Consider the following 57671-nt stretch of genomic DNA (forward strand, 5'->3'; position numbering starts at 1 on the left):
AACGCCACTTTCGGGGACACCGAGATGACCTATCAGCAGCTGGCAATGTCGCGTGTGCGGGCAGTCGAGCACGGCCGCGCCGTCGTTGTCGCCGCAACCAGTGGTGTCAGCGCCATCATCGCTCCCGACGGTGCGGTGACTTCGCAAACCGACCTGTTCGTGCCGGCGACCCTGGTGGCGAAGGTGCCGCTCTCGACCAGCTCCACCCTTGCCAGCCGAGTAGGTCCGGTGCCGGAGATCGTGCTCAGCATCATCGCGGTCGGCGCGATTGCCATGGCAGTGCTGGCCCGGCGCCGAGATCAGGCTGAGCACTCACCCGAGGAGACTGCGGCAATCTGAGCCGAGCATCGGATATTAGGGCTGCCGATGTTCCGAGGAGCGCCTACGCGGGTACTCGCTGTGCCACCCGTTCCTGCGTAAGGCGGCTTCTTGTGACCGAGCCTGAGAAAACCGAGCCAGACAAGTCCGAGCCCCGGGATGCAGTTCACAAAACCAGTGTCGTCGACGCGGTTCTGCAGTCACCGCTCGCCGGCCTGTCACCGTGGATCTTGCTGTCTTTGCTCTCCGGGCCGGGAAGGTTCGAGGAATCCGCGGCCGCAGCCCTCGGGTTGTCGCTGCTGATCTTGGCGGCCAGTCACCGGCGCGGCGGCACCGTGAAGCTGTTGGAGGTCTTCGACGTCGTGTTCTTCGGCGTTCTGGCGGCCATCGGCCTCCTCGCGTCGGCGAACACGATTCGGTGGTTCGAACTCTGGGGAGGCGAACTGACCAACATCGCGCTGGTGGTCTTTGCCTTCGGATCGATCCTGCTCCGCAATCCTTTCACTTTGCAGTACGCGAAAGAGTCGACGCCTGAAGAGTATTGGACGACGCCACTGTTTCTGCGCATCAACTACGTCATCACCGCAGTGTGGGCGCTCGCCTTCACCTGGTCGGCCGTAGTGGGCCTGTTCGGAGACGCACTGCTGCACGACGGTGACAACTTCTGGACCGGATGGATTCTGCAGTTGCTCGGAACCTTCTTCGCGATCTCCTTCACCGAGTGGTACCCCGAGTATGCGCCGAACAAGGCCGCTCAGGCTCAGGGCCTCGAAACCGAACCACCGCAGTCGATTTTCAGGCTGTTCGACTTTTTGCCGGTGTTCGTAGCCGTGACCGGCATCGCGGGGTTGGTGACCGACTCCGTTTCCGTGACCGCAGGCGTCACGTTGATTCTGGTCGGCGTGTTCGGACATCTGGCGATGCGAAGATTCACAGTCGACTAGGAGCTCTCGGTGATCTCGCGCCTACGGGAACTTGGTGCACGATCGTCTCGATGACCGGCAGGTGCCGGCTGATGCACGGAATTTGTCCGTTTCTGCGATAGTCAGTGCACCTGCTGTGCAATGGAAACGAGGGAAATTGAGCGTTATTTCGAGTACTGCACACAAGCACGAGCCCCTACACGGAAGACGTCCACCAGCGGATCACCGCTTCCTCGGATTCGACACACGAGTCTTCCCACACGCCCTCGCGATCTTGGCGGTGTGGATGCTCTGGACCGTGATCGTGCCCGCCATCGATTCCGCTGTCTCCTCCGAAGATCCAACCGGCGCCGGAGACCGGATGGCCGTGACCGAAACGGTCTCCTTCGCCGTACCTGCGGGCTGGAATGTCGACAGTGGTTTCCGAACCGACCAACATGGCGCGTCCGATTCGCTCCCACGTGTGACGTTGACCGATGGCACCGTCACCGTGAGCGTCGACGCCGACACATTCAGTGGAACTGCCGACGAACTCCTCTCCCAAACAGATGCCGTGAGTCTTGCGACGAACGGCAGTTCCGTGCTTGCGGTCTCCGGTGCGCGCCAGCCGATCAGCACCGCCGGGGGTCTGAGCGGCGTCCAGGTCAGCTTTGACACTCCGCGGTCCGCCGGATCGGTGACCACATTCGTCGTCGACGGCAAGGGAATTCGGGTACAGGTAGTCGGCCCACCCGATCAGATCGCCGCCCGCAGTCGAGAAATCACCGACATGATCGCCTCTATCGGCACACACGAGGGAGACACCAAGTGAGCACCGATCTCCTCGAAACCCGCTCCCGCGCATTCGATACGACGGCCTGGGGCGAGAAATTTCACTTCTTCCAGCCACGCAACGTCGTGTTCTGGATATACCTGTGGATGTGCGGATTCGGCCTCGTCAAAGGCTGGCAGATGTTTGCTCCCTTCGCCGGATACTTCGGGCGCGCACTCCTCGTTGCCGGCATCGTCGGCGTCATCAGCGCCACGGTCTGGACATGGTGGTTCCGGCACATCGACCGCTACGAACGCCAACCCGTAGGACTAGTGGTCACCGGCTTCATCTGGGGCGCCACCGCAGCAACGTTCACTATCGCAGTACCCGCGAACGGAGCAGTCGGTTCGCTCTACTCGAAGATTTTCGGGCAGGTATGGGCTCAGGACTGGCATGCGGGCCTCTCTGCACCCTTCGTGGAGGAAACCGCCAAAGGCATCGGCATCGTAGTCCTCCTCGCGCTTGCACCACGCCTGGTGCGCACCGCAACCGACGGCCTGCTCCTCGGTGCTTTCATCGGCTTGGGATTTCAGACCAGCGAAGACTTTCTGTACTCGATTGCCGGCGCAACACAGGGCTTCGGCGCCCACCAAACCGACGGCCTGCTCGGTTCCATCGCCACCCGCACCTACTCCGACATCGTCTCTCATCCCCTCTTCACCGCCCTTTTCTGCGCCGGCGTGATCTATCTGATCGGCACCCCGGCCCAGCCCCGGCGGATCGGACGCGGATTGGCGTTGATCGTGGCACCCATCCTGATCCACGGCGTGTGGGATTCCATGCTCGCGATCGCCGGCGGCAGCAGTTCGCTCGTGTTCGTCATCATGATCGGCGACATCGTCTTCGCGTTCACTGCCTTGTGGATCGCGTTCGTCTGGGCGCACCCACGTGAATCCCACTTCGTCCGTGACATTCTCGCCCCGGAAATCGAGTCCGGCGTCCTGACCGACGCCGAGGTGACCGCCGCCGGCGGATGGCGACAACAACGCACTTACGCGAAAGCCGCACCCACTCGCACCGAACGTCGCCAACGACGACATATCGTTCGTGCCGCGCTGGATCTGTGCAGCGACCTAGCTGTCAGCAAGGGCGACGACAGCCCCCAGGTCGTCGAATCACGCAACGAAATCACCCGCCTCCGCCAAGGAACCGCGGCACAGAGCATCACTCGGTGACCGGGAAGTAGCGGAAGAACCGTTCAGCACCGCAAAACATTCACCCACACCCCAGTCGGCCGGGTTGCTTGCCATCGTCACTTGGCAAGCAACCCGGCCGAGTGACTGGGCTACCAGTTCACTCCGTATCGAAGTTTGGTGTACCGAAGTTTGGTGTGTCGCGGGGTGGGGGATACAGCTCACACTGGTGCACGAAGCAGCGCCGATGGTTCTCCAGCGCAAGTCCAGGATTTGCGCACTGTCGGCCCGCGAGTGCGCCTGGATGCTGAATGACGTTGCCCTGAAGTGTCTTTGAGGACCGCGAAGCATCCTGAAGTTGCCACGTCGAAGAAGGGCCGAAGTATGACGTCGACTTGTGAACGATCACTCCCCGAAGAACGAGAAAGACCGCCCGGTGTAGAACCGGACGGTCTTGATCGAAGTGCTAGTTCATGCGCCGCGACGCTTGGCCTTCAGCAAATCGAGACGCTCTTTGAGGAGCTCTTCGAGTTCCTCGACCGAACGACGCTCGAGCAGCATGTCCCAGTGGGTGCGGGGAGGCTTGACCTTCTTGGCTTCGGGAGCAGTCCCCTCCATGAGGGTGCCTTCGAGGCCGTTTCGGCACAACCAGGTGCCGGGGATCTCGGCTTCGTCCGCGAACGGGATGTCGAAGATCTCGCCGTTCTCGCACTTGTACTTGGCCATACGACGGGGCGCGAGGTCATGGTCACGGTCGGTCTCGTAGCTCACAGCTCCGAGTCGGCTACCTCGAAGTACGCGATCTGCCATGGTGGTGTCCTCTCTTCGTTCGTCACCGCTGGTGGGCGCCCTGACTTGGGGAGTAGACGCTCACACTCATCTACAACGCCACGAGCACCCGATTGGTTCCCGTGTGGCGAGAAGACGCAACCTCTCCATCTTACCGGGTACCGTGCGCGTTCATCGAAGGCGTCCGAATCTCGAGTACAGTGTCGATTCATGGCTGAGAGCACACGCGTCGGATCACCGCAGTCTGCGCGTTCGGGAAACCCGTGTGTGTGGTGTGGTCGAGAGGTCGCGGTGACCGGTGTCGGTCGTCGACGCCGGTACTGCAGCCAGTCTTGTCGACAGCGTGCGTACGAGCAGCGCAATGCCGTCAAGGGCACGTCGATCCCGGCTGACGCCGTCATCTTGACCGCAGTCGAAGCGGTCGAACTCGTGGATCGGATGTTCGAGGTCCGATGCGCTGCCGAAGATGTGGCGACAGCAATTGCCGAGGGCGCAGAGAGTTCAGAGCTCACACAGTTGTGTGAACGGTTGACCGAACTTGCCCGCGAAGCCGAACGTTTCCGGTAGAGCAGGTGTGGGCAACCGGTTTCTAGCCTTGCGTCGAGCACTGCAACACTGCGGTGCTCCTGACGCCTGACGACGACAAATTTTGATCCTGAGTTCGGACCTTCGGGGAGGTTCGGACTTCGAAGCGACCCTTCGTCGAGGTCGATGACCTTCGGCTGCGCTCTCGCAGGATCGCCACATGGTTTCCACTCGATATCGAGGCGGTGCGATGTTTCTCTTCAATCCCCGAGCCACACTTCCCGGCGCTGATCGTGACAACGCTGATCGTCACAACGCTGTGTGGGGGTGGTCGTGATGGATACCGACAAGAGGATCGACCCGCTCACCGGATCGCGAAGCCTGCCGGCAGGAGCGTTCCCCCTGTCTGCGGTGCAGCGCAGCATGTGGTTTGCGCAGCAACTTCACCCGACGGTCCCGTACTTCATCGCGCAGTACATCGAGTTCCACGGCGATTTGGACATGCAACTGCTCAGTCGCGCCGCGGTGGAGGCTGCCCACGAGTTCGAATCACCGTTTCTACGGTTGATGTACCCGGATGGGGAGCCCTGCCAGATCGTGGACTTCACGATCGACCCGGGCATCGACTACTTCGACTTCCGCGAGCGTGAGAACCCTCGGCAGGCTGCCTCGGAGTGGATGGACAACGATTACGCGACGACGCTCGATCTGACTCGCGATCGTCTCGTCGAGATGACAATTCTTCAAACTGGTGATCGGGATTACCTGTGGTACACCAGGATTCATCACGTCGCTCTCGACGGATACAGCGGTATGACGATCGTCAATCGGATTGCGGCGATCTACACCGCAGCCGTCGAAGGTCGAGAACCTGCGGTGAACAAGGCGCTCGACGTCACGACGCTGTCCGAGCTCGACCAGAAGTACCGCGAATCGAGCCGATTCGAAGCCGACCGCGAGTACTGGGCCCAGCGTGTGTCGGGCGTCGAACACGGTTCGACATTGGCCACCCGTGAGGGACCCCCGACTGCACGCAGTGAACTCGTCAGTGCCGCGATGTCGGCGAACAGCCTTGCTGCCTTGGACGAATGGAATTCACGTTCCGGTGCAACTCCGGCCGCAGTGTTGATTTCGGCACTGGCGTGCTACCTGTCCCGCAGTACCGGCTACGACGACGTGCTGATCAACCTGCCGGTTTCCGCGAGGACGACGGCACCGCTGCAGCGGTCCGGCGGAATGCTGGTCAACGTCGCGCCGCTACACATCCACGTAAACCCGGACGAAAGTGTCGACGATCTGGTCGGGCGCGTGCAACTCGAACTTCTCGGTGCGCTTCGTCATCAGCGATGCAGCCTCGAGGACATCCGGCGTGATGCCGGTCTGACCGTCGGCGACGCGCGTCTGTCCGGCCCGATGATGAATGTGATGCTCTTCCGGCAGGAGATAACCCTCGGGCCACTGACCGGTGAGTATCACATCGTCACGTCGGGTCCGGTCGAGGATCTGCTGGTCAACGTGTACCAGAGCGGCGATCCGGCGCAGACGTTGATCGACTTTCGCGGAAACCCCAATCGCTACGGACACGACGAACTGGCCGAGCACCACCGGGCGTTCACCGAGTTGGTCGCAGAACTGACAGCAGCACCGGCCGGTACGCCGATGAACCGGATTCATCCGGCAAGTGCCGAGGCAGGGGCGCGCAGTGCACAGCGCAGGGAACTCGAGCGGTTCTGGGCGAGATACCTGGGGGACTCCGACGAGGGCTCCACACTGGACCTCGAGACACTGGGCCTCGAGCGAATCGACGCCGAATCGGAGCCCACCGGTACGAATCGGCTGAGCGTCCCACTCGATCCCGCGGTCGCCGAACTTGCGCGCACGGAAGGCGTCTCCCTCTTTGCCGTTGTCCATGCCGCATTTGCTTCGTTGCTGTCGAGATCGACCGAGCGCCGGGACGTGCTGATCGGAACGAGGACCGAGTGGGGAACCTTGCCCCTGCGCTGCGAGGTCGATCCGGCGGCGCCGTTCGACGAGTTCGTGAGTTCTCTTGCTCGAGAACGCGATACGTTGTCGATTCGATCGGCGGCAGGTGTCCCCGCACTGCCCGAGTTGCACGTCCACCTCAACGACGGCTCGCAGGAGACCACGATTGCCGGCCTCGACGTGGCGATCGACGTCCACGCAGATACCGGCGCCCTCGAGGTTGCGTACTCCACGCAGCACTACGCCGAATCCACGGTCCGAGCCTTCCTCTCGCGACTGGTGCGGATCCTTGCAGGCGCAGCAGCAGCCCCGCGAACGCCGGTCGGAGACCTCGATCTCCTCGACGACTTCGAGCGCGAGTCCCTGGTACCGGCGCGGGGAGCGACCGCGTCCTCCCCGTTGACCCTCCCCGATATTCTCCGCCGGGCCTCGGCTGTGAACCCCGATGCCCCAGCGCTCGTTTTCGGTGATCGTGAGGTGAGCTACCGGGATCTCGACGGCGAGTCGAACACACTCGCCCGTGAACTGATCAACAGGGGAGTCGGCCCCGGCACCTATGTCGCCCTTGCGCTGTCGAGGTCTCTCGAATCGGTGACCGCGACGTGGGCGGTGGCCAAGACCGGCGGTGCCTTCCTCCCGATCGATCCGCACTACCCCGAGGATCGTATTCGGCACATGCTCACCGATTCGGGAGCTGTAGTCGGAATCAGTGTGGGGGAGCACCACGGCGGGCTCGCCGATTCGGTGGATTGGCTGCTCCTCGACGAACTGGACACCTCGCACCAGTCCGATGCACCGGTCGACGACGCCGAGCGGCGTACGCGCCTGAGCTACGACGATCCGGCATACCTCATCTACACGTCCGGCTCCACCGGTGTCCCCAAAGGCGTCGTGGTCAGTCACCGCGGGCTGAGCAGCTTCGCCGACGAAGAACGAGTCAGGTTCGGAGTCGAACCTGGAGACCGCACCCTGCATTTCTCTTCGCCGAGCTTCGACGCTTCGGTCCTCGAACTCCTCCTTGCCTTCGGGGGCGCGGCAACCATGGTGATCGCGCCGCCCACCGTGTACGGCGGCGACGAACTGGCACAGGTGATGCGTATCGGACGGGTCACCCACGCATTCGTCACCCCGGCCGCGCTGGCAACAGTCGATCCCGCCGGCCTACCGGATCTACGAGTGGTCGTGACCGGCGGCGACGCATGCTCACCCGCGCTGGTGGATCAGTGGTCACACGGACGCTCGATGTTCAACGCGTACGGACCGACCGAAACCACCGTCGTCGCCACTCTGACCGGACCGCTGAGCAGCGATGTTCCCGTCACCATCGGGAAGCCGATGCGCGGAGCCGCAACCGTCCTCCTGGACTCGCGGCTTCAACCGGTGCCGATCGGTGTCGCCGGCGAGCTCTATGTGAGCGGTGTCGGTTTGGCGCGCGGGTACCACGCGCGTGCCACGATTACGGCCGAACGATTTGTTGCCGACCCCAACGGTGTTGCGGGAGAGCGCATGTACCGCACGGGTGACCTCGCGCGGTGGAACGGCGAGGGTGAGCTGGAGTACCTCGGCCGGAGCGACTTCCAGATCAAGATCCGCGGTTTCCGCGTCGAGCTCGGCGAGATCGACGACGTGCTGCGCCGCCACCCGAGCGTCGCACAGGCAGTCACCGCCGGAGTTGCGGGCCCGAGTGGGGAAACACTGTTGGCGGCGTACGTCACGGCGGCTGCGGGCACACACATCGACAACTCCGAGCTGGTCGCCCACGCGAGATCTTCGTTGGCAGCCCACATGGTTCCCGCGCGGATCGTCGTCCTCGACTCCATTCCGTTGACTCCGGCAGGAAAGATCGACAGGAAAGCGTTACCGGACATCGATTCTGTGGGCGGGTCGGCTGAATACCGTGCCCCCGAGACCTCGACCGAGAAGCGAATTTCGGCGGTGTTCTGCGATCTGCTCGGTATCACCCGGGCGGGAGCAGACGACAGTTTCTTCGACCTCGGCGGTGACTCGTTGATCGCGACCCGCGTCGTGTCGCGAGTCAACGGAGCTCTCGGAACGACGCTGAGCGTTCTCGACCTCTTCGAGGCGCCGACCGTCTCCGCTCTGGCAGCACGTGCCGACCTCGCGGACTCGCGGAACACACGCGCCCCGGCACTGACGCGTATCGATCGCCCTGACCGGATACCGGTATCTCTGGCGCAGCAACGAATGTGGCTGACCAATCAACTCGATCCGAGTTCGCCGGCGTACAACATTCCGATCGCGGTTTCGATGACCGGCGATCTCGACGTCGATGCACTGTTCACCGCGCTGCGGGACGTCATCGTTCGACACGAGATCTTGCGGACCGTTTTCCCCGAGAGTGCGCGTGGCCCCGTCCAGCACGTTCTCGATGTGGACGAGATGTTCGATCATCTCGAGGTGGAAACGGTACCTGCCGCAGCGACCTCGGCGCGGGCGAGTGAGCTCGCGCGAGAGGGATTCGACGTCAGCGAATCGGTGCCGATCCGCGCGACTCTGCTCGAGGTGAACGAACGCGAGCACACCTTGGTCCTCGTCGTGCACCACATTGCAGCAGACGGCCTGTCGATGGCGCCGCTGGCTCGTGACGTGATGGTGGCGTACGCCTCGCGGGCGAGCGGACGCGTGCCGGCGTGGCTGCCACTCGAAGTGCAGTACGGCGATTTCAGCGAGTGGCAACGCGGAGCGCTCGGTGAAGCGTCCGACCCGGATTCGATTCTTGCCGAGCAGTTGCGGTTCTGGTCGCACACGCTCACCGAACGCGGTGAGCTCGCGGAACTGCCGATGGATCACCCGCGGCCTGCGGGTGTCTCGCTGCGCGGTGACGATCTCGATTTCCGGATCGACTCCGCGACGTACCGCCGGGTCGGCGAGATCGCGGCGCGCAGCGACGTCAGCGTGTTCATGGTGATCCACGCCGCGCTGGCCGTCCTGCTCAGCCGAGAATCCGGAGCGAACGACATCACGATCGGCACTCCGGTGGCCGGGCGGAGCGAGCGCGCTCTCGACGACGTCGTCGGAATGTTCGTCAACACGGTGGTGCTGAGGACGGTTCTCGAGGGGGGACTCACCTTCGGTGAAGTTCTCACCCGCGTCCGCGACGTCGACGTGGCGGCCTTGCAGCACACCGAAGTGCCGTACGACGTACTCGTCGAATCCCTCGCAGACAACCAGGCGCCGCTGTTCCAGGTGATGCTGGTGATGCAGGGCGCCGCTCCCACCGAGGTCACTTTGCCCGAGCTCGAGGTCACGGTCGACGAACTGTCGACGGGCGCGGCAAAGTTCGATCTTCAGGTCATTCTCACCGACCGCGGCGACCATCTCGACGGCCAGTTGAACTACGCCAGCCAGCTTTTCGACTCGGACACCATGTCCGGCCTCGCTGATCGCTTCACGATGCTCCTCGACGCGGTAGCTGCCTACCCGGAATCCGTCGTCGGCGACGTCGATCTCACAGCTCCGGGCGAGGCGGAACTGGTCCTCGAGCGTTGGAATGCCACCGAACACGCCGTACCGATCACCACCCTCTCGGACCTGGTGGCGGAGCAGGCAGCCCGGACACCCGAGGGGGCCGCGCTGGTCTACGGCGAGCGGACACTGACCTATGCGGAGTTCGACGCGAGGGTCGGTGAACTTGCCAGAACCCTCATCGCCCGCGGGGTCGGCCCGGACATGCGCGTCGCGGTGTCGATTCGACGGTCACCGGAACTACTCGTCGCGGTCCACGCCGTGATCCGTGCCGGTGCGGCATACGTCCCGGTGGATCCCGATCATCCCGCCGAGCGCATCGCGTACGTCTTCGACATCGCGGAACCGATCTGCGTGCTGAGCCGGCCCCAGGACCACGGCGCTCTTCCCGCGCGAGTCCCGATCGTGGACGTCGATCTCGATCGTCAGGTGTCCACGACGGCGCCGATCACCGACGCTGATCGGCTCGGACCCCTGCGCCCGGACAATGCTGCTTACGTGATCTTCACGTCCGGATCGACGGGTCGACCGAAAGGTGTTGCAGTATCACACCGTTCGATCGTCAATCGCCTGCTGTGGATGCAGGACACGTACCCCCTTCACTCGTCGGACGTGGTGCTGCACAAGACCCCGGTGACCTTCGACGTCTCGGTGTGGGAACTGTTCTGGCCCCTGCAGACCGGCGCGCAGTTGGTGATCGCGGAACCGGACGGGCACCGTGATCCCGGGTACCTGTCGGCGTTGATTGCCGAAAAAGGCGTCACGACGGCGCACTTCGTTCCGTCGATGCTCGCGGAATTCGTCGCTGCCGCGACTGCCGGGCAGTGTGCAAGCCTGCGTCAGGTGTTCTGCAGCGGTGAAGCGCTCGCGCCTACCACTGCGGAGGCGTTCACCCGTCTGAGTTCTGCGGGACTGTTCAACCTGTACGGACCCACGGAGACTGCCGTCGACGTCAGCGCCGCCGAATTCACCCCCGACATGACCGTCACCGTTCCCATCGGTGCGCCCGTGTGGAACACCCAGCTCTATGTCCTCGACGGGCGGCTGCATCCGGTTCCGGTCGGCGTTCACGGCGAGCTGTACCTGGCGGGAGTGCAACTGGCGCGTGGATACCTCGGGCGCAGCGATCTCACCGCCGACAGGTTCGTGGCCGACCCGTACGGCCCGTCTGGCACCCGGATGTACCGAACCGGTGATGTCGTCCGGTGGCGCGCCGACGGGCTGCTCGACTATGTCGGTCGACGCGATTTCCAGGTCAAGATCCGCGGGCAGCGCATCGAACTCGCCGAGGTCGAAGCAGCGTTGCTCAGGCTGCCCGGTGTCACGCAAGCTGCTGCTCTCGTCCATCACGACGACGTGGTCGGTGACAGTTTGGTCGGCTACGTCATCGCCGACACCGGCACTTCGATCGACACGGACGGCCTACGCACCGAGTTGAGAGGTCTCCTTCCGGCCTACATGGTTCCCGCTGTGGTCATCGCCCTCGACGTGTTCCCTCTCGGTTCGACCGGCAAGCTTGATCGGAAGGCTCTGCCCGCGCCCAGCTTCGACAGTTCGCAGACGTATCTGGCGCCGCGAACACCGCTCGAAGCGCAGTTGGCGGCGATCTTCGAGGAGCTTCTGGAATCCGGGGCAGTCGGTGTTCACGACAACTTCTTCGAGATCGGCGGAAACAGCCTCGTCGCTGCACGCGCTGTGGCGCGCGTGAACGATTCGCTGTCGTTGAACTTGTCGATCAGAGAGTTGTTCGACGCGCCGACCGTTGCGCAGTTGGCGGTCGAGTGCGCCACGGCTCGAGGGGGAGCGGCAGTCCTTCCGCTCGAGGCATTGCCGCGGCCACAGACGATCCCGCTGTCGCTGGCACAAAAGCGCATGTGGTTCGTCAATCAATTCGACGTCACGTCCGCGGCGTACAACGTCGCCATAGCGATCAGGCTGAGAGGCCGGTTGGACGTTGCCGTGTTGGAGGGCGCGATCACCGACGTGCTTACTCGCCACGAATCGCTGCGCACGCTGTTTCCCATGGTCGAGGGAGTGCCGGCGCAGGTGATCGTCGAACCCGGTGAAGCGTTGGGCGCGCTGCCGGTTGTCGCCGCAAACGCCGAAGCGGTACTCGGGGAGATCGAACGTCTCACCTCGAGGGGCTTCGACGTCACGCAGGCTCCACCGATCAGGGCGGAACTGATCGAGGTCGACGAAGAAGATCACGTCCTGACCGTGGTCGTCCATCACATCTGCGCCGACGGATTCTCGATGGCACCGTTGGCGTTCGACGTGATGAGCGCGTACTCGGCAAGGCATCGAGGTGAGGCGCCCGACTGGTCTCCTCTTCCGGTCCAGTACGCGGACTTCGCCATCTGGCAGGAAAGGGCTCTCGGTCGGATCGACGAAGCGGACAGCACTCTTGCCGGTCAGCTCGAGTACTGGACACGTCAACTGGCGAGTGTTCCCGAAATTCTTGCGCTCCCCGCAGATCGACCGCGTCCGCGTGTGCAGGATCTCTCGGGCGGCGTCGTTCGATTCGACATCGATGCCGGCATCCACCGTCGTCTGAGCGAAACCGCGATCGAACACCGAAGCAGTATGTTCATGGCGGTACACGCCGCATACGCAGTGCTCGTGGCGAGATTGTCCGGCATGGAAGACATCACGATCGGCTCACCGATCGCCGGGCGCGGAAATGCCCTGCTGGATCCGATGGTCGGTATGTTCGTCGGCACGTTGGTCCTGCGCGCCGACGTCGACCCCGCCGCCTCGTTCACCGATCTGTTGGCCAGAGTTCGCAGCACCGACCTCGACGCCTTCGCTCACGCAGACGTCCCCTTCGAGCGCGTCGTCGATGCGCTGGCTCCGGAGCGGTCGACGTCGCATTCACCGTTGTTCCAGGTGATGCTGGAGTTCAAGAACACCACTCGGCCAGCAGTTCGTCTGACGGATTTGGACGTCGAGGTCCTCGAACTCGAATCCGCCGTCTCGAATTTCGATCTGCAACTCACGCTTGCCGAGACCTTCGACGACGACGGCCGGCCGGCCGGAATCGAGGCCGGGTTCACCTACGCCAGCGCCCTGTTCGACGAGTCGACCGTCGAAGGTTTCGCTCGATACCTGGTTCGGATTCTCGGTGCTGTCACCGAATCACCGCACACGCCGGTCGGCGACATCGATCTCGTGAGTGATCTCGACACGATTCGCGCCGTCGCACCGGAACTTCCCGAGCAGGTTCACTTCTCGACGTTGCTCGAGCGGAAGTACGTCGACGAACCGCAGAGGGCTGCACTGATTTTCGGCGACCGCCATCTGACCTACTCCGATCTGGACCGCCGCGCCAACCGGCTTGCACGACTGTTGATCAGCCGCGGGGTCGGTCCGGAATCCGTTGTCGCCCTGGCATTACCACGCTCACTGGAATCCGTGGTCGCGATCTGGGCGGTTGCCCGGTCCGGCGCTGCATTCGTACCCGTCGACCCGGCGTATCCCGTCGACCGCGTGCACCACATGATCAACGACTCGGGAGCGGGCGTCGTTCTCACCACCGCCGAGCATGTGGGTGTCGTCCCCGACGAGGCAGACGCCGTTCTGCTCGATCAGGCAAAGACACTCGCAACCCTCGAACAGATCGGTGATCAGCGGATAGATGCCTCGGAGCTGCTGGCTGCGGTGTCCCTGGACAACCCGGCCTATGTCATCTACACCTCCGGTTCCACCGGCGTCCCCAAAGGCGTCATGGTCACTCACCGTGGGCTTTCGGCACTCGCCGAGCAGGAACGCAGTCGCTTCCGCGTCGAGTCGACCTCGCGCACGCTGCATTTCAGCTCACCGAGCTTCGACGCCTCGATTCTCGAACTCCTGATGGCTGTTGGTGCCGGGGCCACGATGGTCATCGCCCCACCGAGCATCATCGGCGGAACCGAACTGACGAGTCTGATCGCCGACCAGCACCTCACGCACGCCTTCATCACACCAGCCGCACTGGCCACGGTCGATCCGAGCGGACTGAACGAGCTGGTGTGCATCGGAACCGGCGGCGACGTCTGCCCACCCGACCTCGTCGCCGCCTGGGTCAGCGATCACCGGATCATGATCAATGCCTACGGACCAACCGAATCGACGGTCGTCGCCAGCATCACCGAGCCGATGTCCCCGACCGATCGAGTCACGATCGGTCGCCCGTCGACAGGCATCACCGCGTGGGTCCTCGACAATCGCCTGCACCGCGTCCCGGTCGGAGTGACGGGAGAGCTGTACGTCAGCGGCGACGGACTCGCCCGCGGTTACCGAAACCGCGCCGGCACGACCGCCGAACGATTCGTGCCCAATCCCGCGGGCAGTGCGGGCACACGGATGTACCGAACCGGCGACCTCGCCAGGTGGAACAAGAACGGCGAACTCGAGTACCAGGGTCGAGGCGATTTCCAGGTCAAGATTCGCGGATTCCGCATCGAACTCGGCGAGATCGAGGCAGTTCTGGCTCGCTATCCCGGCGTTGCACATTCCGTGGTGACCACGCTCGAACGTGACGGAGGCGCCGCACGGATCGTCGGATACGTCGTGCCTGCCAACGACGCTCAGACTGTGGATCCCGAGGCCGTCATCGCGTTCGCGGGCTCGGCTCTGGCCCCGTACATGGTTCCTGCGGTCGTGGTCGTTCTCGACGAACTGCCGATGACTGCCAACGGAAAGCTCGACCGCCGAGCCCTGCCGGTTCCCGACTTGCGAGCAACCCAGGCACGCTCGCGGGCCGCCGAATCCGATACCGAACGCACGCTGGCCGCCTTGTTCGTCGATGTCCTCGGTGTCGAATCGGTGGGCGTCGACGACTCGTTCTTCTCGATGGGCGGCGATTCGATCATGTCGATTCAGCTCGTCGCCCGTGCCCGCGATGCCGGGCTCGTCTTCACCCCGCGTGACGTCTTCGAGGTGAAATCGGTCGCCGGTCTTGCGGTTTTGCTGGCATCGACCAAGGACGACGAACCCGAGGTGCTCGAGGAACTTCCCGGAGACGGCGTGGGCCACGTGCCGTTGATGCCGGTGGCTCAGTGGTGGCTCGACCGGCTCGGCTCCGATCTCCGAGGTCTCGATTCGTTCTCCCAAGCGACTCTTCTCAACGCGCCGCACGGGCTTCACAGTGTGGAGCAGTTGACCGCGGCTCTTCAAGTTGTTCTCGATCGTCACGACATCCTTCGCGCACGCCTCGAGCTCGACGGCGAGCGCAGGCTTGTTGTCGGCGAGCCGAGATCTGTTGCAGCCGAGGATATTTGCCGGGTGATCGAGGTAGAGGCCGAGCCGGGCACCGCGGTGTTCGACGCGGCGATCGTCGACGCACTGGACGGTGCGCGCCGAGAGCTCGACCCCGGCCGGGGCGTGATGGTGCGGGTCGTCTGGTTGTCCGGCGTGCACAACACCGGCCGGCTGCTCCTGGTAATCCACCACCTCGCCGTCGACGGTGTCTCCTGGCGCGTCCTCGTGCCGGAACTTGCGTCGGCTTTCCACCGCATCGATGCAGGCGAGGAACCGGAGCCGTCGTACTCGGGCACGTCGGTTCGTCGTTGGTCGCATGCGCTCCGCGACATCGCGCCCGATCGAAAAGTCGAATTGCCCCGGTGGCGTTCGATACTCGAAGGTGCCGACCCGCTGATCGGAACCCGGCCGCTGGACCCGCGGCTCGACACGTTCGATTCGGTCGGCCGAGTTGTCGCCGACGTACCCGTCGAACTGTCCGACACAGTCCTGACCACGCTTCCGGCGCTTTTCGGTGGATCAGTCAACGACGGTCTCGTTGCTGCTCTCGCACTGGCACTGACGCAGTGGAGGCAGGCACAGGGCATACGAACCGACAACGTACTCATCTCGATGGAGGGCCACGGACGCGAAGCTCACGTGGTGCCCGGTGCGGACGTCCTGCACACGGTCGGCTGGTTCACCAGTGTCTTCCCGATGCGAATCGACCTCGCCGACATAGACATCGCGAACGTGTTGAGCAGCGGCTCCGAGGCAGCGGTGGTTCTCAAGCGGGTCAAGGAAGAACTGTTGGGAGTTCCGGACAGCGGCATCGGCTACGGAGTTCTGCGTTATCTCGACGAGGTGGGCCGAGCGGAACTGGAAGATCTCCGCCAACCGCAGATCTCGTTCAACTATCTCGGTCGCTTTTCCGGCACCGAAGCAGGAGAGTCACTGGGGGACTGGGCACTTGCGCGTGACGTCGATCTGGAAGAGGCAGCTCGGTCCGCCATGCCCGTGGGTTCGGTCCTGGACGTCAACGTCGTCACCACCGAGATCTCGGGCGCACCGCACATCGGTGCCACTATCGCCTATCCCACCGGCGTGCTGGCAGAGCGCGATGCTCGCGCCATCGCCGACCTCTGGGTGCAGGCGTTGCGCGCGCTGGCCACCTATGCCGAACACAGCGAACGCGGGGGACTCACCCCGTCGGACATCGACCTGATCGACCTCGACCAGGATTCCATCGACCACCTCGAGCGCGAGTTCCCGACACTGACCGACGTCTGGTCCCTCTCACCACTGCAATCCGGACTGCTCTTCCACGCCCGCTACGCCGAACACACTGTGGACGCGTACACCGTCCAACTCGCACTCGAACTCGACGGCGTCGACGCGTCCCGGTTGCACCGTGCCGCACAGGCACTGCTCGACAGACACGAGAACCTACGCGCGGCGTTCACGACCGACACCGGTGGACGATCGGTGCAGGTGATCAACGCAGACGTTGACGTGCCGTGGACCGAGATCGACATCTCTCCGTTGGCCCCCACCGAACAGGCGACCGAGATACGCGAGCTTCTCCATGCGGATCGGGTCCGCGGCTTCGACATGGCCACTCCGCCCCTGCTGCGGTTCCTGCTTCTGCGAACCGGTGACGACGCGTATCGGTTGATCCTGACCAACCACCACATCCTCCTCGACGGATGGTCGATGCCGCTGCTGGTCCGCGACCTACTGACGCTCTACGCGACAGACAGTGATCACAGTGCCATCCCACGCGTACACCCCTACCGGGACTATCTGAGCTGGATCAGCACTCGCGACGACAGCGTGTCGATCGAGGCCTGGGGCGAAGCACTCCGCGGACTCGACGACCCGACGCTGCTCACCGGAACTCACGCCGTCGACGAGGACGGCGCTACCTCACGCTCGACGACCACAGCGCTCGGAGAACGTGAGACGGAACTTCTGCGTGGATTCGTCCGCTCCCGTGGCCTGACGACAGCCTCCTTGATCCAGGTGGCCTGGGGAATCGTGCTCGCCGAACTCCTCGGCCGCGACGACGTCGTCTTCGGTGGAACCGTCTCCGGCCGACCACCCCAGGTGTCCGGCGTCGAGTCGATGGTGGGTTTGTTCATCAACACCGTCCCCGTCCGAGTTCGCCTCGATCCGCGAGAGTCCCTGGCGGCGCTGTGCGTTCGCGTCCAAGCGGAACAGGCGCGGTTGTCCGATCACCATCATGTCGGGCTTTCGCACATCACTTCGGCTGTGGGGTCCGCTGCATCGTTCGACACGCTGACTGTGTTCGAGTCGTATCCCGTCGACCGCGGTGGACTCTCCTCCGGTACCGACATAGCCGGAATGCACGTTCTCGACGTCCACGACGCCGAGGATGCCGCGCACTATCCACTCGCGATCGTTGCCTCTGCGGCAGACGGGCGACTGCGGCTCAAATTCGAGTATTTCCCGGGAGTCCTGGGCGATCACGACATCGACGCGATCGCCGACCGGCTGCTCCGCACCCTCGAGCTGATCACCGCGCAACCGGATCTCCCGCTGGCGAAACTGCGCCTGATGCCGGATTCGCAAGTGCAGCAATTGGTTCCCGCGCGCGGCCGGCAGGGCCGCTCGGTCAGGACACTCGATCGCATCTTTTCGGACACCGCGAGCAGATTCCCCGAACGGGTCGCACTGTCCTGTGGTGAGAGAAAGATGACCTATCGAGAGCTGGACGAGGCGTCGAACCAGTGGGCGCGCGTGCTCATCTCGGAAGGCGCCGGCCCGGACTCACGGGTGGCGATCTGTGTGGAACGCTCCTTCGAATCCGTCGCAGCGGTCTGGGCGATCACCAAGACCGGCGCCGCCTTCGTGCCGATCGATCCTCGCTACCCGAGTGACCGGATCTCGTTCATGCTCGAGGACTCGGCATCCTCGCTCGGATTGACCACGGCTGCCCACAGACCCGGCGACGGCGGTGTGACGAAGTGGCTCGAACTCGACGACCCGACGAGCATCGCTCGGCTCTCCGGAGTATCCGCGGCGCCGCTACGCGAGGACGAGCGCCGGGGAACCCCGCGGTTGGAGAACACCGCCTACCTCATCTACACCTCGGGCTCGACCGGCCGACCCAAGGGCGTCGTCGTCACGCACACCGGTCTCGAGAACTTCGCCGACGAACAGCGTCATCGCTACGGTCTCACCGAGAATTCACGCGCACTGCATTTCGCCTCTCCGAGCTTCGACGCCTCCGTTCTCGAGTACCTGCTCGCCTTCGCCGTCGGCGGCGAACTGGTCGTAGCTCCCACCACCGTCTACGGAGGAACCGAACTGGCCGACGTTCTCCGCGAGGGACATGTCACCCACGCGTTCATCACGCCTGCAGCGCTGACGTCGGTGGATCCCGAGGGAATCGACGAACTGACCACCATCACGGTGGGCGGCGAGGCGCCCTCGGCGGACCTGGTGCGCACCTGGGCGCCGGGAAGATCGTTCGTCAACGTCTACGGACCCACCGAAACCACCATCTCCTGCAACCTCAGCGACCCCATCCCGGCCGGCGAGAAGGTCTATCTCGGACCGCCGAACCGCGGATTCAGCGAGGTCGTCCTCGATCGCAGACTTCAACCGGTGTCCGTCGGAGTTCCCGGCGAACTGTATGTCGCCGGAGTCGGACTCGCGCGCGGCTATCACGGGCGCTCACCACTGACGAGCGAACGATTTGTCGCCAACCCGTACGGCGAGCCGGGGGAGCGGATGTACCGCACGGGCGACGTGGTGCGCTGGCGCAGCGACCGCACCATCGAGTACCTCGGACGCAGCGACTTCCAGGTCAAGATCCGCGGCTTCCGTATCGAACTCGGCGAGGTCGACACGGCGTTGGGTCAGCTGCCCGGCGTGGAGTACGCGGTCACGTTGGCGGTGCGCGGACCCTCCGACGAGCAGGCCTTGGCGGCATATGTCGTCTGCGACGACGAACGCCGGGTGAGCGCCGAGGACATCCGGGCGGCGGCACGGGAGCTACTGCCGGCACACATGGTGCCCGCAAGCGTCGTCGTGCTCGACGAACTACCGCTGACCGGCGTCGGCAAGGTCGATCGGGCTGCTCTTCCGGCGCCTCGTTTCGACACCGACGCCGAGACACTCACTGCACCGGCCACCGAGTTGGAACGGCTGGTGGTGGGCGTTTTCGAGGACGTGCTCGGAGTGTCTCCGATCGGTATCGACACTCACTTCTTCGACGTCGGCGGAAACTCACTGACCGCGACCCGCGTCATCGCCCGCGTCAACGCACTTCTCGGCACCGACATCGGCGTTCGAGGACTGTTCGAGTCTCCGACAGTTCGGCAGCTCTCGCGTCTGGCGGAGAGCGTCGGCCGCGGAGAGAACCCCAGACCACCGTTGACTCGGCGATCCCGCCCGGACCCACTGCCCGTGTCACTGGCACAGAAGCGGATGTGGTTCCTCAACCAGTTCGACGTGACGTCCCCCGCCTACAACGTTCCCCTGGCAGTGCGCCTCGACGGCGATCTGGACTTCGCCGCATTGCAGGCCGCGGTAGCGGACGTACTGGGGCGCCACGAGAGCTTGCGGACGAAGTTCCCCTCGATCGACGGACAGCCGGTTCAGCAGGTGATGTCCAGCGACGAGGTCATGCCGATCCTGGAGCCGGAAATCGTCACTGCTGCCAGAGTGTCCGATCGAATCCTCGAGCTGGCCTCGGCAGGCTTCGACGCCTCGGCCGAAGTTCCGATCCGCTGCGCGGTCCTGCGCGTCGACGGGGACGAGCGCAGGCACGTACTCGTGATCGTCGTCCACCACATCGTCGCCGACGGGTTCTCGATGAACCCCCTCGCAGCGGACGTGGCAGCGGCTTACGCGGCCCGCAGTGCCGGCAGTGCGCCGAACTGGTCGGAACTGGTCGTGCAGTACGGCGACTTCGCTGTGTGGCAGCACGAAGTGCTCGGCTCCGAGGAAGATCCGGACTCGGCTCTGACCCGTCAGCTCGATTACTGGAAGGACCGACTCGCGGGACTGGGCGAGCCGATCGCGTTGCCGACGTCGTTCCCACGTCCGGCAAAGCCGTCCATGGTCGGCTCGGTCCACCGGTTCGCGGTATCGCCGCAGACCCATCGGGCGCTGACCGACCTGGCACGTGAGCACGGCACCACCATGTTCATGCTCATGCACGCAGCACTGGCGGTACTTGCGGCGCGCCTGGCCGGTACCGAGGACATCGCCATCGGGACACCCGTCGCCGGCCGCGGCGAGGCCGAACTCGATCACCTGGTCGGTATGTTCGTCAACACTCTCGTGCTGCGAACACAGATCACGCCCGACGCGTCGTTCGAGGACGTCCTCGCCCAGGTTCGCGAAGGCGACCTCGGCGCGTTCCAGCACACCGATTTGCCCTTCGAAAGGTTGGTCGACGCACTCGACCCGGAACGCTCGACTTCGCACACTCCGTTGTTCCAGATCCTCATCGAGTTCCGCAACAATGCACTCCCACAACTCGAATTGCCGGGGCTGTCGGTCTCGGGAGTCGAGTTCGACCTACCCGTCGCCAAGTTCGATCTGCAACTCTCGGTCACCGAGCGTTACGACGCGGATGGCGGAACGGATGGCATCGACGCCGAATTCATCTACGCCACAGACCTGTTCGACGGTGACTTGATCGATTCGTTCTCACGCAGACTGCTCACCATCCTCGAGGCGGTCTCCCGAGAGCCGTCGACTCCTACCGGTGACATCGACGTCGTGAGCGCCGACGAGCGTCGACAGATGCTGACCGAGTGGAACACTCACGCCGAACCGGCTCCAGCGGACAACATCGCGGACCGATTCTTCGAGGCTGTTGCAGCACATCCGTCGTCGACCGCGGTCAACGACAGCGACGGCGCCATGACGTACGCCGAACTGGACGGGCGCGCTAACCGCCTGGCCCGACTCCTGATCGGCCGCGGTATCGGTCCGGAATCCGTGGTTGCCGTTGCAATGCCCAGAACCACCGATCTCGTGCTCGCCCTCGTCGCCGTCATCAAAACCGGAGCGGCATACCTGCCGGTCGACATCACCTACCCGGCCGAGCGCATGCGGTTCCTCTTCGACGACGCGCGGCCGGTATGCCTGGTCACGACCGGAGACTTCCGAAGCGACCTACCTTCGGAGATCATCGAATCCGGCATAGACGTCGTCGAACTCGGATCGCCGGAGATCGCGGTACGCCTCGATCACTCCGCGCCCCGTCGCATCACCGACGCGGACCGGACGACACCACTTCTGCCCGACGCGATCGCGTACATCATCTACACGTCCGGATCCACAGGGCGCCCCAAAGGTGTCCAGGTCAGCCACCGAAACGTCCTGACTCTGATGGACAACACCGCCCCGACGTTCGGGTTCGACAACACGGACGTGTGGACCATGTTCCACTCGTACGCATTCGACTTCTCCGTCTGGGAGCTGTGGGGGCCGCTGCTACACGGGGGCCGGCTGGTCGTCGTCGACTACTACACGACCAGATCACCGGACATGTTCCACGAACTGCTCCGCCGTGAGCGAGTGACGGTCCTGAACCAAACGCCCACCGCCTTCTACCAACTCGCCGAAGCCGACCGTGCGTACTCACCGAACGGCACCGGTCCCGACCTTGCACTGCGCTACGTCGTCTTCGGTGGCGAAGCGCTCGACCTCGGGCAGTTGCGCAAGTGGTACGACAGGCGGGCCGACACGGCTCCGACGTTGGTCAACATGTACGGGATCACCGAGACGACAGTGCACGTCAGTCGAATCGCACTCGACCGCAACGACAGCGAGCACGCGTCGGCGAGCATCATCGGGCGAGCAGTACCGGGATTGTCCGTCTACGTACTCGATCGGCGACTGAACTTGGTACCACCAGGTGTCGTCGGCGAAATGTACGTCGCCGGTGATCAGGTGACTCGGGGATACCTCGGGAAACCCGCATTGACTTCGGTGCGGTTCCTTCCCGATCCATTCGGTAGTTCGGGGGATCGAATGTATCGGAGCGGGGACCTGGCGAGGTGGAACGACGCGGGGCAGTTGGAGTACGTGGGCCGCAGTGATTTCCAGGTGAAGGTGCGTGGTTTCCGCATCGAACTCGGAGAGATCGAAGCCGCAATGCTCCGCTGCCCCGGCGTCGCTGCCTCGGTAGCACTTGTTCGGACAGAGGGAGCGTCACCGCGGATCGTCGGGTACGTGGTCGCCGAAACAGGCAGTACCGTCGATTCAGCGACGGTGACCGACTTCGTCGCCGCCGAACTCGCGGAGTACATGGTGCCCACCGCGATCGTCGTCCTCGAATCGCTTCCACTGACGGTCAACGGAAAGCTCGACCGACGCAGCCTCCCGGCTCCGGACTTCACCGTCACGGGACCAACCGAGGCGACGCGGGCGCCGGCCACCGCTACCGAAGCGGTCCTCGCGGACCTCTTCGCGGAGGTGCTGGGTCGGGGCAGTATCGGAGTGGACGATTCTTTCTTCGGTCTCGGCGGCGATTCGATCATGTCGATCCAACTCGTCTCACGGGCGAAGTCCGCAGGCCTCGTCTTCACTCCGCGGGACGTCTTCGAAGCGAAGACCGTGGCCGGCCTCACCAAAGTGCTCCTCATCGAATCATCGGAAACGGCACCGGTTCTCACGGAGCTACCCGGCGGGGGAGCCGGCCCGCTACCGCTCACGCCGATCATGGAGTGGCTCGTCGAACGCAGTCGCGGTGACCTGAGCACGATCCGCAGTTACAGCCAGAGCGCGCTGATCGCACTGCCCGCGGATGTCTCCGGCCCCGCGCTGGAACGAGCATTGCAAACGATCCTCGATCGTCACGACGTGCTGCGGGCGCGCCTGGACGCCGCGACTCACCAACTCGAGATCCGCGAGCCAGGGAGCATCACCGCCCCCGACATCCTGCGCCGAACCCCCATCGTGTCCACCAGCGGCGAAGAATTCGTCGCCGCTGCGGAAACCGCGATGCAGGACGCATCCGGCCGCCTCGATCCCGAACACGGGAAGATGATCAGCGCAGTCTGGTTGGATCCCGTCAGCTCGAACGGCAACCGGGCCGAAGCCGGACGGTTGCTCCTGGTCCTTCATCACCTCGCGGTCGACGGTGTGTCCTGGCGCATGCTCGTCCCGGGCCTGGTCACTGCTTATGCCTCGGCGTTCGACGGAGAAACACCGATACTTCCGCCGGGCGGAACGTCGATACGTCGCTGGGCGACAGCGCTCGCCGAGACCGCTGCGCAGCGACGCGACGAGATCGACCTGTGGTCGAGAATGCGGACCGACGAGCCATTGCTCGGGGCACGCGGGCTCGACCCAGCCGTCGATGTCGGAGCCACCGTCGACCGAGTCAGCGTCGACGTTCCGACCTCCGTGACCGAGAACGTCATCTCGACGGTGCCTCAGCATTTCGGAGGCTCGGTGAACGACGGACTGCTCGCTGCTCTAGCGATTGCCGTCACCGCCTGGCGTCGATCGCGCGAACAGCGCAGCGGGGACGTGCTCGTCAACCTCGAAGGGCACGGCCGGGAGGAGAACGCCGTACCGGGCGCCGACCTCTCGCGCACGGTCGGTTGGTTCACCACCTTGTTCCCCGTCCGGATCGATCTCACCGGACTCGATGTCGTCGATGCACTGGCCGGGGGATCAACCGCCGCCTCCGCCGTGAAACTCGTCAAGGAAACGCTGCTCGGCCTGCCCGACAACGGAATCGGGTTCGGCATCCTGAAGTACCTCGATCGAAACGAGGAACTTCGTGAGCTGCCCACGCCGCAGATCTCGTTCAACTACCTCGGACGATTTGCCGGCTCGGATCCCGAGCACGGCGAAGTGCCGTGGCTGCCGATCTCGGAAGTGACCCTCGACGAAGCGCACAGCGGCGAATTGGCCGCCGCGTCGGTGCTCGACATCAACGCCGTCACGACCGATACCGCACACGGTCCGATTCTGCGCGCTACGTGGTCCTTCCCCCGCGGCATTCTCAGCGAGGCCGAAGTCACCGATCTGGCGGAGCTCTGGGCCCGAGCACTGGGCGCACTGAGTGAATACGTGGAGGAACACTCCGAGCGCGAGCTCACGCCCACCGATCTCGATCTCGTCACCGCGGATCAACAGAGCATCGAACAGCTCGAGCGCAGATTCCCCGACCTGACCGACATCTGGTCACTGTCACCTCTGCAGTCGGGCATGCTCTTCCACGCCCAGTTCGACGAAACCGAAATCGACCCGTACATGGTGCAACTGACCCTCGAGCTCGGGGGTCGGGTGGAGGCGCCGCGCCTGCGCCGCGCCGCGCAGGCCTTGGTTGATCGTCATCCGAGCCTGCGCGCGGGATTTGTCTCCGCACCGGGAGGGCGGGCACTGCAGGTGATCCGTTCCGGTGTCGACATCGGCTGGGCCGAGATCGACCTGTCCGGGGCCGAAGACAGTGAAGTCGCGTTCGGTCAGCTGCTCGAACGCGATCGCGCTCATCGTTTCTACATGGAAACAGCCCCGTTGATCCGCTTCATGCTCGTGCGAATCGGACCGGACACAGCACGCCTCGTCGTGACGAACCACCACATCCTGCTCGACGGCTGGTCCACCCCGCTGTTGCTTCGAGACCTGCTCACTCTCTACGCAACCGACGGTGACCCCGAGATTCTGCCCCGAGTTCAGTCGTATCGCGACTATCTCTCCTGGATCTCGAAGCAAGAACCCGAGACTTCGCTACGGGCGTGGCAAGAAGCGCTACGGGGCGTCGACACGTCCACCCACCTCTCGAGGGCAGACACCGCCGCCGAAACCGTGGCAAGTGAAATCCACTCGTACTCGCTGCCGACCGAACGAGCCGAGACTCTTCGGGCGTTCGCGCGAAGCCGCGGTCTGACCATGGCGACCCTGGTACAGGTGGCATGGGGAATCGTGCTCGCCGAACTTCTCGGACGCGACGACGTCGTCTTCGGCGGAACGGTCTCAGGACGCCCACCACAGGTGCCCGGCGTGGAATCGATAGTCGGCCTGTTCATCAACACGGTGCCTGTCCGAGTCCGCCTCGACGCCCGAGAAACCCTCGCCGAACTGGCCATTCGCGTGCAATCCGAGCAAGCGTCATTGCTCGACCACCACCACATCGGACTGTCGGACATCGCCGGAGCAGTCGGCGCCGCCGGTTCCTTCGACACCCTGACGGTATTCGAGTCGTATCCCGTCGACGAGACAGCCCTGACCGCCGAAACCGACATCGCGGGAATGCACGTTCTCGGCATCGACGGACGCGACTCGGCGCACTATCCGATTGCCGTGGTGGCGTCCGAAAGTGACACGCTGAATCTGAAGATGGAGTACTTGCCGACGCACTTCTCCGCCCGCGAAGTCGCCAAGATCACCGAGCGCGTGGGCATCGTCCTCGGGCAACTCGCCTCGGCACCGGATCAGCCGCTGGCCCGTCTGCAGGTTCTCACGGAGTTCGAGAGCCGTGATCTTGCGCCGGTCTTCGGCTCCCCGGGGCGCTCCGCGCGAACGCTCCCAGAGATTCTCGCCGACGTCTCTGCCACCTATCCCGACCGCATCGCGCTCTCGGCCGGCAGCCGTTCCATGACCTACGCCGAACTGGACCGGCGCTCGAACCAGTTGGCCAGAGCCATGATTCGCCGCGGCGCCGGGCCCGAGACGTCGGTTGCCATCGGCATCGAAAGGTCCGTCGAATCCGTACTCGCGGTGTGGGCGGTGGCCAAGACCGGCGCAGCGTTCGTCCCCGTCGACCCCACCTATCCGGCTGACCGAATCGAACACATGCTCAGCGACTCCGAGGTGCTGTTCGGGTTGACCGTCGTCGACGCCATCGACACACTTCCACCCATCGTGTCCTGGTTGGTGCTCGGAGAAGAGGCATTCGACGACGACGTCGCCACCAGTTGCACGCTGCCGATCACCCAGGACGAACGGCGTGCACCGGTGGTCATGGACAACGCCGCCTACGTGGTCTACACCTCGGGATCCACCGGCCGACCCAAGGGAGTTGTCGTCACCCACACCGGACTCGACAGCTTCGCACTCGACCAGCAGCGTCGATTCCACGCAGATCACCACTCTCGAACCCTGCACTTCGCCACCCCCAGCTTCGACGGAGCCGTCTTCGAGTACCTGCAGGCATTCGGTGTCGGAGCCACCATGGTGATCGTCCCGACCGACATCTACGGCGGCGCCGAACTGGCAAGTCTCATCCGCCGCGAACACGTCACTCACGCGTTCGTCACCACGGCAGCGCTCGCCACCGTCGACCCGGCCGGCCTGGACGAGTTCCGGCACGTCGTCGTCGGGGGAGAGACACTACCGCCGCATCTCGTCGGCCTCTGGGCTCCCGGACGAGAATTCGTCAACGCCTACGGCCCGACCGAGACAACCGTCATGGCAGACATCAGCGAACCCATGACAGTGGGCGCACCCATCACGATCGGTGGACCGATCCGCGGCGTGCACGAGATGATCCTCGATTCGCGCCTGCAACCTGTACCCGTCGGAGCTCCCGGTGAGCTGTACATCGCCGGCATCGGCCTGGCTCGCGGATACCACCGGCGTCCCGGCCTGACCAGCGAGCGATTTGTCGCCGACCCCTTCGGCAAGCCAGGCGACCGGATGTACCGCACGGGCGACATCGTCTCCTGGCGAAGCGATCACACCATCGAATACGTCGGGCGTAGCGACTTCCAGGTCAAGATTCGCGGATTCCGCATCGAGCTCGGCGAGGTCGACGCCCAGATCACCGCAATGGCGAGTGTCACGAATTGCGTGACACTCGGCGTCGACGGACCGGCCGGCGCCACAGTTTTAGCGTCCTACCTCACCGTCGAGGAAGGATCGACGCTGACCGGGGCAGAGATCACCGCGCACCTCGCCGGACGTGTTCCCTCGCACATGGTTCCGGCCAGCATCATGATCGTCGACGAGCTACCGCGCACCGCGGTCGGCAAGCTCGATCGAAAAGCGTTGCCGACGCCGGAGTTCACCGGAACCGGTGTGGAATTCCGGGCGCCCGGCACCAGCCTCGAACGTCGGATCGCCGATGCGTTCATCGACGTACTCGGCGTCGAACGGGTCGGCGTCGACGACAATTTCTTCGAGCTCGGCGGCAACTCGCTGATCGCCACTCGCGTGGTCTCGCGGCTCAACTCCGCACTGAACATCGACGTCGGGGTGCGCGTGCTGTTCGAGGCACCGACGACGGCTCAGCTCGCCGAACGGCTCTCCAGCGCTGTCACTGCCGTCGGCACTGTGCCGCTCACTCCCATGGAGCGCAATGGCAGCGTCCCGCTCTCGTTGGCGCAGAAGCGCATGTGGTTCCTGAACCAATTCGACACACGCTCAGCCGCGTACAACATCCCACTAGCTGTTCGCCTCACCGGTGACCTCGACGTCACGGCCATGCAACAGGCCATCGCCGACGTCGTCGAGCGGCACGAAACACTGCGGACGGTGTTCCCCGCCGTCGGCGGCGATCCGATTCAGCAAGTGCTCACCGTCGACGAGGCAGTACCGCCGGTCCGTGAAATGACGTTGGGGGAGGACGAACTCGCAGAGCGCATGCAACGACTCGCCACGACCGGCTTCGACGTGTCGGTGGACCTGCCGCTGCGCGTGGCACTGTTCCGACTCGACACCGCTGAACCCGTTCACATTCTGTTTGTCGTGGTCCATCACATCTGCGCCGACGGTTCGTCGATGGCGCCGCTCGCACGCGACGTGATGACGGCCTACCTGGCGCGTACGGCAGGGACCGAGCCCACGTGGGCGCCACTCGAGGTGCAGTACGCAGACTTCACGTTGTGGCAGCATCGCGTCCTCGGATCGGAAGACGACCCGGAATCCGTCATCAGTCGCCAATTGCACTACTGGAGTGAGCAACTCGCCGGACTCGACGACGTCATCGCACTGCCCGCCGACCACCCGCGACCCGTGCAACAGACCTTCCACGGTGACCGATTCACCTTCGACATCGACGCGAACACCCACCGCGCCCTCGCGGACCTCACCAGGGCAAACGGTGTCACGATGTTCATGGCGCTGCACGGCGCGCTCGCAGTGCTGATGTCCAAGTTGTCGGGCGCCGACGAAGTCACCATCGGCACACCGATCGCCGGCCGAGGTCAGGCAGCGCTCGACCATCTCGTCGGAATGTTCGTCAACACACTGGTCCTGCGAACCAGCGTCGATCCCGACATCACGTTTGCCGACCTGTTGGAGCACGTCCGGGAAATCGACCTGGCCGCATTCCAGAACTCGGACCTGCCATTCGAACGGCTCGTCGACGTCATCAACCCAACCAGATCCACGTCGTACTCACCGTTGTTCCAGGTCGCCCTCGAACTTCAGAACAACGAACCCGCACATTTCCACCTACCCGGCCTCGACATCGACGGACTGACCGTGGAAACCAAATTCGCGAAGGAGGACCTGGAGCTGATCGTCGACGAGAAGTTCGACGAGTTCGGCATCCCGGCTGGGATGTCCGCAGCCTTCGACTTCGCAACCGATCTCTTCGAACCCGCCACCATTCGTCGGTTTGCCGACCGACTGCGCCTGATCCTGGACGCTGTCGGACGCGAACCCGCAACACGTATCGCCGACATCGGCATCCTCGGCGCCGACGAAACAGCTGCCCTGGTGCCGGCATCCGGTGCCGCCGCGACTCGAGCGCGGGTGTGGCCGGAGATCCTCGCCGAAGCAGTCGCCTCGAACCCGGATGCCCCAGCCCTCTCGAGTCGCGAGAGGTCGATGACCTACCGCGAGCTCGACGAGGAATCGACGAAGCTGGCGCGCGCGCTGTGTCGGCGCGGCGTCGGTCCCGAAGATTTTGTGGCGCTGGGTCTACCGCGGTCCACTGCGGAGATCGTCGCGATCTGGGCGGTCACGAAAACCGGTGCAGCATTCTTGCCGGTCGACCCGAACTATCCCGACGATCGCATCAACCACATGCTCGACGATTCGCGGGCCGTACTCGGCATCACCGACGACGCTCACCGCAGTCAACTTCCCGACACGGTCGAGTGGATGGTCCTCGATGAAGCCGAGACCGTCGACGAGATCGACGCCCAGAGCGCAGCCGCGATCACCGATCGCGACCGCACGATCCCCTTGCATCACGGGCATCCCGCGTACCTGATCTACACCTCGGGTTCAACCGGGAAGCCGAAGGGCGTCATCGTCACCCACCTCGGGTTGTCAAACCTCAATGCGGAGGAACATCAGAGATTCAACGTCCAGCCCTATTCGCGGATCTCTCACCTGGCATCACCGAGCTTCGACGCCTCGGTCTTCGAACTCATGATGGCGTTCGGCAGCGGAGCGTGCCTGGTCGTCATCCCACCGACGGTCTTCGGCGGATCCGAGTTGGCCGAAATCTTTGCCGACGAACACGTCTCACACGCGTTCATCACTCCGACCGCGCTCAGCTCGATCGAAAGCTCCGCGCTACCCGAACTCCGCGTACTCGCAGTCGGTGGCGAGGCCTGCCCACCCGAACTCGTGGACATCTGGGGCCGCGACCGTCGCATGTTCAACGGATACGGACCCACCGAATCCACCATCCAGGCCAGCGTCAGTGAACCCATGCGGCCGGGCAAGGACATCAACATCGGACGACCGGCCATCGGCTTTGCCGGACTGGTCCTCGACGGGCACCTCAAGCCCGTGCCGGTGGGAGTCATCGGGGAGCTGTACGTGACCGGCCCCGGACTCGCCCGGGGATACCACAATCGTCCCGACCTCACCGCCGACCGATTTGTCGCCGATCCGTTCGGCGAACCAGGCCAGCGGATGTACCGCACGGGCGACCTGGTGCGCTGGCGCTCCGACAGCACCCTCGAATACCTGGGCCGCAGCGACTTCCAGATCAAAGTCCGCGGATTCCGCATCGAGCTCGGCGAAATCGACTCTGTCCTGATGGCACACCCATCCGTCTACTTCGCCGCCACACTCGGGCACGAAGCGCCGTCGGGGGAGACGATGATCGCCTCCTACATCCAGCCCGTGGAAGGACAGACCGTCGACGACTGGGAGCTTCGCCGCCATCTGTCTTCTCGCCTGCCCGCGCACATGGTTCCCGGCGCGATCGTCGTCGTCGACCGCATTCCGGTGACACCGGTCGGCAAGCTGGACCGCAAGGCACTGCCGACCCCGAGCTTCGAGCGACGCACGGTCCCGTACGCACCGCCGACAAACAACACCGAACGAACGGTCGTCGACATCTTCGAGACCGTGCTCGGGCACGAGCACATCGGCGTCGACGACGACTTCTTCGAACTGGGCGGAACGTCGATCGTGGCCACTCGCATCACCATCGAACTCGAGAAGCGTCTCGGGATGCGAGTGCCGTTGCAATCGCTTTTCCTGGACCCGACACCTGCCGGAGTCGCCCGGGCTGCCGACGGAATGGACGCACACTCGCCGGACGATTCGTCGGATCTTCTCGCCCCGATGATCACGCTGCGCGCCGGATCCGATCGTGCACCACTGTTCTTCGTCCATCCGGGTATCGGATTGTCCTGGGGTTACGCAGAATTCGTCAAGCATCTCGAGCTGGATCAACCCGTCTACGGTCTTCAGCTACCGTCCCTGAGCGGCGGGCCCAGCTTCGACTCGCTGACCGAACTCGCAGACGACTACGCGAATCGCATTGCAGCCGTGGCATCGACCGGCCCGATCCATCTGGCCGGCTGGTCGCTCGGCGGCGTGATCGCACACGCCGTGGCACACAGCCTCACTCGGAGCGGACGTGACGTGACTCTGTCGATACTCGACAGCTATCCGTCGTCGGATTCCGATCAGCCCGCAGAACTCTCGGTCTCCGAACTACTGGCCGGGCTCGCGATGCCGGCGGGATCCAAGACGGTCGAGACCTTCGAAGAAGCGGCGGAATTGCTGGAGCAGACCCTGGGTGCCGGAATCGGAATCGAAGCGGAGCATCTGGCGCGGATCAGTCGCGGTTACTCCCACTCCGTCGAATTGACGAATCGGCACCAACCGCCTGTCCACGTTGGAGCCATCGAGTTCTTCGTAGCCGGAAGATCTACGGAGAACGGACACAATGTCGACGAATGGCGAAGGTTTGTAGAAGGGGACATCCGAGTCACCGAAGTCGATTGCGAACACAACCAGATGATCGAACCGGGTCCGGCGGCAACCATAGCTGTACGATTGCGAGAAGTTATCGCTCAGTGGGGTGTCTGAACCAGGTTCGACATGGGTATGAGTGAAACACACAGGGTGATGGACCCCGGGTGGGTCCGGACGAGGGGAAAACGTTGAAACTGCGAACCACACGCGTGTTTACCGGATCGATGCTGACTGCCGCTGCACTGACTGCCGCACTGCTCTCCGGGGGGACTGCACAGGCCGATCCCGCATATCCGGCACCGGACCCGGACCCGTTCTACTCGCAAGCAGCTGCCGAGGGGACCGCCGGCACGCCGATCTCCGTGCGCCGGGCCCCTGACCTGATGACCTTTCCCGGCGTCGCGATCTGGCAGGTCAGTTACAGGTCCACGAACTCAGAGAACAAGCCTATTGCCGCGGTCAGCACGATCCTGGTCCCGCCGAATCAAGCACAAGACGGCCCGTTGCTCTCGTATCAGCACATCGTCAATGCACTCGGTACGGGATGTGCGCCATCTCGCGCGCTTTACGCATCGGATCCCAACATCGTCATCCGTGAAGCGCCCATCCTCAACGTCGCGCTGCAACGTGGATGGACCATTGCCCTTCCCGACCATCTCGGACCCAACAGTGCGTACGGCGCCGCGCGCCTGGGCGGACAGATCACGCTCGACGGTATCCGCGCCGTTCAGAAAGTCCCCGAATTGCGTAGTGGCGCCAGCCCTGTGGGTATTGCCGGCTACTCCGGCGGCGGCATGGCCACCGCGTGGGCGGCCGCACTGGCCCCGAGCTACGCACCCGAGGTCAACCTCGTCGGTGTAGCCGAGGGCGGCGTCCCGATGAATCTGTCCAAGATGGCAAACGGCCTCGGACAGGATCCGCACCCGGCATTCGGCCTCGCCTTCGCCGCAGCCATGGGCCTCGAACGCGAGTATCCCGACCTACTGCCGCTGAGCAACCAACTCAACGACCTCGGACGGTCGATGCGGGCCGAACTCACCAACGCGTGCACCAACGACATCCTCAGGGTCGGTGCCGGGCGCAGTGCCTCTCAGGTGTCGACGTCGACATCCTTGCTGTCCAGCCCTGAAGTGCGAAAGGTGATGGACGACAACAGCGTCGAACTCTATCCGGGTGTGCCGACTGCCCCGGTGTTCGAATGGCACACGCCCGACGACGTTCTGATCCCCATCGATTCGGTGGTCAACACGATTTCGCGGTACTGCGCCGCCGGAGCCACGATTCAATCCCAACTGTTCCCCAGCCCGGACCACCTCACCACTGCGGTCCTCGGTCTGCCCACCGCATTCGAGTACCTACAGGACCGATTCGACGGAGTGCCGGCCCCGCGTTCGTGCTGAATGTCTCCGGAGTGATGTATCGAGCAGGCGCGGCACATGGCCAACTCGGTGTGCCCGTGGCATCGTTGATCGTATGAGCGACACGGATGACACCGGCGCGGCCGGCAATGGCGATTACAGTCTCGATCCCGACGACCAGCTTCAACCTGAAGACACTCTGATCGATCGAGGCGTCGACGACATTCTCGACGAGGGAATCTCACCACCGGAACGCCCACTGGGACTTGATGCCCACGGGTTGACCGGCAGCGAGGAATCAGCGGGGGAGACCCTCGACGAGCGCCTGGCCGAAGAAGAACCCGATCCGTACGCGTCGCTCGGAGATCCTTTGAAGGATCCCGCCGATGCCGACGAATTCGAACGGGAAGAAGAATTCCCGAACGGTGACGAAGTGGGTAACCGTCGCGTCGGGCGTCTCGTTGCCGAAGACGAGGGCAGATACGAGGACGAGGAAAGTGAACTCATTGCCGGAGACGTCGGAATCGACGGCGGCGCAGCGTCGGCAGAGGAAGCCGCGATGCATCTGATCGACGATTCAGAGGACTGAACGACCGCCTGACTGTTGTGGCTGTTGTAGCTGTTGATCGGTGAGAACGATGGAGTGGACGTGATTTCCACCCATTCTCTTGCTTTCGTACATCGCCGAATCGGCGAGGCGATGTAGATCGTGAACGCCACTTTCTGCTGCGTGTACGTCCGGCCAGGCGCCGTTGTGGATGGCTATGCCGATGCTGGTCGTCGAGATTGGTTCGCCTGTAGGGGAGTTCATGATGGGCGCGATCCGGGCCAGTAGATCGCCGACGTACGGCAACGGCATCATCTGAACGACGACGAACTCGTCACCGCCGATGCGCGCTATCGCCGCGTCCGATCTGGCCCAGTCGTGTAGTCGATAGGCCGTGCGCAGTATGACTCGGTCGCCGACGTCGTGACCGTAGGTGTCGTTGAAGTGTTTGAAATTGTCGATGTCGATCACCACGACCAGCAAGGACTGGTCGAGGCTGGATTTCGCTTGCAGTAGTTCGGAAGTCCGCCGTGCGAGTCCGCGCCGATTCAGCAGGTCCGTCAACGGATCGAGTTCTGAGCTTTGAGCGTCGTTGCTCAGAAGCGCCAGAGCAATCTGCGTGACCACCGGTATGACAGTGATGACAGGAATGGCAAAGGCAATGCGCCCCAGGACGTCTGGAAGGCCAGAAGGTACATCGGTGAACACGCCGATGCTGGCGACAACGATGACCGCCCCGGAAAACAGCAGGTGCCACAGCTGAGTTCGAAGATTGTGAAAGAAGGCTATGTACGAGCCGACGAGCCCGAAGACGAGACATCCAAGCAATCTCTGATCCGGATTCGCCTCAGCCAGCACGATCACCGCAACAGCGAAGTCCCCGGCAACTACGAAGAAATACGACCTTTCACGGGTGGTTGCTACGACAGGCAGGGCAATTCCGCCGATCATCACAAGCACTGCGACGACGACGTCCAACGGAAATCCGATGGTCTGTACCGAATGAGTGCCCAGTCGCTTCAGCAGAATCGTGATACCCAGGAGGAAAACCAATACGCCGATGCCTATCCGAGTCGGCATGAGAATTCCGTTGTCGCGCAAGAATCGCGTGAATCGGTCAAACTGGTCTGGCACTGCGAGCCAGCGATGCACGACCTTGGGTGTGTCGCTCATCGCGGCCACTGACCATGAGAAGCGGCCGGTCGAATACAACACATGCGGCGATAGTAGTCCGTGGCGATGACAATGGAACTGAACTCGCCTCCAGCCCGTCAACCGTAATACGTCACAGTGACGAATTGAGGTGGGGTAGCCGGAAGTCGGTGAGACGTGTTTATCGGCATCAATCCACATCAGAGCACTTATTGGTCGTTCCTGACGTCCAGGTCGCGCGGCGTAGCCGCAGTCGCCGGCGAGGCCCGGCGGTGATCGGTAGTAATTCAGCCGGCGATCGCGGAGTCGCAATAGTCGAGTCGTGCAAGCCGGTCGCAGATCTCGGACGGAAACGCAGGAAAGCCGGCAAATGTACCGGCAGACAGACATGGGTGGGCGGAAACAAAGAAGGTTGCACGAACCAGGCGTGAACCGGATATCGCCAGGTCGAGAATTTGCCGATAATCTACATTATGTCAAGTAACGGTTAATCGGACGTCCCCCGTCAGCCTGTCCGCTAGCTTTACCCACATGGATTTCGTTGCGCTCATCCTCGGTTCACCACGTGGCCGTCGCTTCTGTGCGAACGTCGGGCACGCGTGCCGCGCCAGCGCAAGCAACTCCGGTGGACACTGGCCTCAATCGCCGGAACATGCGCTCGAAGTTCTCGGCGCTGTTGATATCCGGGCAATCGCCGAGATGTCCGAACTCGAGATTCTGCACTGTCTTGCGTATGCCGTAGATTTTGCACGCTACTGGGAGCCGCCGGACGAAGAAGACCTGATCTCTGTCCGGCCGGATGTCGCAGCGGCGCTGCGACCGATTGCCGAAGCACTACTCGACTCCCCACGCACTGCCTGGTGGGCCGAGCCTGCTGACCTTCTGAACCAGAATCTGGTTGAAAAGCGAAACCCCATTTACGGCTGGTCGGACCTACCCTTGCGGATTTACCGCACAGAAGACGGCCTCGAACAGTGGCGTGCTGAGGCACTCGACAACGAACGTCAGTTTCTGGAATACCAGATCGAAGATCCGGACCGTCACATCGGAGGCGAATGGTGGTCTATCCCGTTTGCCAACGGCACAACCGAAACAACCAGGGCCCGCGACGGTATCGGGGCCCTCGGGGTGATTCTCGAAGAAGACAGCTCCTCGAACGAGGCGCGGGTGCAGCCGGTAAGGATCTACGGCGCGCCCCGCATCTACGAGATCACCGGTCCGCAGGACTGGGCGAATCTGGTCGATACCTATCCCCTGCCTGTGCCCGCTTCACGTCGCTCCGTGTGGTACGACACGACCGGTGAATACCGTGACTGGTTCATTCCGGACTGGGTTTCGGTGTCCGCGGATTACGACGCCGTGCACCTGACCATGATGGCTTATCTGACCACGCCAGGTGTCGCGATCCCGTTGTCGGCCAACGCGGGGGCCACTGTGCTCGCCGGGTGGGATCCGGACGCCACCTTCTGGCTACGTAGCAACAACATCACCGTTGACGACGACCCTACGGGCTGACGTTCGGCTACACCGAGTTGAGCAGGTGCGGCCGCACTGCCAGCCACCGCGCGGTGTCCTCGATCCCCTGTTCCAGGGTGAATGTCGGAACCCACCCGAGTAGTCGCAACGCACGATCGTTCGATGCGTAAGCGCCGGCAGTGTCACCGGTGCGTCGGCCGGCAGCGACCACGTCGATATCTTCGCCGAGCACGTTCTCGAATGTGTGTACCAGCTCCCACACGGTCGTCCCCCGTCCGCTGCCCAGATTGACCACAGTCATGCGTGATGATTCAGCGGTGACCCGGTCGAACCTTTTCAGTGCTCGAACATGAGCGTCTGCAAGGTCCCAGACATGAACGTAGTCACGCACTCCGGATCCGTCGCGCGTCGGCCAATCCGTTCCCGTAACCCTGAAAGGCGTTCCTGTCGAATATGATTCGAACAGCTTTCCGAGTGCGTGGGTCGGGCGTGCCGATGGTGTACCACTTCGCAGATCCGGATCTGCCCCGACGGGGTTGAAGTAGCGTAGAGATATCGCCGATAATTCAGTGGCCGCCGCAATGTCGTCGAGCATCGTTTCGAACTGAGCCTTGCTGTGCGCATAGGGACTCTGCGGTGCGATCCCCCAACGTTCGTCGACACACCCACCGTCGCTCGGCGCATACACCGCCGCAGAGGAACTGAACAAGAAGCGCTCACACCCGTTCCGAAGGACACTCGATACCAGCGTCAGCGACTTGGATACGTTGTTCTCGTAGTACCGCGCCGGGTTACTCACGGAATCTCCGACCACGATCAAGGCCGCACAGTGAACTGTCGCATCGATATCGGAATGATCTGCGAATACTTTGTCGAGCAGTTTCTCGTCCGCGATGTCGCCGCAGTAGAACGGGAATCTGTGCGCAAATTCGGCGCGGCCGGTCAGCAGGTTGTCGAGAATCACGACATCGATCCCGGCGTCGACGCACTTCGACGCGACGGTGCTTCCGATGAATCCCGCTCCGCCCGTGATCAGTACTTTCACGCCGCTCCCCCGGCATCTTCGACGGCAGTCCTCGCACGACGGACGAAGTGGGACACGCGTGAGCGCGCCAAGTCCCATCCACGTAGGTCGCGCCCGTCCCGGATGGAAAGCCGATCACGGTCGAGAAAGAGCGGCACCATGACCAGATCGCGGTAGAGCGAGTGCAGGCGTGGGCGATCCGCCAACCACAGCGTCCATCGCCACCACCAACGCGCCGGGAAGGTCGTCATTCCGGTACTGACGCCGAAGATCGATTCCACCGCCGCCCAGTGGACGTTCACCGCCCGACGGACATCGCGTGGCAACTGGCGTCTGGAGAGCGTCACAGCGAGTTCCGGTTCGGAAGTGAGCAGGTACCCCACGTCGAAGACACTGTTCAACGACAAATCGGCTCGAATCAAGGCCCGATCGGCAAGCCGCGCGTGAGCGATGACGTGCAGCGTCACGTCGGCCATCGCAAGGCGGGATCCTTCCGCCTCCGAGCTGATTCCTCGGACCGCGGCCTCCCGGGTCAGCGCGTGACGGGCGAACCTCGGAAGTAAGTGCGAATGGATTTCGACGGAGCCATGACGGTCGTCGCGAAGGAGTGCCGGTTCCTGGTGATCGTCGTGATCGATGGAGTCGGAGTCCACTTCGTCGGGGCGGACCATTCGGTAGCCGAAATCGAGGATCGCGTCGTTGGCCGGAACGGCATGTGCAGGGTCGACGACCAAAAGGTCGATGTCCGTCATCCGTCGAGCTGCCGGGTTCGGCCAGATTCTTCGCTCGAGAAGGGCGGCACCCTTCAGTGCAACCGTCGGAAAGCCGTTGCTGTGTAACAACTCTTGCAGTTCCACTCGTTGCGCGTCGAGGTCCGAGATCCTTATTGTGTTTCGGTGATGGACAAGGCTCAGCGTCAATTCCGGACTCGATGCGGTGGCCGAGGATTCCGACAGCATTTCCGCGAAGCTCGCAGGTAGGACCGATGCGAAGCCGGCCTCGACCGCTCGGGAGGCGAGCAACGGCAATACCTTGTGCCTTACAGCGGCGTCGATGACTCTGGGCCAATCCTGCTGCGAACACAAGCGGATGACGTCGGCCCCACACTCGGGTTTCAACATGGAAATCAGGTACCGGGTGTCACGCATGACGCCACCAGTTCCTCCACCGTGTCGGCGCCGGTATCGCCGTGATGTCGAATCAGTCTGTAGCACGGGGCATTCGAGAGTAGAGCAGCGATGTTTCTCAGGGTCAATCTGTGGTTGTCGGACCACAGTGCGGATTGCTCGGCCAGCGACTGTATCGCTTGGGGTACGGGCATCGGAGCGAGTCGAGTCGGCCCCTCGTCCCATCCATCGAGGATCAGCACCAGGTCGATTCCGCGAACCGCCGAGCTGACGTTTCGTTCAGAAGGCAAGGTTGACGGGTCCAACGCCCACACCGGCGGGGCGTACGGAAGATACAGCGAATCGTGCGCTTTGATCTCCGGGAGGACGTCGAACGTACCGGCTTTGAGGTGAACCCGCCGCGGTAAGCCCACAGCTTCGGTACCACGAATGAAGACGCCTTCGTCAGCACGCAGTTGTGCACCCCGCATGGCAAGGGCGAGCGCCAAGGTGGTCTTGCCCGCCCCTGAATGCCCGGCGATCGCCACTCTCACACCGTTGCAGTCGACCAGAGCGGCGTGCAGGCGTGTCCACTGTCGGGCGTGCGCGGCCGTCATGACATCCCGGTGCACCGTGCGGTACACGCTCTCCGCGAGCTGGAGACCGTCCAGACCGATCAGCGTTTCATGGCTGCCGCCGATGGTCGATTCGATGGTGACGTCCCAGCGACCGAATGTCGCTCGATTCCGCTGAATCCGAACTTCGACGTTGTTGTCCGCAGGCCACGGGCTGGCAATCCGATGCTCGACGACACCGACCTCGGGTATGCGGAAACCGCGCACAATCGCGTCAACCCAAAGGTAGTGCGCCCGGAATTGTGGTACGTGGTTGCCTGTCACGGAATTCTCACACCAGCAGACGAGAGGTGCTCAGCCGTCCGTACGTCTCGTTGACTACCGACTTCGCCTCGTCGTCAGGGATCTCGAGCACTTCTGCCACGGCCTGGACAATTTCGCTGACGGTCCGGCCGTCACACAGTTCCCACACCAACGTCGCGACCGGGTTGAGGTGATGGGCAACCTCGCTGGAGCTGTCGTACAGCACAACACCGTCGGTGAGATCGTTGCTCTCCACCGTCTGAGAGCGTTGCGGTCTCACACCTTCGAGTAGTTCGGTCAAGATATCTCCTTGATTCAGCGAATCCGATTTCGTTTTGGTGGTGGTCTCACAGTGCGAAGCGTCGTGAGTATTCGGATTCGATTGCGCCCGAACGAATCAGGCTGCGTGTGGAGGCGATGCCGGGCGACAGCGTCAGGCACGTGAGCGCTCCCCCGGCACTCGCATCCACCAGGTAGTCGCCCAGAGTTCGGTAGTGACCCGCCCATTGTCCGAATGCTTCGGGATCTGACTCCGGATCCGCAATCTCGTCGAGAATTCGCTCGAAGGCGCGTGAATGTACGAGAACGGCGTGGACTCCACGGTTCTCAGGACTGGTGCGCAAGAGTGCCGAACCGTCGAGCAGAGCTCCGTCCCTCGATTTCGGGTCGTGTCCGAGGTGGACGACATCCCAATCGCCGTGATCCAACTCTTCGCGGGCATGGCCAAGGATCGATGCGGCGGCATCCAGCAAACTGACGTCGTCAGCAGCGATGAGGACCGAATCCCAGCCCTTCTCAGTCGCCCGAGCGAGCGCACGACGCCACGAGACGGTGAAGGCCGCGTCCTGATTCATCGCGTCCTCGAAAGCCGACACTCTTTCCACCGCTGTTACGCGCGGTAAGCGAATGAATCTATGCCAGGACGCTTTCCATCTGTCGATGTCAAGATCGAGATTCACGACGGCAACACCGAGGTCCGACTGAGAATCCTCGACAACGGGGTTGGGTTCTCCCCCTACTCGGACAGGCGACAGTGGGCGATCGAGCACAACGTCGACTGCGCCTCGCTCGAGCAGATAAGCCGCCAGTGAGAAGTCGGACGGCACGGGTCCGTTGATCCTTCGTGAGAGTTCGTCTCGCAAAGTTCCGTATGTCGCCGCGCGAACAATCAGTGCAGCTCCGACCAGATCTTCGCCGTGTGCGTGGATGACAGCCGTATCGGCTTCGGCGGGGAGGTCGTCGACGATGTTCCGTAGCTTGTACATAACCGCGGGTTCGATCACGCGCGCCTCGTCCAGAAAAACCACCGACTTCCAGCCCAGCAGAATTGCCTTGTCGAGTCCGGCGACGAACGCAGAGACCGTCCTCCACCCATCCGGACCGTCGTCCTCCGCCGGAATGGCACGGTGAACGGTCAGTTCGATCGACTCGGCCTCCGCCAGGCATGAACGCCACGGAGCGACTCGGCCGTCGTCGCTGAGAACGACCACCCCACCGAAGACCAACTCGGGTCGCTGGACGCTCAGCTCGGCACGGCGACGAATCTCGGGATACGAATCACCGAGGTACCTGGAGAACTGACGATGGAGTGAGTCGAGATCCCATCCGACCTCACTCCAACCGAGCAGGTAATTGTGAACACGATCTTCCCAGTTTATTCGATACGGGACACCGGCCGGGCGCGCGAATCGATGGTGCCAACCAAATGTCGGAAGGCAGACGACCTTTCCGCCGTTGATCCGGAACTTCTCGTGGATGTATCCCTCTTCACCGCCGAATCCGGTGAAGTGCGAGTTCAATCCCGGCCATGCCTCACGCCTGCAGGCAAATGAGCCGAGGCCCTGCATGACGATCTCGAAAGGCACGTCAGGGTGTTGCTTCGCTCGCGGATCAACTCCCCACGAGCCGAACATCCCGTTGCGCCACTTGGGGTCCATGTGGGTGGCCGCGATGTGCGAGGAATCCTGGGAGAGCATCGGTCCCTGGATCAGATCGTCGGTTTCCGGGTCCGCATCGAAATACGCCAGCAACGCCGACAACGATCCCGGTGCCAAGATCACGTGGGAGTCGAGGACCAGGACGTACTTTCCTGTTGCCTTGCGGAACAGGACGTCCCGCACCGCAGTCGATCGAACGTCGGTGAACGGAACGTAGCGGAACCGATCGATATACCCCGCAAACGATTCGAGCATCGGCGCCGGCAACCCCTCGGGGTTGTTGTCCAACAAGACGAATTCGACTCTGTCCAGAACCTCGCGATGATGGACCAAGATCGAGTGGATCGTGAAGTACGCGCCGTCGAAATCGTCGTAGGTCGCGATCGCGATAGTCAGATCGGCCGGTTCTCCGTGCGGTGGAGTCTCCTTCACCTGAACCGACCCCGCGCTCTGAAACTTCTTCAGAGCGCGGTGTAGCGCGACATCGAACTCTGTCATCGTCGGTGTTCCCCCTCGGAACCAGTCGCGTCGTGTCGGCTACGTAGGTTCCGTGGGATTCGTCGGCTGGGTCGGAGGGGTCGGGAAGGTCGGCTCGGTGCGAGTGGTTGGCACTGTCGGTACGGTTGGCACAGTCGGGACGGTCGGCTCCGTCGGCACAGTCGGCCCGGTCGGCTTAGCCGTCGTCGTTCCACCGGAACCTGAAGAGCTACCGGTTGATCCGGAACCTGTGGAACTTCCAGACGATCCCGAACTCCCGGAACTACCCGAACTGCCTGACGATCCCGAACTTCCCGATGATCCGGGGTTGCCCGGCTCGTTTCCGCCCGGCTGGTTCCCTCCCGGAGTATGGCCACCGGGCTGATTCCCGCCTGGTTGTTCGCCGCCTGGTTGATTCGGGTTCTGCTGGCCACGACTTGGCGCTCCGGAGAGATTCGGCGTGTCTCCGGCTGCGAAGGCCGGCGCCGCACCACCGAGGCTGATCGACGTCACGACGGGCACAGTTACCGCCGAGGCCGCTAGAACTGTCTTGACGAACTTGCGTCGATCAACCGGAACATTCTGAAAAGCGTCGTCGCCCATAGTGTTTCTCCCATGCGTCCGAGACGAGGTCGTCCTCACTCGATGTCGGGCAAAACGCTAGCATCCTTCCGGCAACTTTACAGACTGAACCCGCCGAAATTTGGTTCTTATGCGAAGTTGAGACTGGACTGGGCCGGCAATTCGGACGGGAGTACGACAATTCCCTCCAGCACAGGGAGCACGTTTGTCCTGTTCCATCACCGTCAGCCGGCCGGCATCTCCCACGGCGCCACCGGAAGAGTGCTTCCGGTTTCGAGGTAGGACTTCAGGTTCGACAACACCGCCGACCATCCACCGGCCACCTCCATGCGAGCCGATTCGTCCGCCAAATCGGTGTGCTTGACGGTCAGTCGCACGATCGCGCCGAAGGCTTCGATGTCGAAACTCACCCGAGAGATGTCGACGCCCGGTTCGCCGTTCGGATCAGCCCAGGTGGTGACCAACCTCGACGGAGGGTTGCTCTCGACTACGGTGCCGACTACATCGGCAATGTTCGAACCGTCGATCCGGCGGTGCTCCCAGGTCGATCCCGGCTGCCAGTCGGAGACGTTGCTGTGTCCCCAATACTCTGCGGTGGCCTGTGCGTCGGTGAGCGCTTTCCAGACGTTGTCCGCCGTGCTCGCAATGTAGGTGACGTACACAAAACTGGGCTTGTCGGTCATGGCTTCCTCCGCAATTCTTTTGACGGTACTGAGCGCACGAAGGCGCGGTACCTCGAACTTGTTGATCCACCGCTCTCGAATCTCCTCGAGCGCAACGGGATTGAGATAGTGAAGCTTTGCCCTCCCCTGTCGGACCGTGCTGATCAGATTGGCGTCCTCGAGCATGGTGAGGTGTTGAGTGACAGCTTGCCGACTCATGTCGAGGCTGTCGCACAGCTCGCCGAGCGACTGACCGTTGGCTACGAACAAGCGGTCCAGGAGAAGCCTTCGTGTGGGATCGGCCAGTGCTTTGAAGGCTGCATTCATCCGGTCGTTCACAACTTCACAATATGCAAGCATTTACTTGCATGTCAACGGTTGGGCGTGCCGGGTTTCGAAAGTTGGGACAGATGAGGTGTGATGTCTCTAGGCAGATGTGATCTGAATCCCGGATTGCACCGTAAGAGAGGTTGGGCACATGGACTGGGCAGCAATTGGAGTGGGTGTCGGGTATGCCTCGGTGGCCCTGTCGATCCTGGTTTTCGTCGGCGGGTGCATCGCACTGTTCATCTTGTCCGTCCGCCAGTAGCTGACACCTCGACAAAGTGGTGATCACCCCGGGGTCCGGCCAAGCCGATCACCTCGGGAGTGATCACCCTCGAGGCCGCTTGATCGATTCGGACACACCGGCGCGCGTCGGACTGCTCGCAGAGAAGCTCGGCCGCGGTGGGACTACCGTAGGACTGTCGCCTAGAACTCGAGGAGTACGGAATGAGCATCCAGTCGGTTGAACCGCACCGCCACCGCGTAGTGGTGATCGGTTCCGGCTTCGGAGGATTGTTCGGCACTCAGGCTCTCAAAAAAGCCGATGCCGACATCACGATGATCGCGCGTACAACCCACCATCTGTTTCAGCCGCTCCTCTATCAGGTTGCGACCGGCATCCTCTCGGTCGGTGACATCGCTCCCGCCACGAGACTGGTGCTGCGCAAGCAGAAGAACGCACAGGTACTGCTCGGTGAGGTCGAGACAATTGATCTCGAGAATCAGACCGTGACCTCGCGCCTGCTCGAACGCGTCACGGTTACGCCGTTCGACAGTCTGATCGTGGCAGCCGGTGCCGGTCAGTCGTACTTCGGCAACGACCAGTTCGCGGAGTTCGCCCCCGGAATGAAAACGATCGACGACGCCCTCGAACTGCGCGGACGAATCCTCGGGGCCTTCGAACAGGCCGAACTGTCGGACGATCCCGCCGAGCGTGCGCGCTTGCTCACCTTCGTCGTTGTCGGCGCCGGCCCCACCGGCGTGGAGTTGGCCGGGCAGATCGCCGAGCTTTCCCGTCGAACGCTGGACGGCGCGTTCCGCAAGATCGATCCTCGTGAAGCGCGCGTCGTGCTCCTCGACGGCGCCCCTGCCGTGTTGCCCGTGTACGGCGGGAAGCTCAGCCGCAAGGCTGCCGAGACGCTCGAGAAGCTCGGCGTCGAGATCCAGCTCGACGCGATGGTCACCGACGTGGACAACGACGGTCTCATCATCAAGGAGAAGGACGGCACGCTTCGCCGTATCGAGTCGCAGTGCAAGGTGTGGTCCGCCGGCGTGCAGGCCAGCCCCCTCGGCAAGCAGCTCGCTGAACAGAGCGGCGGAGAAACCGACCGCGCCGGCCGCGTCATGGTCAATCCCGACTTGTCTCTGCCCGGGCACCCCAACGTCTTTGTCATCGGCGACATGATGTCGCTCGACAAGCTGCCCGGATTGGCTCAGGTTGCCATGCAGGGTGGCAAGTACGCGGCCAAGCAGATCAAAGCGTCACTGGACGGCAAGTCCCCGTCGGAACGAGTTCCGTTCAAGTACTTCGACAAGGGCAGTATGGCAACGATCTCGCGCTTCAGCGCGGTAGCCAAGATGGGCAAGCTCGAGATCAGCGGCTTCATCGGGTGGGTTGCCTGGCTGGCAATTCACCTCCTCTACCTCGTCGGATTCCGTTCCCGTGCCTCGACGCTGTTGTCGTGGGCGGTGACGTTCTTCGGGCGTGGCCGTGCTCAGATGGCGTCCACCGAGCAGCAGGTCTTCGCGCGAAACGCGATGGGCGAATTGGAGAAGAAAAACAAGGAAGCGACGGAGTCCGGCAGCGCTTCGAATGGCGAAGCCAAGAAGGCTGCCGGCAAGCAGCAGAAGGCCGCCGGCTGATCAACACCTGAGTGACCGGCGGAGGGCGGCTGTGGAGTTCAACTCCGCAGCCGCCCTCCGTCATTCGATCGACTGCCGCGTGGTCAGTTTCCGATCTTCGCCACCTCGGTGATGTTCGCGAGGCGAACCTGTCCCTTGGAAACGAGTCGGTCGTTCTCGTCGGTGATGCGAACTTCCCAGAGTTGCTGGGTGCGTCCGCGATGAATCGGGGTGGCTTCAGCGGTGAGAGTGCCCTCCCGCGTTGCGCGCAGGAAGTCGGTGTTGTTGTTGACTCCGACCACGTGTCCTCGCTCGCCCAGCCACACGGTGCCACCGACGCTGGCGAGAGACTCCACCACCGAGCAGTACACACCCCCGTGCTGTATCCCGGCGGGCTGGTGCAGCGTGGGCTTGACGGTCCATTGCGCCCGCACGCGATCTGGGCTCAGTTCGGTGTATTCCAGGCCGATGGTGGCGTCGAAGCCCGTTCCGAGCCGTTTCATCATCTCTGCGGTCTCAGCAGTGTCGACCATGCCATCTCCATCTGTGATTCTCTGGCGCCGGTGTGGCTGCCACTCCCTACCTGATTACACGAGAGGTAACTCGAGCTTGGAATCAGGTCTGGAAAAAGAACCGGCGGGTTTCACATCATTCGATGTGAAACCCGCCGTGGGAAGGACCGGGAGTCTCTGCAGCCCTCAGGACTCCGGCGCGGTCCGGCAGTTTCGTCACTCTCGCGGGGTGTAACTCTCCGCGTGGTGTTCCACAATCATAGGCAAGGCTGACCTAATTTAGCAAGCCCTTCGTCGAACTGGTTCCAACGAGGACGCAGCGAGACCTTGCGGCGTGCACGCACGGGCAGTCCGGCGGCGACAAAAGCGTCCAGCAGCCCCTGCCCGCGGCGCTGAGCGGCTGATTCGCCCCCGCCGGCCAAGATGGGGACATATGCCGCTGCGCCCAGGATCGACTCCCCTACCAAGCCCCAGAATCTGAACTGGTCGACGGGCGCACACCTGGAGACGGCGTCGTAGATCGCCCGTAGCGAGGTCAGGCAACGGTGCGCGGTCCAGACGAGGAGCGCTTCTTCGCACGGCATGTCGACGACGCCGTCACTGCCGGACTCCCGTCCGTTCGGCGCAACGCGCAGAGTCTCGTCGATCACCCCGGCCCAGTCGATACCGCCGTCGCTGTCCATGTGGATGAACAGGTTCTCGAGGCCTGGATCCCAAGCGGCACCTTCGGAGACGATCGATGCGGCAACCCTGCCGACCACAGCGTGAATCAGTGATGTTGCGACCTGTATCGCCGCAGCTTCGGCACTGTCGAGATCCTGGAGCGAGCGGGCGAACATCTGATGCACCCGATCCCCGCACAAGCCTTCACTCAACTGCCACCAACGCCGTTTGCCTTCACCTGACATGGCGGCAACCGCGTAGACGCGCGGGTAGTCAGGGTTGAGTGCTCGTAGGCGAACGCTGGTGCGGCTCAATGCGTTCGACCGGAGTTCGAATTCACGAACATCCGCATGCTGGGTGGTCAAGGTGATTGTCACCGTGCACTCCAATCGGCCGAAGTTGTCTTGTGGTTCTTAATGTAGGTTAGCCTCACCATAATTCAAGAGTAAAGAACTGTGACGCTGGGCACCGCATATTCACAGGAACTTGCCCCGCAGGGAGCACACCCACATAGGGTTCCGTAACCTAAGATGCGAATTCCCTGCGCACAAAGACCAGGAGCTCGAACCGCCAGTGACGATGATCAAACCGCTCGGGAACGGACATCCCCGAGGACCCAGCGAGACGTACGGACGGCGCATAGTGCCGCGCGGCCCGGCTCCTGTCCGAATGCGTGTTCTAGCTGGGATTTTCGACGCGGGGGTGTTCCTGCTTCCGTTGCTCGTCGGCTGGTACGTCGTTCAGTCGCTCCGAGACGAGAACGGTGGCGGCGAAGCCGACCGCGCAGTATTCGGTGGGACGGCAATAGCCATTGCCGTTGGTCTCCTCGTGTGGAACCTGGGATTCCGCGAAGGTGCCACAGGCCGGACCTCGGGAAAGGGATGGGTAGGTCTGGTCACGCGTGACGCGAAGACAAAGCAGCCCATCGGTGTTCGCCGGGCTCTGCGCAGGCCGTTCGATCGAACCGGTATCGAGGTGGTCCGTGAAAGCACGGCGCGCGAAGAAGGGTTCGAGGAACTCGCGCGCGACAACAGCGTCGGGGCAACACGTCGACGCCGGCTGATCGGTCTCGCGGTGCTCACGGTTCTTCTCGCGCTCGTCATGCTCGCGAGCATCGCGGTGGGCGCACGTCCGCTGACGTTTGCCGAGATCTTCCACGCCATCTTCAGTTCGGACGGCACCCAGACGGACATCATCGTGCGAACGTTGCGCGCTCCGCGGACCATCCTGGGTCTTGTCGTCGGCATCGCACTCGGTATCGCCGGCGCCCTGATTCAGGGACACACGCGTAACCCGTTGGCAGATGCCGGACTACTCGGCCTCAACGCCGGCGCGGCTTTCTTCGTAGTCATGGCGATCTATCTCTTCGGTTTCACCGCCCCGAGTCAGTACCTCTGGTTCGCGTTTGCAGGATCGTTCGTCGCCAGCATCGTCGTCTTCGGCTTGTCCTCCATCGGAAACGGCGGCGCAAGCCCTCTGAGTCTGGCTCTGGCGGGAGCAGCCGTCGCGTTCTTCCTGCAAGCCATGACCAATGCCGTGATCATCCTCGACCAGACCAGTCTGGACGCCTACCGTTTCTGGGTAGTCGGGTCGGTGTCCGGTCGCGGGTTCGACGTTCTCTGGCAGGTCCTCCCCTTCCTGATACTCGGATTGGTCATCGCCCTGGCGAGTACGCCTGGTCTCAATGTCCTCAGCCTGGGTGAAGACGTCGCAAAAGCTTTGGGAACGAACATCGCGTTCAGTCGCACACTCGGCATCATCGCGATCACCCTGCTGACCGGCGCCGCGACCGCAGCATGTGGACCTATCGCGTTCATCGGATTGGTGGTCCCCCACGTGGCCCGGGCCATCACCGGACCCGACTACCGCTGGCTGGTCCCGTACGCGGGCTTGCTCGGTGCGGTCATGCTGATCACCGCGGACATCATCGGTCGCGTAGTCGTGCGCCCCGGCGAGTTGCAGGTCGGAATCATCCTGGCCCTCTTCGGCGCCCCGTTCTTCATCGCTCTCGTACGCCGCAGAAAGTTGGCAAGTCTGTGACGCTCAAGCAAGAACTCCGGGTACTCCCCCGGACCGTCCCCTCACGTAAGTCGATTCGTATCGGTGGATTCTCGCTGGTCTACCGCCCACTCGCGGTGTCGGTGAGCATTGCCCTCGCAGTTGCGCTGTTCCTTCTGCTCTGCATCAACATCGGACGCGGCGACTATCCGATCGCGATCCCCGATGTCATTTCCGTCCTGCTCGGTAATGGAAGCAAGACACAGAACCTGATCGTCTTCGACCTCCGACTTCCTCGATCGCTCACCGCACTCTTCATCGGTATGGCACTCGGCATTGCCGGTGCGGTCACCCAGACGATCGCTCGCAACGCCCTCGCCAGCCCCGACATCCTCGGAATCACGGCTGGATCGAGTGCTGCCGCGGTTGCTCTCATCGTACTCGGCGGGGGTGGCTCGTTCGTGGGACTGCTTGCCACACTGGGGATTCCGTTGGCTGCACTGTGTGGCGGTCTGCTGACAGCTGTGGTGATCTACGCCCTCGCATGGCGAAAAGGCGTCGAGGGGTTCCGCCTCATCCTGATCGGCATCGGCATCAACGCCATGCTCGTGGCAGCGACGGGATGGCTTCTCATCTCGGCGGACATCAACGATGCTTCCCGCGCACAGGTGTGGCTCAACGGTTCGCTCAACGGTGCCACCTGGAATCAGATGTGGCCGGTAGCCATCGCTGTCGCGGTAGTCGGCGGCTACGCGGTGATCGCTTCGTTCACCATGGGAGCGCTGCGGTTGGGCGACGACAACGCCACCTCTCTCGGTGTTCGCTTGCAATCATCGCAGGCCAAACTGTTGCTCTCCGCCGTGGCGCTGGCCGCCATCGCAACCGCCGCAGCAGGTCCGGTCGGCTTTGTCGCCCTGGCTGCGCCACAGGTCGCCATGCGTCTGGTGCGCTCTGCCGGCCCGCCCATCGTGGCGTCCGCGCTGACCGGTGCTGTACTGGTGGTCGGCAGCGACGTCATCGCTCGAACAATTCTGCCTGTGGAACTCCCCGTCGGAATCGTGACTTCCGCACTTGGTGGTCCGTTCCTGCTCTACCTGTTGGTTCGTAACAATCGGAAGGTCACAGCATGACCACCATCGCCCAGTCCACCGATACTCCTTCGCGTCTCGTCGCCAAGAACCTGACGCTCGGGTACGGGGACCGCATCATCGTCGACGGACTCGATCTCGAGATCCCTACCGGCGTGATCACGACGGTCATCGGCCCCAACGGTTGCGGCAAGTCGACGCTCCTGCGTGCGCTCGGTCGTCTGCTCAAGCCCAAGGGCGGATCGGTCGTCCTGGACGGCAAGGCGATCAGTTCGATGAAGACCAAGGAAGTCGCACGGGTGCTCGGAATGCTCCCCCAGACTCCGGTTGCGCCCGAAGGACTCACGGTCGCCGATCTGGTCTCACGTGGGCGCCACCCGCACCAGTCGTGGATCAGGCAGTGGTCCGCGGACGACGAGGGCGAGGTCGCCGAAGCGCTGGAGCTGACCGGTGTCTCGGATCTCGCCGATCGACCCGTCGATCAATTGTCCGGCGGTCAGCGCCAGCGGGCCTGGATCTCGATGGCTCTCGCCCAGGGAACCGACATTCTGCTTCTCGACGAACCGACTACCTATCTGGACCTCGCGCACTCGATGGAAGTCCTCGACCTGGTGGATCAACTCCACGAGGAAATGGGGCGCACCGTGGTGATGGTTCTGCACGACCTCAATCTCGCGGTCAGATACAGCGATCATCTGATCGTGATGCGCGACGGCGCCGTCGTCGCTTCTGGTGTCCCCAAGGACATCATTTCCGCGGAACTTCTGCTCGAGGTGTTCGGTCTCGAAGCTGCGGTCATCGACGATCCCGTCTCGGATCGGCCGCTGATCGTTCCGATCGGAACCCGGCACGTGTTCGGCGCCGTCGGCGGGCCGGCAAAGCCTGCGTGACGATCGCGAATCAGCGACCCAGAATCGTCCGAACAAGTTTGAATCCCTGACCGATCGTCACGGTTGGCAGGTACGCCCGTCCGACCGCGTTCCCGATGCTCGGCAACGCGGCTGGATCGGCGAAGGTCATGTGCATCGGCACGTACCGAGGCTGGAACTTCGATTTGAAGGCCAACAGCGAACGAAATCCGTACACCGGTTCCAGGGTGCGACCGAGTAGGTCGAGCACGCTGTCAATCATCGCCGAGAAAGTCGTGGCCTCCGGTTCGTTCGCATTCCTCTCGGAGTCACCGGCGATTGTTGCCAACGGTGCACCGGACAGACTGAGGAACTCGACGCCCTCCTCCTCCAATTTCAGTGCAGCGGAGGCGATGAGGAACTCCATCGCGGGACGGAATCCTTCGGAGCGTCGCCTCATGAAGTCGAGTGTCCACCCGACGACTTTGCCGTCGCGGTACACCGGTAGCCACGACGTGACACCGTGCACGGTGCGATCCTCGTCGACGGCGATCAGGCACCGCACTTGTTCGTCGTCGATCTCGTCGAGTCCGCCGAGGGTGAATCCCATCTCGGGCATCCCCTTGTCCGCCACCCATTCCTCCGAGATCGCAACTATCTGATCCTTGATCGCGAGAGGTGCATGAGGGAAGGAAATCCACTCGGCCGTGATCCCGGACTTCTTCGCCCGGTTCAGTGCTGTTCGCACATCCTGGAACCGCTTTCCTGTGAACGCGACCTGTCCGAGGTCGAGCACGGTTTCCTCGGCGACCTGCAGGCCGCTCCAGCCCATGGAATCAGTGATGCTTCGGGCGTCGTCGGTCACTGAATAGAAGCAGGGAATCCAACCGTTCGACGAAGCGAACTCGGCAAACTCCTCGATCGCCGTGCGCATGCGATCTGGAGGACCGACCGGATCACCGGTTGTGAGAGCAACACCGGCGATGACGCGATACGCGACGTAACTCGAACCGTCCGCGCTGAACCAGTATGTGTTTCCCTTCCACGTCGTCATCCAGGACAACGGGCTGCCGGTACCGGCGATCAACATGGATCGTGCTCGTTCGGCGGCTTTGGGATCGGCGGTCTTGACCGGCTTGAGGAAACTCACGAACACCAACACGGCGGCGACGCCCCAGAACACGACGCCGGTCCACTCGAAGAGCAACGTCGACTCGATGTCCACGGGAAGCAGACGCGGATCGATCAACTGCAGGTACACGGGCGGTACAAGGCGCTGAGGGAAGTCCGCGAGCAACATCGTTACGGTGGGCTCGCGATCGAACCCGTGCCTGGCGAGCATTCCGCCGCCGACGTAGATCACGGCGAGGACCGCGAGCAAGGTCACGATCGCAGCACCGAGACGTCGGTATGTCTTGGCCGGGGCCGCGACGTCGAAGTATCGACGTGTCGCGATCAGCAGGATCAGTACGAAGAGCGGTGTCAGGAACGGCACCAGAGTTCGGTACACGTTCGGATCGCTGATTCCGTAGAACAAGCTGTCACTGTCGACGGCGTCGACGAACCTGATGACGAAGTTCCCGATCGAGAGGACGAGTAGGACGACCTGAGCACACACTGTCGCAATCCAGGCGAATCTGCGGCCACGACGGAGCCCGTCACTCAACACGAGAACGAAGATCGACGGCATCAGCGAGAGCAGAGTCGGGCCGATACCGGAGAGTCTGAGCTCGAGGAGTCCTCGTCGGCAGTCCGGATCCGACGAGGACTCCTCGCACAGTTCTCGAACCTCGGCGACAGTCCAGGGAACTCCGCGGAAGAGGTCACGGAGGACCGCGAGTGGGCCGACCGCCTGCGGGGACAATGCGGCGATCATCGGGCCGATCGCACTCGCCGCGACGACGATGGCGACCAGGACGCGACCCTCTCGCTGTGTCCCGGCGATGCGCTCACCGCGCGCCGATCGTCCGACGATCCACTGACCGATCACCAAACCCACCACAGCGGCAAAGAATCGGATGACGTCTTGCAGCTGACCACTGAACAAGGCCAAAGTGATCGTCAACGCCAAAGTTCCGACGCGAATGCGACGGCGCCACAGGGTGCCCATGTTCGAGCTGGCGGCCATCGCAGCGCCGACGATCCATGCACTGGCTCCGACCGCGGAGCCCACGTGGAGGCGGAATCCCCAACTGGAATCGAACACCTTCGCAAACGACGCCCAGCCGAGCCCGAGCAGGACTCCCAGGATTTGAGTGCTTGCGCCGGCGATCGCAAGCTTGATCGTTCCCATTCGGCGTTCGAGGGGTGCGGCGACTGCGATCAGGAGCACGGTCGCGCCGAGGTACCCGAGCAGGTTTCCTGCCCACAGCACGGACGTGAGCGGCGTCCAGATGCGGCCGTGCTGGATCGAGCCCATTCCGGCACCGATCGTGTGCTCGAGATCGCGGGACGGTCCGTGAACGAGGCTGCCGGTTGCGGCACCCACGATCCACATGGTGAGAAGTAGAACGACCGTCAACGGTGCGTCGCGAATGCCGAAACGGATGATGCCGGCAGCTTTCTGCGTGACTACCCGCGCCCGTGATGTCGATTCTTCGGTGCCCGGCGAACTGTCGATCGTCATCTACGTGCGGCTACTTTCTGCGGATCGACTGTTTGGCTTGCAATTATCGGGCATCGTCATTGTCGGGACTTTCGTCGTCTCACACCACCGTAACCGTCACGCAGATCACTATGGCCAATACCACACCCCCACCGAGGTGGTTACTACTACCAGTAGTACGTATTTCGTCGTGGAAGTCCGTAGAATCGAAGAATGGCAGGTCTAGGTGAACTCGAACGCGCGGTGATGGATCATTTGTGGTCCACATCGGAACCGCAAACTGTGCGACAGGTGCATGAAGCACTCGCGACGCATCGCGAATTGGCGTACACGACGGTGATGACCGTTCTGCAGCGCCTGGCGAAGAAGCATCTGGTGATTCAGCAGCGTGACGATCGCGCACATCGCTATCTTCCCGTCAACAAGCGCGAAGAACTGGTCGCGAGTCTGATGGTCGACGCGCTGGCCCAGGCTCCGGAGTCCGGCGGTCGCGCTGCGGCGCTCGTCCACTTCGTGGGACAGGTCAATGCTGACGAAGCCGATGCTCTCCGCGAAGCGCTCGCTGCCCTCGAGGTGCGCGAGTCCGCGAAAAAGGCTGCGCAGCCCGGAATTTCTAGGCCGAACTGATTTCGTCGTGCATGATGTGTAGGACATGAACGCCACTACTGCACTGGTTTTCGGACTGCTTGCCTTGTTGCTGGCCGGTCCGGTTCCCGCACTCCTGAGCCGCTCCACGTGGCCGTACCGCGCTCCACGCGCGGCGTTGGTCCTGTGGCAAGCCGTCGCAATTGCTGCGGTGTTGTCGGCATTCAGCTCGGGCCTGGCCATTGCCAGCCAGCTGCTCGTTCCCGGCGCTGACGGTAGGCCGACGACGGCCCCGACCGCCGAAATCGATGCACTCGGGCTCCCACTGTGGATTCTGTACGTGGTTGTTTTTGCCCTGACGCTCCTGATCGGCGCGAAGCTGATCTTCTCGATCATCCAGGTCGCTGTGCGAACCCGACGTCGCCGTGCACGTCACCGCGTGTTGGTGGACCTTCTCGACGACTGCGCCATGCCCGCGTCGGTGGAACGCACACCCGATCTGCGGGTACTGGACGTCGACGAACCGATCGCATACTGCCTGCCAGGTCTGCGTCAACGCGTGGTTCTCAGTCAAGGCACTCTGCAGAACCTCGATCATGCCGAGGTCAAAGCCATCCTGACGCACGAGCGTTCCCACCTGCGAGCTCGTCACGATCTGGTCCTCGAGGCTTTCACTGCCGTCAACCACGCGTTCCCCCGTTTCGTTCGTAGCAAGTCGGCCCTGGGATCGGTGCAGCTACTGGTGGAGTTGCTCGCCGACGATTCAGCCGTGCGGGCTACCGGTCCCACTCCCCTCGCGCGGGCGCTTGTCGCGTGTGCCGGATCGACGGCACCCCGCGGGGCAATGGCAGCGGGCGGGCCGTCGACGCTCATCCGAGTGCAACGCCTCTCGGCCGACGACGCAGATCCCCGCATCGCAGTTTTTGCGTATCTCGGGGCGGTCGCGATTCTCGTTGTTCCCACGGTTGCGGTGGCTGTGCCCTGGCTCACCGAACTTCGACTGCTTTTCAACGCATACTGAGTCTTGACCTGCGTAACCCCGTGTAGTAGTGCAGGTCACAGGCGGGGCTACCTGACTTCGGTGTCCCCGGTGGCGTAGAGTGGATCACGGCCACCAACGTGGTCCGTCAACATATAACGGCACACAGCCCAATTCCCCGCAGTATGCGTTCGGATTGCCAGGTGACATGTGCCCTGGCTCGTCCCTTTGCGAACTGTGTCGTGTATTTCAGCATGGCTTCTTCCGCTCCGCGACGTGCCCGTAGTCCGGAGAGGTTTCCGCGTGACCAACGCTGTCCAAATGTCGTCTTCCGAGAACATCGAAGACCCCACCGTCAACACCCCCGCTGCCGAAGAAGCAGTCGCCACCGAGCCGGGTATCACCTTCGCCGAGATCGGCCTGCCCGAGCAACTTGTTGCCGCATTGGCGCGCAACTCCATCACCGTCCCGTCCCCCATCCAGGCGCAGTCCATCCCGGACGCGCTCGCCGGAACCAACGTTCTCGGCCGCGCACAGACCGGATCGGGCAAGACCCTCGCCTTCGGCCTGCCGATGCTGACCCGCCTCTCACGCCACGAAGATCGCCCGGCCGCCAAGCGTCCCCGCGCACTCGTGCTCGTCCCCACCCGTGAGCTTGCTTTCCAGGTGGTCGACTCCCTCAACTCCTACGCCGGAGCACTCGGACTCACGGTTCGCCCCGCTGTCGGTGGAACGCCGTTCGCCAAGCAGGTCGATCAGCTTCGCCGCGGCGTAGACGTCCTCGTCGCAACGCCGGGTCGTCTCGGCGACCACCTGCGTCAGGGCACCTGCATCCTCGACTCGGTGGAAATCACCGCACTCGACGAAGCCGATCAGATGGCGGACATGGGCTTCCTGCCCGAGGTTCGCTCGATCCTCGGTGAGACCCCCGCAGACGGACAGCGTCTGCTGTTCTCGGCAACCCTCGACCGTGAGGTCCAGTCGCTGGTTCGTCAGTTCCTGGCCAACCACGTCACCCACTCCACCGAAGACGGCCGCGCAAGCGTCGACACGATGGAGCACTACGTTCTCCTCGTCGATCGTGGACAGAAGGATTCAGTCCTCGCCGAGATCGGTGCCCGCGACGGACGCACCATCATGTTCGCCCGCACCAAGCTCGGTTGCGAGGGAATCACCGACCGCCTCCGCGCAGTCGGCATCGCTGCCGAGTCGCTTCACGGCGGCAAGGCACAGAACCAGCGCACCCGCGTCCTCGAGCGTTTCAAGAACGGCCGCACCCCGGTCCTCGTCGCAACGGACGTCGCAGCACGCGGAATCCACGTCGACGGCATCGACCTCGTCGTTCACGTCGATCCCCCGGCCGACCACAAGGACTACCTGCACCGCGCTGGTCGTACCGCTCGCGCCGGCGAGAAGGGCACCGTTGTCGCCATCGTGCTGCCGAACCAGAAGCGTCAGTTCAAGCGTCTGACCGGTATGGCCGGCGTCAATGCCGCAGCCGTTGCCGTCACCCCGGGTTCTGCTGAACTTGCTCGCATCACCGGCGCCAAGAAGCCGACCGGAGAACCGTTGCGCGAGAGCTCTTCTCGTGGCGAGCGTTCCTTCGGTGATCGTGGTGGAAGCCGTGGCGGCTACCAGGGCAACCGCTCGTCCGGTGGATACCAGGGCAACCGTTCTTCGGGTGGCTACCAGGGCAACCGCGACGGCGAGAGCCGCGGCGGATACCAGGGCAACCGCTCTTCCGGTGGATACCAGGGTGATCGCTCCAGCGGTGGTTACCAGGGTAACCGTGACAGCCGTCCGTCCTACGGAGACCGCGACAGCCGCCCGTCGACGGGTTACCAGGGCAACCGCTCTTCGGGCGGATACCAGGGAAGCCGTGACGGCGAGAGCCGCGGCGGATACCAGGGCAACCGTTCGTCCGGTGGTGGATACCAGGGCAGCCGTGACAACAACCGCTCGTACGGCGATCGCGACAGCCGCCCCTCGACCGGTTACCAGGGCAACCGCTCTTCCGGTGGCTACCAGGGCAACCGCGACGGCGGCGACAACCGTGCAGCCTCGACCAGCGGTGGCGGCTTCCGCAGCCGCACCGACCGTCGTAGCTATGACGGATTCGACGGCCCGAAGCGCGATCAGCGGTAATACCTGCGCTGAGCTGCGGCTCGACAACTGAACACTGAGAACCTTCCGGCTGTGCCGGAAGCTGTATCGAGACGGATGCAGGTCACTGCAATTAAAGTGATCTGCATCCGTGTTTTGTATGCACGGTCTGATGTTCACGCGCGTCGCGGCCGCACCGTTTTCGGCTGCGCACAGCGCAGGATTTCACAGCCGCGGACCGAGAGGGAAAGCTGTAAGCATGTCAACCACTAGCACCGAATCACCCCGAGCTCAGATCGGCGTCACCGGCCTGGCCGTCATGGGTTCGAATATTGCCCGCAATTTCGCCCGCCACGGTCACACCGTTGCCCTGCACAACCGCAGCATCGCGAAGACCGATGCCCTGATCGCCGAGCATGGTTCCGAGGGCGATTTCGTGCGCACCGAGACCGTCGAGGAGTTTGTTGCCGCACTTCAGAAGCCGCGACGCGTCCTGATCATGGTCAAGGCCGGCGCCCCGACCGATGCTGTCATCGAAGAGCTCGCAAACGCCATGGAGCCCGGCGACATCATCATCGACGGTGGCAACTCGCTCTACACCGACACGATCCGTCGTGAAGCGGCGATCCGCGCCCGCGGACTGCACTTCGTCGGCGCCGGTATCTCCGGTGGCGAAGAAGGCGCACTCAACGGTCCGTCGATCATGCCGGGCGGCCCGAAGGAGTCCTACGAGGCTCTCGGCCCGCTTCTCGAGTCCATCTCCGCTCACGTCGACGGCACCCCGTGCTGCACGCACATCGGCCCCGACGGCAGCGGTCACTTCGTCAAGATGGTGCACAACGGCATCGAGTACGCCGACATGCAGCTCATCGGCGAGGCGTACAACCTCTTCCGCGACGCTCTGGGCTACGACGCCGGTCAGGTTGCCGACGTCTTCACCGAGTGGAACAAGGGCACCCTCGAGTCCTACCTGATCGAGATCACCGCCGAGGTGCTCCGCCAGGTCGACGCCGAGACCGGCAAGCCTTTGGTCGACGTCATCGTCGACGCTGCCGAGCAGAAGGGCACGGGCCGCTGGACGGTCAAGTCCGCTCTGGATCTGGGCGTGCCGGTCACCGGTATCGCCGAAGCCGTGTTTGCTCGCGCACTGTCCGGTAGCCGCAATCAGCGCGCTGCAGCTCAGGCGCAGGGTCTGGCTGCCGGCTCTCTCGGCGACAAGCCTGCTGACGCCGAGCAGTTCGCCGCCGACATCCAGGCCGCGCTGTACGCGTCGAAGATCGTGGCGTACGCGCAGGGCTTCGATCAGATCGCTGCCGGCAGCGCCGAGTACGACTGGAACCTCAAGCCTGCCGACCTGGCGACGATCTGGCGCGGTGGCTGCATCATCCGTGCGCAGTTCCTCAACCGCATCAAGGACGCGTTCGACGCGGATCCGAGCCTGCCGAGCTTGATTCTGGCGCCGTACTTCCGCGAGGCCATCGAGGCAGGCATCGACAGCTGGCGCCGCGTGGTCGCCACCGCGACGATGCTCGGCATTCCGGTACCTGCGTTCGCGTCCTCGCTGTCGTACTACGACGGTCTCCGCGCGGAGCGTCTGCCGGCCGCCCTGACTCAGGGTCAGCGCGAC

Annotated in this window: 29 protein-coding genes (2 of these 29 cut by a window edge); 18 read left to right on the top strand and 11 right to left on the bottom strand. The window is 63.2% G+C overall.

The window, feature by feature from the left end:
* The 4 genes from lnt to QM609_RS17110 all read left to right on the top strand — a co-directional run.
* Positions 1–339, top strand: partial view of an apolipoprotein N-acyltransferase gene (gene lnt / locus QM609_RS17095; protein WP_050655285.1) — the end only. Its footprint begins 1230 nt before the window's first position; 339 of the gene's 1569 nt are visible here — the last part of the coding sequence; the start codon falls outside the window, past its left edge; its stop codon occupies positions 337–339.
* 92 nt (positions 340–431) lie between these two features.
* Positions 432–1262, top strand: coding sequence for a hypothetical protein (locus QM609_RS17100; RefSeq protein WP_047270554.1), 831 nt, complete (start codon positions 432–434; stop codon positions 1260–1262).
* Positions 1263–1398: 136 nt separating this feature from the next.
* The gene (locus QM609_RS17105) at positions 1399–2052 is read left to right on the top strand and encodes a hypothetical protein (protein WP_228232700.1); all 654 of its coding nucleotides are present in this window, start codon (positions 1399–1401) and stop codon (positions 2050–2052) included.
* Positions 2049–3227, top strand: coding sequence for a PrsW family intramembrane metalloprotease (locus QM609_RS17110; RefSeq protein WP_050655268.1), 1179 nt, complete (start codon positions 2049–2051; stop codon positions 3225–3227). Before QM609_RS17105 ends, QM609_RS17110 begins: the two co-directional genes overlap by 4 nt.
* Before the next feature lie 429 nt (positions 3228–3656).
* On the opposite strand, the gene QM609_RS17115 is transcribed toward QM609_RS17110, so the two are convergent.
* Positions 3657–3995 carry an RNA polymerase-binding protein RbpA gene (locus QM609_RS17115; protein ID WP_003944971.1) on the bottom strand — a complete coding sequence of 113 codons (339 nt, stop codon included), beginning with the start codon at positions 3993–3995 and terminating at the stop codon, positions 3657–3659.
* 189 nt (positions 3996–4184) lie between these two features.
* On the opposite strand from QM609_RS17115, the gene QM609_RS17120 reads away from it, so the two are divergent.
* The 4 genes from QM609_RS17120 (at position 4185) to QM609_RS17135 (ending at position 33245) form a co-directional block, all read left to right on the top strand.
* Positions 4185–4541, top strand: coding sequence for a hypothetical protein (locus QM609_RS17120; RefSeq protein WP_050655267.1), 357 nt, complete (start codon positions 4185–4187; stop codon positions 4539–4541).
* A gap of 294 nt (positions 4542–4835) precedes the next feature.
* Positions 4836–31412: a non-ribosomal peptide synthase/polyketide synthase gene (locus tag QM609_RS17125; RefSeq protein ID WP_283337317.1), complete on the top strand. Its 26577-nt coding sequence runs from the start codon at positions 4836–4838 to the stop codon at positions 31410–31412.
* A gap of 110 nt (positions 31413–31522) precedes the next feature.
* Positions 31523–32698, top strand: coding sequence for a lipase family protein (locus QM609_RS17130; RefSeq protein WP_054827626.1), 1176 nt, complete (start codon positions 31523–31525; stop codon positions 32696–32698).
* 73 nt (positions 32699–32771) lie between these two features.
* Entirely contained in the window at positions 32772–33245 is a 474-nt protein-coding gene (locus QM609_RS17135; protein WP_003945009.1) for a DUF5709 domain-containing protein, read from the top strand.
* On the opposite strand, the gene QM609_RS17140 is transcribed toward QM609_RS17135, so the two are convergent.
* Entirely contained in the window at positions 33234–34283 is a 1050-nt protein-coding gene (locus QM609_RS17140; protein ID WP_231915093.1) for a GGDEF domain-containing protein, read from the bottom strand. The genes QM609_RS17135 and QM609_RS17140 overlap by 12 nt on opposite strands.
* 603 nt (positions 34284–34886) lie before the next feature.
* On the opposite strand from QM609_RS17140, the gene QM609_RS17145 reads away from it, so the two are divergent.
* Positions 34887–35870: a hypothetical protein gene (locus QM609_RS17145; RefSeq protein WP_283337318.1), complete on the top strand. Its 984-nt coding sequence runs from the start codon at positions 34887–34889 to the stop codon at positions 35868–35870.
* A gap of 7 nt (positions 35871–35877) precedes the next feature.
* On the opposite strand, the gene galE is transcribed toward QM609_RS17145, so the two are convergent.
* Genes galE through QM609_RS17170 form a run of 5 tightly spaced genes read right to left on the bottom strand, consistent with a single transcriptional unit; the run spans position 35878 to position 41274 of the window.
* On the bottom strand, positions 35878–36876 hold the full coding sequence (gene galE / locus QM609_RS17150) for a UDP-glucose 4-epimerase GalE (protein ID WP_042919769.1): 999 nt from the start codon (positions 36874–36876) through the stop codon (positions 35878–35880).
* The gene (locus QM609_RS17155; protein ID WP_042919771.1) at positions 36873–38003 is read right to left on the bottom strand and encodes a nucleotidyltransferase family protein; all 1131 of its coding nucleotides are present in this window, start codon (positions 38001–38003) and stop codon (positions 36873–36875) included. Before QM609_RS17155 ends, galE begins: the two co-directional genes overlap by 4 nt.
* Positions 37982–38860, bottom strand: a complete 879-nt coding sequence (locus QM609_RS17160; RefSeq protein WP_228232702.1) for a hypothetical protein — start codon at positions 38858–38860, stop codon at positions 37982–37984. Before QM609_RS17160 ends, QM609_RS17155 begins: the two co-directional genes overlap by 22 nt.
* A gap of 7 nt (positions 38861–38867) precedes the next feature.
* Positions 38868–39140: a PqqD family protein gene (locus QM609_RS17165; protein WP_042919772.1), complete on the bottom strand. Its 273-nt coding sequence runs from the start codon at positions 39138–39140 to the stop codon at positions 38868–38870.
* Between the two features lie 46 nt (positions 39141–39186).
* Positions 39187–41274, bottom strand: coding sequence for a glycosyltransferase (locus tag QM609_RS17170; protein ID WP_076948443.1), 2088 nt, complete (start codon positions 41272–41274; stop codon positions 39187–39189).
* A 52-nt stretch (positions 41275–41326) separates the two neighbouring features.
* Here QM609_RS17170 and QM609_RS17175 point away from each other — a divergent pair, with 52 nt between their 5' ends.
* Positions 41327–41638 (top strand): hypothetical protein, encoded by a 312-nt coding sequence (locus QM609_RS17175; RefSeq protein ID WP_007732085.1) that lies wholly within the window; start codon positions 41327–41329, stop codon positions 41636–41638.
* Positions 41639–42059: 421 nt separating this feature from the next.
* On the opposite strand, the gene QM609_RS17180 is transcribed toward QM609_RS17175, so the two are convergent.
* Complete coding sequence (locus QM609_RS17180; protein ID WP_081604857.1) at positions 42060–42857, bottom strand: ArsR/SmtB family transcription factor; 798 nt, start codon at positions 42855–42857, stop codon at positions 42060–42062.
* A 411-nt stretch (positions 42858–43268) separates the two neighbouring features.
* Between QM609_RS17180 and QM609_RS17185 the strand changes: the two genes are divergently transcribed.
* Positions 43269–44684 (top strand): NAD(P)/FAD-dependent oxidoreductase, encoded by a 1416-nt coding sequence (locus QM609_RS17185; RefSeq protein WP_283337319.1) that lies wholly within the window; start codon positions 43269–43271, stop codon positions 44682–44684.
* An 83-nt stretch (positions 44685–44767) separates the two neighbouring features.
* On the opposite strand, the gene QM609_RS17190 is transcribed toward QM609_RS17185, so the two are convergent.
* Positions 44768–45196, bottom strand: coding sequence for a PaaI family thioesterase (locus QM609_RS17190; RefSeq protein WP_003945020.1), 429 nt, complete (start codon positions 45194–45196; stop codon positions 44768–44770).
* 236 nt (positions 45197–45432) lie between these two features.
* Positions 45433–46215 (bottom strand): hypothetical protein, encoded by a 783-nt coding sequence (locus tag QM609_RS17195; RefSeq protein WP_003944809.1) that lies wholly within the window; start codon positions 46213–46215, stop codon positions 45433–45435.
* A 202-nt stretch (positions 46216–46417) separates the two neighbouring features.
* Between QM609_RS17195 and QM609_RS17200 the strand changes: the two genes are divergently transcribed.
* Genes QM609_RS17200 through QM609_RS17210 form a run of 3 tightly spaced genes read left to right on the top strand, consistent with a single transcriptional unit; the run spans position 46418 to position 49814 of the window.
* Complete coding sequence (locus QM609_RS17200) at positions 46418–47878, top strand: FecCD family ABC transporter permease (RefSeq protein WP_073512408.1); 1461 nt, start codon at positions 46418–46420, stop codon at positions 47876–47878.
* On the top strand, positions 47875–48966 hold the full coding sequence (locus QM609_RS17205; protein WP_050656948.1) for a FecCD family ABC transporter permease: 1092 nt from the start codon (positions 47875–47877) through the stop codon (positions 48964–48966). Before QM609_RS17200 ends, QM609_RS17205 begins: the two co-directional genes overlap by 4 nt.
* Positions 48963–49814: an ABC transporter ATP-binding protein gene (locus QM609_RS17210; protein ID WP_003945031.1), complete on the top strand. Its 852-nt coding sequence runs from the start codon at positions 48963–48965 to the stop codon at positions 49812–49814. Before QM609_RS17205 ends, QM609_RS17210 begins: the two co-directional genes overlap by 4 nt.
* 10 nt (positions 49815–49824) lie before the next feature.
* On the opposite strand, the gene QM609_RS17215 is transcribed toward QM609_RS17210, so the two are convergent.
* Positions 49825–52398 (bottom strand): bifunctional lysylphosphatidylglycerol flippase/synthetase MprF, encoded by a 2574-nt coding sequence (locus QM609_RS17215; protein WP_050656949.1) that lies wholly within the window; start codon positions 52396–52398, stop codon positions 49825–49827.
* Positions 52399–52590: 192 nt separating this feature from the next.
* On the opposite strand from QM609_RS17215, the gene QM609_RS17220 reads away from it, so the two are divergent.
* The 4 genes from QM609_RS17220 to gnd all read left to right on the top strand — a co-directional run.
* Positions 52591–53004, top strand: coding sequence for a BlaI/MecI/CopY family transcriptional regulator (locus QM609_RS17220; protein ID WP_003944876.1), 414 nt, complete (start codon positions 52591–52593; stop codon positions 53002–53004).
* Positions 53005–53029: 25 nt separating this feature from the next.
* Complete coding sequence (locus tag QM609_RS17225; RefSeq protein ID WP_003944922.1) at positions 53030–53983, top strand: M56 family metallopeptidase; 954 nt, start codon at positions 53030–53032, stop codon at positions 53981–53983.
* A gap of 261 nt (positions 53984–54244) precedes the next feature.
* A complete protein-coding gene (locus QM609_RS17230; RefSeq protein ID WP_283337320.1) occupies positions 54245–56086 on the top strand; it encodes a DEAD/DEAH box helicase in 1842 nt (613 codons plus the stop codon).
* Between the two features lie 217 nt (positions 56087–56303).
* Positions 56304–57671 carry the 5' portion of an NADP-dependent phosphogluconate dehydrogenase gene (gene gnd, locus QM609_RS17235; RefSeq protein ID WP_007730904.1) on the top strand. The gene runs 90 nt beyond the window's last position, so 1368 of the gene's 1458 nt are visible here — the first part of the coding sequence; the start codon lies at positions 56304–56306; its stop codon lies off the right edge, out of view.

It is taken from the genome of Rhodococcus sp. IEGM 1302 (genome assembly GCF_030056935.1).
GTDB classification, from domain to species: domain Bacteria; phylum Actinomycetota; class Actinomycetes; order Mycobacteriales; family Mycobacteriaceae; genus Rhodococcus_F; species Rhodococcus_F qingshengii.

Excerpts from the sequence above, each read along its gene's own strand:
- QM609_RS17120 (WP_050655267.1), top strand. The coding sequence starts at position 4,185 with ATGGCTGAGAGCACACGCGTCGGATCACCGCAGTCTGCGCGTTCGGGA.
- QM609_RS17225 (WP_003944922.1), top strand. The coding sequence starts at position 53,030 with ATGAACGCCACTACTGCACTGGTTTTCGGACTGCTTGCCTTGTTGCTG.
- QM609_RS17145 (WP_283337318.1), top strand. The coding sequence starts at position 34,887 with ATGGATTTCGTTGCGCTCATCCTCGGTTCACCACGTGGCCGTCGCTTC.
- QM609_RS17210 (WP_003945031.1), top strand. The coding sequence starts at position 48,963 with ATGACCACCATCGCCCAGTCCACCGATACTCCTTCGCGTCTCGTCGCC.
- QM609_RS17220 (WP_003944876.1), top strand. The coding sequence starts at position 52,591 with ATGGCAGGTCTAGGTGAACTCGAACGCGCGGTGATGGATCATTTGTGG.
- QM609_RS17170 (WP_076948443.1), bottom strand. The coding sequence starts at position 41,274 with ATGACAGAGTTCGATGTCGCGCTACACCGCGCTCTGAAGAAGTTTCAG.
- QM609_RS17180 (WP_081604857.1), bottom strand. The coding sequence starts at position 42,857 with ATGCTTGCATATTGTGAAGTTGTGAACGACCGGATGAATGCAGCCTTC.
- QM609_RS17125 (WP_283337317.1), top strand. The coding sequence starts at position 4,836 with ATGGATACCGACAAGAGGATCGACCCGCTCACCGGATCGCGAAGCCTG.
- QM609_RS17140 (WP_231915093.1), bottom strand. The coding sequence starts at position 34,283 with ATGCCGACTCGGATAGGCATCGGCGTATTGGTTTTCCTCCTGGGTATC.
- QM609_RS17135 (WP_003945009.1), top strand. The coding sequence starts at position 32,772 with ATGAGCGACACGGATGACACCGGCGCGGCCGGCAATGGCGATTACAGT.
- QM609_RS17115 (WP_003944971.1), bottom strand. The coding sequence starts at position 3,995 with ATGGCAGATCGCGTACTTCGAGGTAGCCGACTCGGAGCTGTGAGCTAC.
- QM609_RS17130 (WP_054827626.1), top strand. The coding sequence starts at position 31,523 with ATGCTGACTGCCGCTGCACTGACTGCCGCACTGCTCTCCGGGGGGACT.
- QM609_RS17190 (WP_003945020.1), bottom strand. The coding sequence starts at position 45,196 with ATGGTCGACACTGCTGAGACCGCAGAGATGATGAAACGGCTCGGAACG.
- QM609_RS17215 (WP_050656949.1), bottom strand. The coding sequence starts at position 52,398 with ATGACGATCGACAGTTCGCCGGGCACCGAAGAATCGACATCACGGGCG.
- QM609_RS17185 (WP_283337319.1), top strand. The coding sequence starts at position 43,269 with ATGAGCATCCAGTCGGTTGAACCGCACCGCCACCGCGTAGTGGTGATC.
- QM609_RS17200 (WP_073512408.1), top strand. The coding sequence starts at position 46,418 with ATGATCAAACCGCTCGGGAACGGACATCCCCGAGGACCCAGCGAGACG.
- QM609_RS17155 (WP_042919771.1), bottom strand. The coding sequence starts at position 38,003 with ATGCGTGACACCCGGTACCTGATTTCCATGTTGAAACCCGAGTGTGGG.